Origin of the sequence: Rhizobium sp. M1 (assembly GCF_002531805.1) — a bacterium.
Lineage (GTDB): Bacteria > Pseudomonadota > Alphaproteobacteria > Rhizobiales > Rhizobiaceae > Rhizobium > Rhizobium etli_C.
Genome location: NZ_NWSW01000010.1, coordinates 115344 through 171238, shown reverse-complemented (window position 1 = coordinate 171238; position 55895 = coordinate 115344). Strand labels below are relative to the sequence as shown.

Genomic DNA, 55895 nt, shown 5'->3' with positions numbered 1-55895 from the left:
GAACAGCCTGACGCTGGCGATGATCCGGTCGATTGCCGAGGCGCTTGACGGCTTTGCCCGCGATGCCGACGTGGCGATTGTCGTGGCGACAGGGGAGGGCGAACGCGGCTTCTGCGCCGGCGGCGATATCCGCGCCCTGCATGAGAGCGCCCGGGCCGGCGACGGCCTCGCCGGAACCTTCTGGCGCGAGGAATTCCGTTTGAACCATCAGATCGCTGTCTACCCCAAACCCTATGTCGCGCTGATGGACGGCATCACCATGGGCGGCGGCGTCGGCCTGTCCGCGCACGGCCGCCACCGCATCGTCACCGAACGCACCCGCCTTGCCATGCCGGAAACCGGCATCGGCTATGTCCCAGATGTCGGCGCCACCTGGCTGCTGCCGAAGGCACCCGGCGAGGCCGGCACATGGCTCGGCCTGACCGGGCTCGATATCGGCGCCGCCGACGCGATCCATGCCGGGCTCGCCGATCGTTATATCGCGTGGTCGCGGCTCGCCGAGATGATCGATGCACTGTCGGGCCTGCCGCGCGGCAGTTCGTCGATCGATGTCGATGCCCTGCTGCAGGCATTCTCCGAGCCTTCGGGGGAAAGCCGGCTGCGGCAGAACGCGGCGACGATCGATCGCGCATTTCGGTTCGACGGCGTCGAGGAGATCCTGACGGCGCTGGCCGAGGAGGATGGCGAATTCGCCGCCGAGACGCACCGGGTGCTGCTGACGCGCTCGCCGACCAGCCTGAAGCTCGCTTTGCGGCTCTTGAGGGCCGGCCGGCGCAGCGCCTCGCTTGCCGAATGCCTCGGCCGCGAACTCGGCGCCTGTCTGCAGATGCTGGACAATCCGGATTTCTTCGAAGGCATCCGCGCTGCCGTCATCGACAAGGACCGCAATCCGAAATGGTCGCCGGCGTCAGTCGAGGCGGTGGAGTCGGCAGCCGTCGAGCGCTTCCTGAAGCCGGCCGAACCGCCGCTATTGCTCTGACGCTGTCATCTTTCTGCATGCTGTGTGCGGGCGCCGCCCCGGCGGGCGAGGGCGTCTGCGTCCTCATGCCAGCCGTTTCACCACCAAATCGTCGCTGCGTTCCGCCGAACCCATAGGCTTCCCTGTGCTAAAGCCTAGCCTTTCCTCTTCCTTGATCCGATCGACCCTCAACACGCTCCCACATAGTCTCTGCGACGTGACCCGTAACTGACACCTCTCGATCGCAAAACAGGAGCGCATCATGTCGCAGGCAGAAGCAAAAGCTCGTACGATTGGTCAAACGCAGACAAACATCAACTTGGACAGCACCCCGCAGCTCGGCAAGCCAAAGCTCGATGAGCTGGTTCCGTCGCGCTATGCGTTGCGGATCGGCGAGATCGAAGTCCTGATCATCAGCGATGGGGTGCTGCCGCTCCCGACCTCGATGCTGGCACACAATGCCGAGCCCGCGGTCCGGGCAGCCTGGCTGGACGAAATGTTCTTCCCGAAAGACGCTTTCGACTGGCCGCTGAACGTCGTCGTGGTGCGCAGCGGTGCACAGACCATCCTCATTGATGCCGGTCTGGGCATGGACCCGGATTTGAACCTGCCGCGCGCCGGCCAGTTGATCAGGCGGCTGGAAGCCGCCGGCATCGATCTTGCATCCGTCACCGACGTGGTGCTCACTCATTTGCACATGGACCACATTGGCGGGCTGCTCATCGACGGGGTGAAGGAGCGTTTGCGTCCTGACCTCAGGATCCATGTGGCGGCCGCCGAGGTCAAGTTCTGGGAGGCGCCCGACTTCACCCACACCTCCATGCCGGCGGGCTTCCCGGATGCGCTTCGCGCGGCCGCCAAGCGGTTCGTGAAAATGTACCAGAGCCAGCTGCGGCTGTTCGACGAGCAGTCCGAAGTGGCGCCGGGCGTGGTCGTCTCCCGCACCGGCGGCCATACCCCCGGCCACAGCGTGGTCCGCGTGGCGTCCGGCGGCGACCGGCTGATGTTCGCCGGCGACGCCGTGTTCCCGGTCGGGTTCGATCAGCCTGACTGGCATAACGGCTTCGAGCATGATCCCGAGGAGGCGGCGCGCGTCAGGGTCGCCCTCCTGCGCGAGCTGGCGGCGACGGGCGAGATGCTGGTGGCCACCCACTTGCCGTTCCCCTCCATCTGCCATGTGGCGGTTGACGGCGAAGCCTTCCGTTGGGTGCCGGCCGTCTGGGACTACTGAGCGCCTGCCAGGTCCGGGCCGAACCAAAGCGCGTCGCACGGATCGGAATCCGTGCGGCGCTACCTATCGCCACATGCCGCGCATGCGGGCGCCGACATCGATGCGCACCTGCCGCGCCTGCGCCTGGGCGGCGGCATCCGATTTCACCTGCGGCCAGCTGCAGGCCTCGAAGAATTGCAGCAGGGTCGCCGGAATGAAGCGGCTGCGCGAGGCATAGACGTGCCGGTCGCCTTGCGCGTTCTGTCCATAGGTGAAGAAACGTTGCGGCACGACGAGGTCGAGACCGTCGCGGGCGCGCGTCATCGCCACATAGAGCAGCCGGCGCTCCTCCTCGATTTCGGCGGTGGCGCCGACGGCAAGATCGCTCGGAATGCAGCCGTCGACGACATTCAGCATGAAGACCCTCGTCCATTCCTGGCCCTTGGCCGAATGGATGGTCGAGAGAATGAGATAGTCCTCGTCGAGCAGCGGCACGCCGGCCTGGTCGCTGGTCGCATCCGGTGGATCGAGCGTGAGCTCGGTGAGGAAACGCTCGCGCGAGGCATAACCGCCGGCAATCTGCTCGAGCTGTAAGAGATCGGCCTGCCGCGTTGCCGCGTCCTCATGCAGCCGTTCCAGATGCGGCGCGTACCATTGCCGCGCCAGCTCGATTTCCGCCGGCCAGCCGGCCTTGCCGGATTTCATCTCCTGCAGCATCGAAACGAAAGCCGCCCAGTCCTCGCCACAGCGCGGCGGCGCCGGCATGGCGGCGAGCGCCGACAGCGGGCTCGCATCCTCGGCCATCAGGTCGAGTGCCTTCTGCGCTGTCGACGGCCCGACGCCCGGCAGGATCTGCATCAGCCGGAAGCCCGCCACCCGGTCGCGCGGGTTCTGCGCGAAGCGAAGGGCGGCCAGCATGTCCTTGACATGGGCGCTGTCGAGAAATTTCAGCCCGCCGAATTTGACGAAGGGAATGTTGCGCCGGGTCAGCTCGACCTCCAGCGGTCCACTGTGATGCGAAGCGCGGAACAGCACCGCCTGCTGCTTGAGCTTCAGGCCCTCCTCGCGATTGTCGAGCACCTTGTCGGCGACGTAACGCGCTTGCTCGGCCTCGTCGCGCACGGTGACGAGGCGCGGCCGCTCGGCCGATTGCCGCTCGGTCCAGAGATTTTTGGTGAAGCGCTCCGAGGCGAGATCGATGACGGCGTTGGCGGCTGTCAGGATCGGCTGCGTCGAGCGATAGTTGCGGTCGAGCGTGACGATATTGGCGGGCGGGCTGAAGGCGGCGGGAAAATCGAGGATGTTGCGCACTGTCGCTGCGCGGAAGGAATAGATCGACTGCGCATCGTCGCCGACGACGGTCAGTCCCCGACCGCCGGGCTTCAGCGCCATCAGGATCGAGGCCTGCAGCCGGTTGGTGTCCTGATATTCGTCGACCAGCACATGGTCGAAGCGGCTGCCGATATCCTCGGCGATCACGCTCTCGCCGACCATCTGTGCCCAGTAGAGCAGGAGGTCGTCGTAATCGAGTACGTTCTGGGCCTGCTTGGCCTCGACATAGCAGGCGAAAAGCTCGCGCAGCTGTTTGTCCCAGGCCGCGCACCAGGGAAAGGCGTCGCGCAGCACCTGGTCGAGCGCCGTCTCCGAATTGACCGCCCTGGAATAAATGGCAAGGCAGGTGCCCTTGGCCGGAAACCGGCTTTCCGTCTTGGAGAAGCCGAGATCGTGCCGGATCAGGTTCATCAGGTCGGCGCTGTCTTCGCGGTCATGGATGGTGAAATCGGCATCGAGGCCGATCTGCTTGTTATAGTCGCGCAGCAGCCTGGCGCCGATGCCGTGGAAGGTGCCGGACCAATGAAGCGCATCGGCCATGACGCCGGCATTCGAACCGAGCACATCGCGGCAGATGCGCTCGACGCGCCGCGCCATTTCGGCCGCCGCCCGGCGCGAGAAGGTCATCAGCAGGATGCGGCGGGGATCGGCGCCCTTGACGATCAGATGGGCGACCCGATGCGCCAAGGTATTGGTCTTGCCGGAACCGGCGCCGGCGATGACCAGCAGCGGCCCGGCAATATGGCTGCCGTCGGTGAGCGTGCCGTGCTCGACGGCCATACGCTGCTGGGGATTGAGCTTTTCGAGATACATCCAGCCGTCCGGTCGGGCTCCCGCAGAATCACTGCGAGAAGATTAGATGTTCCTTGAATGTTCGCGATTTCAGCCGCTGTCAAGCCTGGAACGGCGCAAGTCTCATTCGGGGAAATCCGGCCCCACCACGCGCCGCACCAGCTTCAGGCTGCGGTCCGGCTGAAGAATATAGGTTTCCTCCACGCGCTGGCCGCTCTCGTTGTAGAACTGATTGTAGACGGCGCTGCCGACCGGCGATTTGGTGAGCTTCGTCCGCGGCTGGCCGCCATAGGTGATACTGCCGGGAATGGGTTCCAGCGCCGGGCTGTCGACCGAGGAGCAGCCGGTCAGCAATGCGGCGGCAAACAAGGCGGGCATCAGCACTTTCATCGTCGTCATCCCTCTTTCGACTGCAGCAGATATGGAAGCCGCAGCAGCGTCCGCCAAGGGTGGGCGAGCCTGGCACGCAGAAATCACGCGCGAATATCCCGTCGAGACCGGCGGACCGCAACGAAAACCCCGTTGCAGCGTTAACCTGGATATACCAACCTCAGGAGACGCTTAAGTGATCGGGTTTCCTGTATTCCCCGACCATGACGAACCCGGCCGACAGGGCCATGGCGAGGCGGCGACACGCGCTTCGGTCGAGAGCGCGCTCCATGCCGCCGATGATCTCGACGCCGGAGAAATCACCGTCAGCATGCTTGGTTCCTATGTCATCCTCGAAGGTTTCGTGCGCCGGCACGGCGATGTCGAACGGGCGGTCGAGATCGCTGAAAGCGTCGTCGGCCAAGGCTATGTGCATAGCCGCCTGTTGCGGCGCTGAGGGAACCAAGTGAGCCTCCGCGTGTTGAAATGCCGGATCGAAACGCTGGAGACCATCATGCAGTTGCTTCTTCGCCTGTGGGCAACGACCTTGATTATCGGTTGCGGTGTCTTTGCCGGCCCCGCCTATGCCTCGCTCGAAACCGGCACGAACTATTCCGCGCTTCCGAAGGACCAGATCGCGCTCAACGAGTATACCGAAACGGCCGCCTGCCAGCCGGCAGAGCCGCACTATCTGCCGTCCTTCATCCGCACGGCGGACGGCACGATCATCGGTGTCGGCTATATCGAGGTGGAGAATGAAGGCGGCGCGGGCTGCTGAGACCCCGATCGGCTCGAACGAGGCTCGCCGGCGTTTCCGGAGACGAGCCTCTGACCATCATCATGATGGCTGAGTGTTTTCTATCGAAACAGCTGTCTGAGGCGCAACACCTTTTGCGCCAAAACCCGGCACCTGCTCGATGCAGGGTTAAGTGAAAATTAAACAACGTACCGTTTCGGCACGACTTGGCGAACAAACCAATAACGTCCGGACGTCCTCGCCGTGCTAGTGCAGCTTCAGCTTCGCCTCTTCAGCCGCCGCCAGGAATTCGGCTCTTGCCTCCTCCACGCTCTTGCGACCGTCGAGCGCTGCCCGGCAGGTGCTGCGCGCCTTGATATAATGCAGCCCGCGCGAACTCGGCCAGAAATCCGCCAGGCACTTCAAGGCATCAAACGGCCCAGTGACCGTTCGCGCATCGGCTCCTTCGAAACCGACCGTGACCGGGCTGTTCCATCGTTCAGTTGCCATCGATGCTCCTCCAGGGTTTTCGACAGAAACAGGTGCGGCACCTCCCAGTTCCTCCGGGGAGACTCCGCTATGATAGGCATTCTAGCGTGATTTTCACGGCCAACAATGGTGAATCGTTCGTTGCTGGTGAACGGAAATGCCCACTTGGCGACGCGGGATCGCAGGATGCGAAGAGGACTACGCCCGTACGCGAAGGAGAGGCCTTAAATAAACCATATGGTGCAGGCCCGTATCGTCGATCGGTGCTCCGCCAACTGAGGGCTCAATATGGGTTTAGGTCGACATCTGATGCGGGCTGCTTTTCTCTGCGGTGCGCTCGCCACGCCCGCTCTAGCCCAAGGCGCGGAGTTGGCCGCTGAGGAGGCTTTCCTGACACAGATCTCCGTCGAAACCATCCCCAAAATGCAGCGGGGATATTTGCAAGCTACCCTCCCGGTGTACGGGACGGTCATTGATCTTGGCGTCTATCTCTCGGCAGAAAAATTTGAACACTGGTATGTCGAAGGCGTGTTCGATGGAATTCCCTTAGGGCCTCACGCACCGATTCCAGATGAAGAAGTGGTGCTGACCGGAGAATTGTTCGAACTCTGGCAGTTTTCGCCGTTCATATCTTATTATCTGGAAGTCACCGAAATCCCGGATTGTACTGCCATGCTGTCCGCTTCGTGCGGATGGCTGCCCCTCACCCTAACCCTCTCCCCGTAAACGGGGCGAGGGGACGTGCCCTGCTAGGGGCCAGCGAGGGACGGAGACGTTGCGGCATATCCCCTTCGCCCCGGTTACGGGGAGAAGGTGGCGGCAGCCGGATGAGGGGCGGCCGGGCACACGAGATATGATGTTATTGCCTGAAAGAAAACTGGTGCTGCCGAGTGGGATTGAACCACCGACCTCACCCTTACCAAGGGTGTGCTCTACCACTGAGCTACGGCAGCAGGACCAGGACCCGTGCGAGCCGGGCGGCTCAATCGCGGGAACGGGGCGGCTATTGCCACAGCTTGACGACAAGCGCAAGCCGCAAATTCCAACTTCGCGTGGATTGCGATGCAAGGGCCTTTTGGATCGGCGCGAATTCGGCTAATCCTGTCACATGAACGACAAGACCGAAACCGGCCAGCAGAGCCGCAAAGAGGCAATCGAGGCACAGGCGAAACTGCGCCGCGAGCGGGCCGCCGAAAAGCTCAGGGAAAATCTCAGCCGACGCAAACAGCAGGTGCGCGCCCGCCGTTCCGGCCAGGCCGACGAAACAAATGGGCTGCCCGCCGCAAAAATGGACGAATCGTAATGTTCCGTCCGGCACGAATTGAAGCTCCGCAAGAAATCCCCTAAACACCCACTCCTTCTTTCAAGTCAGAACTTTCAGGAAAGGCGGGCGCGGCCCGTAGGCGCACATGGATCGTATCAGAATCGTCGGCGGTAATGAGCTGAATGGCATCATTCCGATTTCCGGCGCCAAGAATGCCGCACTGCCGCTGATGATCGCCTCGCTTTTGACCAGCGATACGCTGACGCTGGAAAATGTGCCGCATCTGGCCGATGTCGAACTCCTGATGCGCATCCTCGGCAATCACGGCGTCGACGTCGCCGTCAACGGCCGCCGCGAGCGCCAGGAGGATTCCTACGCCCGCACGATCCATTTCACCTGCCGCACCATCGTCGACACCACGGCTTCTTACGAGCTGGTGTCGAAGATGCGCGCCTCCTTCTGGGTCATCGGGCCGCTGCTGGCGCGCGAAGGCCATTGCCGCGTGTCGCTGCCGGGCGGCTGCGCCATCGGCACGCGCCCGGTCGATCTCTTCATCGAAGGCCTGACGGCGCTCGGTGCGACCATGGAGATCGACGCCGGTTATATCAACGCCAAGGCCCCGGACGGCGGCCTGATCGGCGCGCGCTACACCTTCCCGAAGGTCTCGGTCGGTGCCACCCATGTGATGATGATGGCGGCGACGCTGGCGCGCGGCACGACCGTCATCGGCAATGCCGCCCGTGAGCCTGAGGTCGTCGACCTCGCCAACTGCCTGAACGCCATGGGCGCCAAGATCTCCGGCGCCGGCACCGCGACCATCACGATCGAAGGCGTCACCTCGCTCTCCGGCGCCCGCCACCGCGTCCTGCCGGATCGCATCGAAACCGGCACCTATGCCATGGCCGTCGCCATGGCCGGCGGCGACGTCGTGCTCGAAAATACCGATGTGTCGCTGCTCGAAACCGCGCTGGAAACGCTGCGTCGCGCCGGCGCGGATATCTCCGCGACCAACAACGGCATCCGCGTCAAGCGCAACGGCGCCGGCATCAAGCCGGTCGATATCGTCACCGATCCCTTCCCGGGTTTCCCGACCGACCTGCAGGCGCAGTTCATGGCGCTGATGACCCGCTCCTCCGGCATCTCGCATGTCACCGAGACCATCTTCGAAAACCGCTTCATGCACGTGCAGGAGCTGGCCCGGCTCGGCGCCAGGATCACGCTCTCCGGCCAGACGGCGAAGATCGAGGGTGTCCAGCGCCTGCGCGGCGCGCCTGTTATGGCGACCGATCTGCGCGCTTCCGTTTCGCTCGTCATCGCCGGCCTTGCCGCCGAGGGCGAAACCACGGTCTCCCGCGTCTATCACCTCGATCGCGGTTTCGAGCGGCTAGAGGAGAAGCTGACCCGCTGCGGCGCCGTCGTCGAGCGCATCAGCGAGTAAGCCTCGTTCATCCCGGTTGCGTAATCCGTCGCAGCATCCTATTTCCCTTGTCTGACGCATCGCCATTCCGGCGGTGCCTGCTGGGATAAGACTGGATGACCGATCTGAAGCTTGTTGCGCTCGATGATGAGGATCTTGCCATCATCTCCGCGCATATGCAGGACAGCGTCTTCAAGGTCGGTGACATCGACTGGTCGCCGCGCGAAGCGCAATTCGCCCTTGCCGCCAATCGTTTCGTCTGGGAAGGTGCCGGGCGCAAGCGCAGGGGTTTCGAGCGCCGCCGGGCCGCCCTGGTCTTCAAGCGCGTGCTTGCCGTGCGTTCGCTCGGCATTGACCGTGGCGAGCGGGACGAGGTGCTGTCGCTCCTGGCGCTGCGCTTCGAGAAGAAGGGCGAGGGGCCGGATGGCACGGTCGAGCTGGCGCTGTCGGGCGAGGCCTCGATTGCGCTCGATGTGGAATGCATCGAGGCGCAGCTCGCCGATATCGGCGGTGCCTGGGAGGCGGCTTCCAAGCCGCGCCATCCCTGACGCCCGACGTTTGAATGTTGCGGTTTCGAGTTGAGAAGGAATATCGGCCTTGGCAATCTGGCTGGATCAGGCATCGGAAGGTTTCGAGCAGCATTTCGCCGCTTTCCTGACGACGAAGCGCGAAGTCTCCGAGGATGTTAACGCCGTTGCGCGCGCCATTATCGATGACGTCAGGGCCCGCGGCGATGTGGCGCTTGCCGAATATTCGCTGAAATTCGACGGCATCGATTTCGGCGCCGTGCCGATGCGCGTCACGCCTGAAGAGATCGACGCCGCCGTCGAGGCGGTGCCGTCGGAAGTGCTGGGGGCGCTGAAGCTCGCGGCGCTGCGCATTGAATCCCATCATCGCCGGCAGCTGCCGAAGGACGATATCTACGAGGACGATCTCGGCGTCCGTCTCGGCTCGCGCTGGACGGCGATCGAGGCGGTCGGGCTCTACGTCCCCGGCGGCACCGCGAGCTATCCGAGCTCGGTGCTGATGAATGCCGTGCCGGCCAAGGTCGCCGGCGTCGACCGCATCGTCATTGCCGTTCCGGCCACCGGCGGCGCCGTCAATCCGGCGGTGCTCGCCGCCGCCAAGCTTGCCGGCGTAACCGAGATCTACCGCGTCGGCGGCGCCCAGGCGATCGCCGCTCTCGCTTATGGCACCGAGACGATCGCGCCGGTCGCCAAGATCACCGGTCCCGGCAACGCCTATGTCGCTGCCGCCAAGCGCCACGTCTTCGGCACCGTCGGCATCGATATGATCGCCGGCCCCTCCGAGGTGCTGGTCATTGCCGACAAGGACAACAATCCCGATTGGATCGCCGCCGATCTTTTGGCGCAGGCCGAGCACGATGCCAGCGCCCAGGCGATCCTGATCACCGATGATGTCGAATTCGGCAAGCAGGTGGAGCAGGCGGTCGAGCGCCAGCTGAAGACGCTGAACCGTGCGGAGACGGCGGCGGCCAGCTGGCGCGATTTCGGCGCCGTCATCCTCGTTGCCGATCTGAAACAGGCTATTCCCTTGGCAAACCGCATTGCCGCCGAGCATCTCGAGCTTGCCGTCGCCGATCCGGACCGGCTGCTCGACGGCATCCGCAATGCCGGTGCGATCTTCATCGGCGCCCATACGCCCGAAGTGATCGGCGATTATGTCGGCGGTTCGAACCATGTGCTGCCGACGGCGCGTTCGGCGCGCTTCTCCTCCGGTCTTTCGGTGCTCGATTTCGTCAAGCGCACCTCGATCCTGCGCCTTGGGCCGGGTGAGCTGCGCACCCTCGGCCCGGCGGCGATCGCGCTGGCGGTCTCCGAAGGTCTCGACGCCCATGCGCGATCGGTTGCGATCCGCCTCAACCTCGAAAGGTGAGGGCATGGCGGCGGGCGATTTCCGGCTTTGCGACGTCGTCCTGGACGATACGATCGGCCGTTCGACGCCCGATGTCGAGCATGAGCGCGCCGTCGCCATCTTCGATCTGATCGAGGAGAACAGTTTTGCGCCGATCGGCCATGCCGGCGGACCTTATCGGCTGAACATCTCGCTGGTCGATTCGAAGCTGGTCTTCGCCATCACCACGGAAGACGGCGGCAATGTCGCCACCCATATCCTGTCGCTCACGCCCTTCCGGCGGATCGTCAAGGATTATTTCATGATCTGCGAGAGCTATTATGAAGCGATCCGTTCGGCCACACCAAGCCGCATCGAGGCGATCGATATGGGCCGGCGCGGTATCCACAACGAGGGGTCGCAGACGCTGAAGGACAGGCTGACCGGCAAGATCGAGATCGATTTCGACACGGCCCGGCGGCTGTTCACGCTGGTCTGCGTGCTCTACTGGCGGGGATGACGGCAATGGAGCTCGCCGCCGACGTCGAGGAGGGAAAGAGGCCGGGCGCCATCCTCTTCATGTGCGGGCTGAACGCCATCCGTTCGCCGATGGCGGAAATCATTGCCCGTAGCATTCTGCCGTCCAATACCTATATAAGGTCGGCCGGCGTTCGCGCCGGCGAGCGCGATCCTTTCGTCGATGTCGTGCTCGAGGAGATCGGGCTTTCCCTCGGGCGCCGCCAGCCGCAGACGCTGGAAGAGCTCGAGGACGATTATTTCGATCTGATCATCACGCTGTCACCGCAGGCCCATCACGCCGCGCTGGAGCTGACGCGCTCGAATGCAATCGACGTCGTCTACTGGCCGACCATGGATCCGACGGTTGTCAGCGGAACGCGCGAGCAGATTCTCGAGAGCTATCGCGAGGTCCGCAATCACCTGGCCGGTCTCATCGAAAGCCGGCTGCTGAAAAGAAAAGGCATTGCCGCGCAATCGGCGTGAAAACAAATGACGGAAAGCCCGATCAACAAGGTTCACAAACCCGCCTTGATTGTGTAGTTTCCGCCCAAATTTCAAGGCGCGCGCTGCGCTGCCTCTTCAACCCACAGGAAGAAAACCACTATATGCCGAAAGAAGAAGTCCTCGAATTCCCGGGAATCGTCACCGAACTTCTGCCGAATGCGACGTTTCGCGTGAAGCTTGAAAACGAACACGAGATCATCGCCCATACCGCCGGCCGCATGCGCAAGAACCGCATCCGCGTTCTCGCCGGCGACAAGGTGCTTGTGGAAATGACGCCCTACGATCTGACCAAGGGCCGCATCACCTACCGTTTCAAGTAAGCTTGCCCAAGGTTCTGCAAGGGTTTTCTCCCGTCTGCCGATGGTCGAGGTTCCATGGCGCTGAAATATAAGCTCATTCTCGCTTCGGGCTCGCCCCGTCGCGTTGACCTGCTCAACCAGGCAGGCATCGAGCCTTCGCGCCTGATGCCGATGGATATCGACGAGACGCCGAAGAAGTCGGAGCACCCGCGGTCGCTCGCCCGCAGGCTTTCGGCCGAGAAGGCGGAAGCCGCCCTTGCCGCCATCAAGGGCGATATCACCTGGAAGGGCAGTTATATCCTCTCCGCTGATACGGTGGTCGCCGTCGGCCGGCGCATTCTCGGCAAGGCCGAGTTCGCCGACGAGGCGTTGAGTTCGCTGCATCTTTTGTCCGGACGCAACCATCTCGTCTATACCGGCGTTTGCCTGGTGACGCCGGATCGCAAGATCCGCCAGAAGATCGTCGAGACCAAGGTCCGCTTCAAGCGGCTCTCCGGTTTCGAGATCGAGAACTACCTGGCGTCGGGCCAGTGGCGCGGCAAGGCGGGCGCCTACGGCATCCAGGGCCTCGCCGGCACCTTCGTGCAGAAGATGGTGGGCTCCTACACCAATGTCGTCGGCCTGCCGCTTTATGAAACCATTGTGCTTCTGACCGGCGAAGGCTTCGATGTGCATAGCCGGTGGCCCGAGGGCTAAAGCCCGCGGCCGACGCCATAGGACGGACCGATCATGCCCGAAGACAGGAAAGCCGCCGCCAAGGTCGAACCGCTGCGCAAGACGCGCCCTTGCCCCGAATGCGGCAAGTCGTCGAATCGCGAACATTATCCCTTCTGCTCCAACCGCTGCCGCGAGGTCGATCTCTCTCGCTGGCTGACCGGCTCCTATGCCATTCCGGTGGCCGATGACGAGACCAAGGCCGATTATCCCGACGAGGAAAACTAGGGAATCCATCGGCGAAGCTCTTATTTTTCCTCATGAATCGGCAAATCTGGCGAGACCGTCAAAAAAGAGTCATTTGACGCTTGCCATGAGCGAACAAGATGCTATAACCCCGCTCGCTTCCGGGGCGAACCAAGGCCCCGCGGTTCTTATTCTAAAAGAGGTCCATCGGAAGCAGGTTAGCCCAGGTAGCTCAGTTGGTAGAGCAGCGGATTGAAAATCCGCGTGTCACTGGTTCGATTCCGGTCCTGGGCACCACTCAATCTCCAAGCAGTTCAGGCAATTAGACGGCGATCGATCGAGATAAGTCGACCAATTTCATGTTGCGGCGGAATTCTCTGCATTCCAATGGTTGCCCCAGGGAGCGGCGAAACCACGTTACACGCTACCCGGCTGACGTTCCACATCGGATCTCCGACACCGGAGACCTGTTGCGAAGGAGTTCCTCGTCGTACTCTATAAGTGAGAACAATCGCTGGCATATTGTTCCCCACATCACCTGGCGGATCGATGTAAACCGGCCGGGAGATTGCGGCAGTCAAGAGGAAAGGTGAACCGGCATCATGCGTTTTTCTCATGTTGAGGCGTTTCGGGCCGTCATGCGCTCGGGTTCGACCACCGCCGCGGCGGAGATTCTGCACACGTCTCAGCCCAATGTGAGCAGGTCGATCGCCCAGCTGGAGAAAATCAGCGGCCTGCAACTGTTCGAGCGCTTGCCAGGCAAACTTGTCCCAACCAATGATGGTCTTTCGTTCTTCAAGGAAGTGCAGCGCAGCTTTGCGGGGCTGCGGCACCTGGAGGAGGCAGCCAAGCGAATTCGCCGGTTTAGCGGCGGTTCCTTGACGGTCGCCGCGATCCAGTTGATCGCACTTGGGCTTATTCCTCGAACAATCAAACGCTTTGCTCAGCATTATCCCGAGGCGAGCATTTCGATTCATACCGGCCACTCATCTGCGATCACCCAGTGGGTGGATGATCGGATTTGCGACATCGGCATTGTCTCTCAACTCAACGAAGCTTACGGGCTTCAGAGCGAGGTTCTGTACGAGATCGAGGCCGTCTGCGTCATGCCGAAGGGGCATCATCTCGCAGGTAAGTCATCCGTCGGGCCGAGCGACATTGCAAACGAACCATATATCTCGCTTCCGCGCAACGAGACCGGCTATTCCGCCGTCGACGCGATTTTTGAAGAGGCTGGGATCAGCCGCAATGTAAACCTGGAGACGTCGTACAGCTCGATTACCTGCTCACTTGTTGCCCAGGGGCTCGGTGTTGCCATCGTGAATCCCTTGGCCGCCCTCGATTACCGCCACACCGATATCGTCACTCGGCCGTTCCTTCCTGCGATAAAGCATTTTGGCTATCTGATTTATCCGAAAGGACGGCCGGAGGATCGGCTCGTTTCCAACTTCGTGGATGCCCTCAAACATGTGCTGGCCGATGACAGGCATCTGCTGACCGGCTCGTCATCGCCCGCCATGGAAGCTGCAGTTCAGGACGGAATTTAGGCGCCGACAGGGTTCAGAGCCCTTATTCACAAACGATCCAGCAAGCCGCTGGCGCCGTATCATTGGCACCCGAGTCAATGCCCGCCGATACGGTAAAGACATAGCATTGCGAATATTTTGGCCGTATCCTGGCTATTATTGTGGTCATATCTGGATTTTCGACCATCTCTATATATCAAAAACGCATAAACCCCCCGCATATTTCTATTTGCCTCGTCTCCTTTCGGCTCATACCGTGTGCAAGCGTTAGGCCAAGGGCCGAGAGCGAGGCGTCGCCGCTCACGAGCGGAGCGCCTTCACAAAACAAGGGGAACGACGATGAAATATATGCATCCGCTTTTGTTGGCTGCCGCGACGGCACTGAGCTCGCCTGCGTTCGCGCAGGATACCTTGTACTTCGCAGGATATTCCGGCGACTTCCAAACGATGTTCGAAAAGGAAATCGCCCCCGCGTTCGAAACCAAACAGAACGTCAAGATTGTTTACGTTCCTGGAAACTCCAGCGAAACAATCGCAAAGTTGCAGGCGCAGAAAGGCAACCAGGAAATCAACGTCGCGATGGTCGATGATGGCCCGATGCACCAGGCAATCAACTTCGGATTCTGCGACAAAGTTTCGGACGCGCCCGTTTACAACGACATCTACGATCTCGCAAACACGGCTACCTTTGAAGGCCGTGCGATCGGGCTAGGTCTGGTTGCGACCGGTATTGCCTACAACAAGCAAGCTTTTGATAAGAACGGCTGGCCGACGCCGACATCGTGGCACGATCTCACCGACGCTAAGTTTTCTCAGCGCCTCGCATCCAATCCCATTTCGGGGACGTACGGTCTCAGCACACTCGTAATGTTCGCCCGCATGAACGGCGGTGGGGAGACCAACATCGAGCCCGGATTCGACGCCGTCCGTGACAGGCTTGCCCCGAATGTCCTCAGCTGGTCGTCCTCGAATGCGCAACTGGCACAGATGTTCCAGAACGGCGACATCGACGTCGCGGTTTGGGGAAGCGGTAGAACGGTAGCGCTCAAGAAAACCGGTTTCCCCGTTGAATTCGTCTATCCGAAGGAGGGTGCACCCGCGATCGCGATCTCCGCATGCGCCGTTTCCGGCAGCAAACTGCCGGAGAAGTCGCAGGCTCTCCTCCAGTATCTCGCCTCGCCGGAGGTGCAAGCCAATTTGGCCAGCCAGGGCTATGGCCCGACGAACCGCAAAACAAAGCTCGAAGGCCCGTTGGCTGAAGAAGTACCTTATGGCGAGGAAGAACTTTCCAAGCTGATCGTGTTGGACTGGGAAACTATCAATCAAAAGCGCGCGGACTGGACCAAAGAGTGGACCCGGACGGTCGAAAAATAAGCGCGCATGCGCTTCGACCGTTACTACTCCAACGAATGAGCTTATCCGATGAGTAAACTGTCTATTCGTGGACTTTCAAAAACCTATGCGGGCGTCGTTCACGCCGTCCGCAAGGTCGATTTGGAGGTCGAAAGCGGAGAATTCCTCTCGCTTCTCGGTCCGTCCGGATGCGGTAAAACGACGACGCTACAGATGGTCGCCGGTTTCGTATCCCCGACCACCGGCACTGTTATGGTCGATGGCATGGACATCACCAATGCTGTGCCTGAAAAGCGCGACATGGGAATTGTCTTCCAGAGTTATGCGCTGTTTCCCCATATGACCGTTGCGCAGAACGTCGCCTTCGGTCTCGAGATGCGGAAAATGAAGCGCCCGCAACGTGATGACCGGGTTGCCGAGGCACTCACCATGGTACGGCTGTCCGGTCTGGAGAACCGCTATCCAAGCGAATTGTCGGGCGGGCAACGTCAACGCGTTGCAATCGCCCGCGTGCTGGCGATCCGCCCCCGCGTCCTCCTGCTGGACGAGCCAATGTCCAACCTCGACGCCAAGCTGCGCGGCGAGATGCATGTCGAACTCCGGGCGCTGCAACGGCGTCTCGGGATTACGACGATTCTCGTTACGCACGATCAGGTCGAAGCGATGACGATGAGTGACAGGATCGCGGTGATGGCCAACGGGGGAATTGCCGAGCTTGGGACCCCCCAGGAAATCTATGATCATCCGACTTCGGAATTCGCCTTCAAATTTCTCGGACAGACGAACGTCATTGCCGGCGATATTGCCTCTATCGAGGGCGAACTCGCGACAGTTCGGGTTGGCTCTGTTTCACTGAAGGCTAAAATCGGCGGGGGTCAGAACGGTAGGCAGATCAAGCTGTTCGTTCGACCTGAGCGGCTTCGCATTTGTCCCAGCGATAGCTGCAGAACCAGGGGAAAGATCGTCACCCGCCTCTTTCTTGGGGGCGTATGGTTCTATGAAATTGAGAGCGGCCTCGGAAATCTCCGGCTGTCCGTGGTTAACGTGGGAGCCGCGCAGCCACAGGAAGGCGAGGACGTCGGTATCACCTGGAATGACGGCGACTTGCAGTGTGTCGCATCGGAGGCCGCCAATGGCTGAGGTAAATAAACCCGGCAATAGTCAGCAGTGGTTTCTGTCGTCACCGGCGCTCGTTCTGTTTCTGGGGCTTCTCATCGTTCCCCTGGCCCTTACCGCGATTCTGTCGTTCAACGCCTTTGATTCTGCGCGCGGAACATTGCCCGAATACACGTTCGGCAACTACATCGAGGTCCTGTCGGACGGATATTACTACGAGCTATTCCTGCGCACTGCTTTAATGGCGCTCGGGGTCACAGCCCTTTGTATCATCCTCGGCGTCCCGGAAACTCTGATATTGGCCAGGATGCGGCCGTTCTGGCAGGGTACATTTTTCGTTGTCATCCTGGGCCCCTTGCTCATCTCGGTCGTGGTGCGGACCCTTGGCTGGTCTATCATTCTCGGTCGTGAAGGATTTATCAATTCATCCCTGATCTCCCTCGGCATCGCACAGAGGCCGGTCCAGTTGATGTTTTCGATGACCGGGGTCGTTATCGTGCTCACGCATGTGATGCTGCCGTTCATGGTCATCGCGGTCTGGAGTACTCTGCAGAAGCTCGATGGCCAGGTCGCCCATGCCGCCCGTTCGCTCGGCGCCGGGCCGCTGACAACGTTCCGTCGCATCAACCTTCCCCAGCTGATGCCAGGCGTTCTTTCCGGCGCCATCATCGTATTCACGTTGTCCGCATCGGCTTTCGCAACGCCGGGCCTGATTGGCGGCAGAAGAGTGAAGGTGGTGACTACCGCAATCTACGATGAGTTTCTGAGCTCGCTGAATTGGCCGCTTGGCGCAACTGTTGCGGTCTTGCTGCTTTTCGGAATCGTCTTGGTGGTTGTCGGAAGCAATCGTTTGATCGAGCGCAAATTCAAGCAGGTGTTCGCATGAGTAACCGAGGGATGGGAGAAAACGGGCCGGCAGCACTTATATTCCACACGCTGTTTACGGCATTTATTATTGCCCCTTTGGCGGTAATCATTTTGGTTTCGTTTTCCGACAAAGGCTTCATTTCGATGCCGTTCGATGGTGCGTCGCTGAGGTGGTATCGGGCGATGCTCGATGCCCCGGAGCTGATGAGTGCCTTCTGGCTGTCGATTTGGTTGGGTTTAGGAGCCGCCACAGTGGCAACGGCCGTTGCTATTCCTGCAGCGATTGCGATTGCGCGCTATCGGTTCATTGGCCGCGATGCCTTGACGGCGCTGCTCCTGTCGCCGCTGATGATCCCACACGTGGTCCTTGGCGTAGCCTTCCTCCGCTTCTTCTCCGTCATGGGTTGGACGGGTTCGTTCGCGGCATTGCTCCTGGTTCATGCGCTGATCGTGGTGCCCTTTTCTCTCAGGTTGACATTGGCGGCCATCATTGGTCTCGACCGCGATGCGGAGCTCGCCGCACGATCGCTCGGTGCAACTCGCTGGATTTCCTTCCGTCGCATCCTGTTCCCTTTGATTTTGCCAGGTGTCGTCGGGGGCTGGGTCTTGGCCTTCATCCAGAGCTTTGACGAAGTCACGATGACTATCTTTGTGGCAACCCCAGGTACGACCACCCTTCCGGTGGCCCTTTATCATCGCGTTTCGATGCTCACGGATCCGGTCACCACTTCGGTGTCAACGGTGATGATCGTTGGAACGATGCTTCTCATGTTCGTTCTCGACCGCGTGGTGGGATTGGACAAGGTTTTGATCGGCAAAAAGTAAGCGCGGCAACGAGCTGAGCCTTCCTCGCTACCGAGCGGGAGGACAGGATTCGTGCGCCAATTTCACAGAATGAGAGCGGCCCGCTAGCGGGGGAGTTAATGAGTAGAGAACAGTTGACAGTCGTGGGTGGTGGGCTCGTCGGAGCAGCGATCGCCTATGGTGTGGCAAGGCGCGGTGCTCGCGTTCGAGTGCTTGATCAAGGCGATGCGGCTTTTCGAGCCTCCCGGGGGAATTTCGGTCTGGTGTGGTTGTCCAGCAAGGGGGGCGGCATGCCACGTTATGTCCGCTGGACCCGCGACGCCTGCCGTCTCTGGGGTGAATTCCATAAAGAGCTGCTTGATGTCACCGGCGTCGACTCGGGCCTCCAGCAAAATGGCGGCTTCTGGCTGGGCTTCAGTGAGCAGGAGGTGCAAAAGCGGGCCGACCTCTTGGCAAAGATCGATCGCGAAGTCGGCGATGTCCCGTTCAAAATGATGGAGCCGTCCGAGCTTCGGCAATATCTCCCCGACATCGGCCCCGCCGTCATCGGCGGAAGCTTCGGTGCACACGACGGGCATGCCAACCCGCTGATGTTGTTGCACGCGCTTCACGCCGGCCTTCGAGAGAAGGGGGCAGACGTTATTACCGGTGCGGATATTGTTGAGCTCAAGCACGATCCGAGCAGCCGACAGTTCACGGTTCGGGCTGCCGATGGTCAAAGCTGGAAGAGCGATCGTCTTGTTTTGGCGGCAGGCCTCGGCATTGCAAAGCTCGCGGACCAAGTGGGCATTCATGCTCCGGTGAGGACGACACGTGGACAGGTCTTGATCACCGAGCGAATTAAGCCCTTTCTCGATTATCCGACAAACAAGGCTCGGCAGACTAAGGAAGGCTCCGTTCAGATCGGGTCGACGACGGAGGATGTCGGATTCGATGACAGCGCGACGACAGACAAGATCGAATGGCTTGCACGCCGAGCTGTCGCAACCTTTCCCCTTCTCGCTAAGGCACGGCTGGTCCGCGCCTGGGGCGCTTTGCGTCCGCTGACGCCCGACGGCTATCCGATCTACCAGGCTTCTAGTTCCTGCCCCGGCGCCTACGTGGCCATCTGTCACAGCGGCGTTACGCTGGCTGCCGCGCATGCATACCTCGTCGGTCCCTGGATGGGCGGGCTAACCGAAGCTCCGCCTGACTTTGATGTCTTCCACAGCGAACGCTTTCTGGTCCCCAATACGAGTTTCAGCCATGACCACTGACGCACTCTTCTCGATCCCCAAATCGCCGGATGTACGACTGGTCACAATCACCTTTGAAGGGGCTCAGATGATAGTCCCCGAGGGCATCAGCGTTGCCGCGGCCTTGCTGACAGGTGGCGCTCGGGACTTTCGATCAAGCATCGTTGGTGACACGCCGCGAGCGCCCTATTGCATGATGGGGGTTTGCTTTGAGTGCCTTGTCGAGATCGATGGAACTCCCGCAAGACAGAGCTGCCTGATCCCGGTGCGGGACGGCATGCAAATAAAACGTCAGCATGGTGCTCCTGCTCTGCATGACGCAAGAATTGGAGACAATCATGACTGAAGGTATGGTTGACCTCGTCATCATCGGTTCTGGCCCTGCCGGTATGGCCGCGGCCTGTGAGGCACGCGGGCTCGGCCTTTCGGTCGTTGTGCTTGATGAGCAAACGACGATCGGGGGGCAAATTTATCGCCGGATTGAAACAGCGCCGCGCCAGCTGTTCGACGTGCTGGGAAAGGATTACGAAGCTGGGCAGCGACTAGCGTCCGAATTCCGCGCGAGCGGGTCCGATTATATCGGCGGCGCCGTGGTTTGGAACGTCGCTGCAACCGGCGTCATCGACTATGTGGCGAACGGCAGGGCCGAGGAAGTCGCAGGCAAGTTCGTCCTGCTCGCCAGTGGGGCCATGGAGCGGCCGTTCCCGATCAAAGGCTGGACCCTGCCGGGCGTGATGGGGGCGGGGGCAGGCCAGATCATGTTGAAGGGCTCGGGGGCTCTTCCTACGCAACCTGTCGTTCTCGCCGGTTGTGGCCCGTTACTTTATCTTCTGGCATGGCAGTATCTGCGCGCAGGGGTCAAAATCGCGGCACTGGTCGACACGACGGAACGATCGGCTTATTTCCATGCCGCTCGCCACCTGTTCGGGGCGCTCAAGGGCTGGCAGGACCTCGTCAAGGGTATCAAGCTCATTTCGGCGATACGGCGTCATGGGGTCCAGGTCTATTCCGGCGCTCACGATCTTTCGGTCGTCGGCGACTTTCGCGCTGAAGGTCTGAAATTCCAATCTCGCGGCAAGACGGTCCAAGTGCCGGCCTCGCTGGTACTTCTACATCATGGCGTTGTTCCCAACACGCAGCTGAGCTGGTCGACAGGATCCCCGCACCACTGGAATTGCGATCAGCTCTGCTGGCAACCGGTAACGGATGAGGCCGGGCGTCTTGGGGACACGGCTGTCTATGTGGCGGGCGACAGCCGCAGTATCGTCGGCGCCAAAGCATCGGCAATACAAGGACGGCTCGCGGCGCTCGCGATCGCCGAGCGGCTAGGCGTGGCGAAGAACCTGCCAACACGAATTTCCGCGCTGACGGCTGAATTGAGACGACAAACGTACATCCGTCCCTTCCTCGACTCGCTTTACCGACCCCGGGATGAAAATCGGATTCCTCCAGACGAAGTGCTCGTTTGCCGATGCGAAGAGGTAACGGCCGGTCAGGTGCGCCACTACGTCGAATTGGGATGCCTGGGGCCGAACCAAACGAAAGCGTTCGGCCGGTGTGGGATGGGTCCATGCCAGGGCCGGCTTTGCGGACTGACCGTGACTGAAGTCATAGCGCAAGCACGGAAGGTGGAACCGGCCGAAGTCGGCTACTACCGCATTCGACCCCCGATTAAGCCCATCCTGCTTGGCGACTTTGCCGACCAAGCAAGCGATTGACCGTCTACTCAAACGAAAGGAAAGAAGATGAGCGATATCACCCGCATTGAAACCGATCCCCGCCGCAGCCGCGCGGTTGTTTACAACGGCATGGTGTTCGTTGGCGGCATGGCCGCTGACGATCGCAGCCAGGACATCACCGGACAGACCAAGCAGGCGCTTGCCAAAATCGAGCAGTTTCTTGCCAGGGCCGGTACCGACAAGAGCCGCCTGCTGACCGCGCAAATCTGGGTCAAGGATCTTGCCCGTGATTTCGAGGCCATGAACGAGGTTTGGAACGCATGGACGGCTCCAAACTCTGCGCCGACGCGCGCGACCGCGCAGGCCGAAATGGGTGCGCCGGACGTGCTGGTCGAGATCATCGTGACGGCAGCGGTCGGGCAGTAGCTTGGCCGATATCCGCCGTAAATGGATGATCTGAGCTGCCCGATATTGCAGCGAAAAGCGCCATCGGAAGCAGGTTAGGCAGGTGGTTCAGTTGGTAGAGCAGTGAATTGAAAATCCGTATGTCACGGGATCGATTCGGGTTCCGGGCACTACTCAATCACAAGCATTATCAAGCAATTAGAGGGGCATCGATCGAGATAAGTCGGCCAATTTCATGTTGCGTATGCCGCGGGGGAATTCCCTGCCTTTCCAACGGCTGCCACAGGGAAGCGGCGAAACCACGCGACATGAAATGTGGAACGCCCAGTTCACGTCCCCGTTTCGGGGCGGAGAAAGCCGCTGATCAGCTCCGCCCGGGTCCAATCATCATCCGCGTTCTGGTCGACAACGTCGGAGCAGCCAAACATAGGATTTGAGGCTTCCTGCGCCGACCAGCAAAACGGCGGCAGTGTGAGTGCCGCCGCATAGATTGGATTTGTCTGGCGATTATCGCACTATGCTTTCGGATTTCTCTTGGGCTGTAGCACCGTTATCGCTTCCGGCATTGGTGCCGTCGCTGAGCCCCCGTTTTTCCTGGCCATAGCCATTATTGCCCTTGGCAGTCTCGTCTGGTGGGCAATAATCACCCGCATAAGCGGCGCCTCCAACGGCAAGTGCCATAGTGATGCTGAGAGCGAGAGCTAGTTTGCTAGATGTCACCACGTGTCTCCCTGGTAAAGTTGCAACATCGACCAAGAATGCTCCGCATTGACCGAGGTGTCATCTTGCCTCTTGTGATAGTTCACTCGCCTGAAAGGCGTAAAGCCGTGGCAGTCGGCGCGGTTAATCCGGATGCCGATAGTGTCCGGTTTAGTTGAGTGCTGCCATGAAGTCCTCCGGTTCGCCGCATAGGTTCTCCTCCAGCCACCGCCGATATCGATCGAGAGCAGGCCCAATGTCCGCTCCTGTCGGGAGAAAAGAAGTCCTTCCAACGATAAGGCAAGTTGATGCCTCGAATTCACTCGATGTCCCGCTGGCCGAGATCATTGTTATACTGAGCTCATAGATCACGATTATCGCCGCCTTCGGCCGCGGTCGTCCCGTAAGGCGCTTACTCCGCCCGGGTTGACGCCGGCCGGGTAGGGCATCGAATGGAACCAACACCGGTCATCGCCGTTGTAAGCCAGGGAGTCCCACCATGAGCAACGCCCGTCAGGCGCGAACGAGATGGTGATGGTACTCCGAGGAGAACGCACATGGATCTCACAACCCTTCTCATCATCGTTGTGATACTTCTTCTGCTAGGCGGTGGCGGCTGGTACGGCCGGGGACGCTGGTATTAAACGACGGTCTACGTGGCGCGCATCACTGTTTGACGAGCGCTCCGGCTGGGGGCGGCGCGCCGACCCGTGGCCAACAAACCCCTCTGTTCAGAAGTTAGTGCCGCCCTTTCGTTGACTTCGCCAGCATCTCGCTCAGCGTTGCCGCCGAGAGCATGGATTCGGCCAAAAGCTTCTTGAGCTTCTGGTTCTCTTCCTCCAGGGCTCTCACCCTTTTTGCATGGAGGCCGGCATTTCCGGACTGCAGGGATTGCCACCGATAGAAGGTCGGCTCGCTGATGCCGTACCTGTGGCAAACATCCGCCACCGTCACGCCGGCCTGGTGTTCCTTCAGGATGCCCGAAATCTGGTCGTCGTCATATTTTCTCTTGCCCATCACTGCTTCAATCCTCACGAAATGCTCTGTTGAAGCTGTCGAGCAGCGGTCTCACGGCATAGAAGGCCACGCTGCTTTCGCCGGTTTCGATCAGCGTCTGCACGGGCATGCCGGCGACCAGTTCGACATCACTCATTTTCGCCAACCGCTCGTCCGTTACGCGGATGGTCGCGGAAAAGTAGGGTTGGCCGCTCTGCGTATCGATGAGACGGTCCGCCGATACATATTCCACCCGACCTTTCAGGAGCGGAACGCGCCGCTGGTTGTAGGGTAGCAGGTGAACCTGGGCCTCCAGCCCTGCGCGGACGAGGTTGATGTCATCAGGTCTGACGTGCACAGACACGATAAGCCGATCCGAGCGTGGCAGAAGATCGACGAGCGGTTCGCCCGCGCCGATCACCCCACCTGATGTGTGGATACGCAGGTTCATGATTGTGCCATCCTCGGGAGCCCGGATAGCGGTCCTCGAAAGCTGGTCGTCGATGGCGCGCAAGCGCTCGCGCAGCTGCATGATCCGGCTTTCCGTATCGCGCATGCCTTGGGCGATTTCGCTCAGCCGGTCGCTCTCAAGCTTTGCGAGATCGGCCTGCGCCCCGCTGATCACCTGGTCGGCCCGAGAGATCCGCGCCGCCACTTCACCCTGCTGGCCATCAAGATCTGCTTTTTCCCGCTGGAGATTGAGAAGTCTGCTCTTTTTTTCCAGTCCTTTGGCGCTGAGGGCGGTAACCTGATCCAGTTCCTGGCTCGAGATTGCAGCTCGGGCGGTCAGTGCCGCCTTCTGCGCGCCAAGTCCGACGATTTCCTGCCGCACCTGCGCAATTCTTTCATTGGTGATCCGAATTTCCGCCTGCATGACCCGGCGACGGGCTTCGAAGATTTTTTGCTGCCCGGTCAGAATCGCGCTGAGGGAAGGATATCTCTCCATCGCTGCCCTCAGATCCTCGGGATAGCTGACATGGTCGCCGCCCGACTGCTCCGCAAGCAGCCGGGCGCGGTTTCCTTCGGCATCCCACAGCTGCCCTTGAACGCTGTCGCGCTCCGCGCGGGACTTCGTGCCGTCGAGTTCGATCACGATCTGCCCTGATATGACAGCATCGCCGTTTTTGACGAGGATCCGTCGCACGATGCCGCCCTCCAGATGCTGAATGGTCTTGCGGCTGGACTCCGGTTCGATGACGCCCGATGCGACCGCCGCACTTTTCAGCGGCGCCAGAACCGACCAGCTTCCCAATCCGACGATGAAGGCCAGGATCAACAGGTTCCCCATCCAGACAACGCCCCTGAGCCCCGGCATGGGCGAAGCGGCGGCGGGGCCGCGCCGTTTCTGTGCGATCACCGGCGCATAGGCCGTCTGCTGCCGGGCTGTCGCTGCCGATCGGCGAGCGAAGCATTGGCCTGTCCCCGGCGAAGTTGAAAGTCTCGCCGGCGTTGCGTCCAGTGGGACCAGGGTCATGGCGGTGTCCCTCCCTACGTTCCTGTTCGAGACGGCGGTTGAAGATAGGTTTCATAAATCTGCTCGCTGTCGCCGAAGGCGGCCACCGTTCCGTTGCGCATGATGGCGATCTTGTTGGTGACGGGCAGGATCCCCATCCGGTGCGTTATGATAACGACGGTCATCCGCCTGGCTTTCATGCGCTCGATGGCCGCAAACAGCATCCGTTCGCCGTCATAATCGAGGCTCGAGTTCGGATCGTCGAGAACGATCAGCGACGGATTTCCATAGGCCGCCCGCGCCAGTCCCAGCTGTTGGCGCTGGGCTCTGAGGAGCAGGCTGCCATTTTCACCGATATCGGTTTCGTAGCCTTGCGGCAGCCGCATGATCGCTTCGTGCAATCCGACCAGCTTTGCGGCGTCGATCGCTTTGCCGGGATCTTCCCCGTCCAGCCGGCCGATCACATCCTTGATGGCGCCGCCGAAGAGTTCGATGTCCTGCGGCAGGTATCCGACGTGGCGGGTCCCGCCGCAGAGGCGCAGAGCCGAGATATCGACCCCGCCGAGAAGGGCACATCCGCTCGTTGCTGGCACCACGCCTGCCATGACGCGACCGAGGGTCGATTTTCCCGATCCCGACGGGCCGATAAGCGCTATGCAATCGCCCGGCGCGAGGCGCAATGTGATGCCGGTCAAAATCGGCCGATCGGCGAATGGTTTGATATAGCTGACATTATCGAGAACGAGACCATTGGGTTCAGGGAACGGCACGATGCGGCCATCATGCTCCGATGCGACTGTGAGCAGCATTCTGTTCAAGCGATTGAAGGCATTCCGCGCAAAGGTAAAGGAGCGCCACGCACCGATTGCGCCCTCGATCGGTGCAAGCCCACGCCCGAGCAGCAAGCTCGCAACGAAGATGATTCCGGGGCTACCGTCGTTGGCGAGTACCAGCCACGTTGCCGATCCCATCATCAGGATCTGCGCGAGCGTGCGGATCGATTTGGAGAAGCCAAGGATGATCTCCGTGCGATGCATGGCGATGTCCTGCGCCCTTCGTGCCATTTCCGCATCGCGATAGACGATCATCGCTGCGCCATCCTGCATGCCCATTGCCCGGATCACCTCGATGTTTTTGAGGGCGGTGGCAAATCGGAAATAGCTCCTCGAAAGCGCGAGATTGGCGTGGGCAAGCGGCTCCCGCGTCGCCAGCTCCGTCAGAAACGCAAACAGCAGAAGTGCAACCGCACTCAAAAGACCGATGGCCCCAAGCAGCGGATGAACAAGAAAGAGCAGCAGCAGGAAGACCGGCGCCCAGGGAACGTCAAAAAACAGCGAGCTGGCCGGTGAATCGAGAAACTGGCGCAATGCGGCCAAGTCCCTGTAACACTCCGTGGCCGCACCTGCATCGACGCGAGCGGCATATTCGAATGATGCGGTGAGCACCAGCGGCCGCAGCCTGTGATCCACCCAGCTGCCGACGCGCGAAAGAGCCGCCCTGCGCACGATATCCAGCATGGATCCGACCAACACGGCGATGGCGATGATCAGCGTCAGCATCAAAAGCGTGTCGGCGCTGCGGCTCGACAGGACCCTGTCATAGATCTGCAAGAGATAGATGGAGGGCGCCAGAAGAAAGAGATTGTAGCCGCAGCTGTAGAGGAAGACCAAGCCGAAGGCTCCGGCACAAGCTCGAAGCGCAACAACGAGATGTGTCTGCGGGCGCGCTGGTTTTGTCGAAATCGTTGCCATTATCAGATCTCGCTGCATTTGATACTGACAAGAAAAGCCCGCTGGCCGGTTCAGTAACGCCTGAGGGTCGCCAGCCGAAACCGGCGGCCCTCGGCGCGCGCCCCATATTCATGAGCCGAGATGGCTGAGGTCGATATCGCCAAAGGCGTTTATGAAGTGATCGAAAGAATTGTGCACCGTCGTCGTTTCGGGATCGGTGTGAACCAAAGCCGACGATATATCGCCGCCACGGGCCATGTTTCCGTTGCCGCCGTTGCCGCCGACGCCCGCGAGGATGGTGGCATGCTGATCGGCCATCAGCTGCGTATGCTGTGTCGCGGTCGTCGCCGCCGCCACTGAAGCCGTGTTGCCGCCGCTCTCGTTTCCTTGATCGCCGTTGGACTGAGTATCTCCCCCCGCGCCGCCGGCGCCGCTGTTCGAGATCTTCGCCAGGAAGCCGTTCTGGGCCTGGGCAAAGCCACCGGGTCCGCCATTGCCGGCGTCCCAATCTGCTTTCTGCCAGACGTGATCGCCGTTGTGCAGATCGGTCGTTGCCCCGGAGACCGTTTGCACGGGCTCTACATATGCAACCGGGTTGTAGTTGATGTTTCCATCATTGTGGCCCTCACCGCCGTTGCCGGCATACGCGTCACCGGCATCCGGGTTGTTGAGATGAATCGTGTCGGATATTTGTGGAATAGGCATTGATATCACTCCTTCTACTTCGTTTCGTCCGAGTTCCTTGTACGGCGTCCCCTTACGGCGTGGGTATTCAGTTCGTCGCCCCAGCCAATACAATCGCAGCCGAATGTTGCCACGATTTAAACTGCAAACTATCTAGATATTCGGCGATGTTCTTTCGGGCGTATACTTGGAGGTGACGGTGCGTTGTTTCGGATTAGTCCTTTGTGATCCGGCGCCGGATGGCCTGGTCACAAGCAACGGCGCCTTGCGAACCGGCTTTATTCCGGCGCCAGATCAGGCTGCGCTTGGCGGAGGGGATCCTGTTCGGTGCTCAAAACTCTCATGTCCCGCCGCAGGAAAAGGGGGCAGGACGCAGCACCGCTTGTCCCAAGGCGAGCTTCCTTCACGCGGCGATGACGCCCAAATGGCTACAGGGCTAGCCGACCAGGCGTAGACGAATTGCAGGCTCCGCTTTTCTTCCGTTCAGAGGCACAATGCCTCAACAATCGAGGCTGCATACGCCGCACGCTCGGCGGACGCGGTTGGTCGCGGAACGGAGACGGTGATGACGGAAATTCGTCCCTTATCGGAAGACTTGCCCAAAGCGGGCGCCGATCAAAACCTCGCCTTCAATGGGGCTGCGGGGCATCTGGCGCTGGTGCCGACCTGGCTTCCATTGGATGTCGCTTCCGGTCCGAGCTCCAATTCAGCCGGCAGCGGCGGTGACGGAATAAGTGAAGGTGTGATCAGCAGCAATGCACTGGCCGTCTTCATGCCATCCAATGCTGCTATTGCGGGGGCCCATTCGGGTGCCGACGCCGTTCAGGGCAATGACGCGTTCATCAATCAGCATCCCACCGAAATGGCGGGGATAGGCGGGAATGGCGGAAGCGGCAATGTTGCCATCGGCGGCGGTGACGCCAATCATGCCGGCAGCGGCGGCACCGGCCTTTTCTATGGCGGGCTCGTCAGCACCGAAGTCGCGCTGTTTGCCCCCGTGAATACCGCCGTGGCTGCCGGCCCCGGCGCAATGGCGCACGCCGAGCAATCGAACAACGCACTGTTCCTGCAGGGGGCAACCCAGATCGGCGGCATGGGCGGCTCGGGCGGAAACCATAACGTCGCAAGCCACGGCCCGTCGATGAGCCCGGGAACGTCGCTCACTTTCACCGGCGACAATTATGCCGGCCACGGCGGCGACGGATATTTCGTCGGCAGCATGGTCGACGTGAGTATCGCCATCTTCTCGCCGATCAACATCGCCATCGGCGCCGCGGGCGGCTCGGCGGAGGCCCATCAGGCAAACAATGTGATTTTCGATCAGGGCACCGTGCAGATCGCCGGCATCGGCGGCAATGGCGGTGGCTTCAATCTGTCGTCGGACACGATTTTTACCGGCAACCATGCCGGCGGCGGTGGCGGGGTCGGATCGTCGACCGGCAGCATGGTCGACGTCAATTTCGGCTATTTCCATCCCATCAACATCGCCGTTCCCGCCGGCGGGTCGGCGGACGCTCAACAGATCGATCATGTCCTCTATGATCAGCATGCGCTTCAGCTGGCCGGCATCGGCGGTCACGGTGGAGAGGGTAACCTCACGGACGCCCATTCGGCTCTCGTCGACGACATTCTGAGCTTCATGCACAGTTAATCTGTCGGTAAGCTCCCACTTGCATTACTCGTTCCTCCCGGCTTTCGTCGCTTGCGCCGACATGACGCCGCGCTTACCGAGATGGCGAACATTCCACCATGGCCTCATCGCATCGTCGCCGATTTCGGCCGCCGAGACTGCGAGGTCTGCCCGGCATCTGGCGCTGCCGGCACACTGGGAGCCTGAGCGAACACGACCCAAACTGGTATTAAATGCACCGATAGGGCCGCGTTATTCAGTAATCATAACGGGCAGGCACCGATCTCAGGCTTTTGTTGCCTTTCGCGTTTGTCGTTTGGCTGCCGAGCCCGCGGCTGCTTTGATGTACGATATGGAAACAAAGCCGCGCCGGTCGGCAACGCGTTCTATCCGTCAGCGCTTTGCCAAATGGGTCTGTCGCAAATCCGTTGCCTTTTCAGCCCCTTGAAAGCTTTTTCGACCTGCTTGCCGTACGTGAATTGCACGAAGGCTGGAAGTCCGCGACGACAAGTCGAACCAGCATGCCGGCATGAAATGTGCTTTTGCAGAAACGGTTATCTCTCGCAAAAATCTTATAGACTATAAGAATTATCAGGAGAGAATGGACTATTGGTATCGGTAATACACTCGCTTTTTATCATGACATGTAGTGAGAACGAGATTAATATGATTAGCTGTTGGGTTGCAAATATTCCGGGGAGCCCGCAATGTCCGACAGTTCTGGAACCAGGCGCCGTGTGGGGCGCAATACACTAACTGCGATCATCATTGGGAATTCAACCTTGGCGCGCACCACCGTGGTGAAGTTGCTGGAGCGCGAACTCGCCGGATGGAACCTCATCGATTTGGTCTCGACCGAGAGTCTCGATCGGGCGCTTGGAGCTGAGGTGCGTTTGATTGCACTGGATCTGGCTGGCAGAGCTGTCGAGAGCGCCAGCCTGCGTGCTGATCTCGCGGCGATTGCTGCACGTTTTCCCGATGCTCCTATCACGTTGCTCTCAGGTTCGGATGACGCCATCATCGCCCGGCAGGCGCTCAAGATGGGCATCCGCGGCTTTTTCTCGACTTCGCTTCCCGTTGACATTGCGCTTGCCGGCCTTCGTCTCGTTCTGGCAGGAGGCACATTTTTCCCGCAGCTGTTGGGCGCTGTTATCGGCGCGAACGAGCGCAGTCCGGCCAGAAATGCGGCCGAAAAAAGCTTGGATGATAGGACGCAATATTTCGCGATTGCCGGCTTCACGCCCCGGGAAGCGGAGATCCTCGCAGAGCTGCAATCCGGCTGTTCAAATAAGGTGATTGCAGGAAAACTGAATTTGTCGGGGCATACGGTGAAGATGCATTTGCAGCACATCATGCGCAAGCTGCAGGCGCAGAACCGTACCGAGGTGGTTGCCCGCCTCATTCAAAGAACAGCCGGCGGACATAACGCTTCACCGACCTGATTTTATCGCGTCATAAAACACACCCGTGTAACACGCGCTAAAGCGCGTCGCGTCAAATATGATTCATGCGACGCGCTTTAGCCCCTTATTTTGATGCATGTCGTTATCCCGGAACCGCTGCACACTTCCGGGCGACATGCATTAGTTTGCCCGGCCGCCTGAACAACTCTTCAGCCGCTCGATCAGCCAGCGGCCAGCGGGTCCCGGGGGACCATCGGAGCGATAGGCTGCCGACATCGGCAGGCTCAGTCCGCCGGCCGGTATATCCTCGACCGTCAGTTCGACCAGCCGGCCGGCCGCGATGTCCGCCCTGACCGCGTGCTCGGGCATGCCGCCCCAACCCAGTCCATTGAGCAGGAACGTGTGCTTGGCGAAGAGGTCGGCCAGTCGCCAGGTCTGCGGCGACATCACGCCGAACTCACGCCCTTTCGACAGCTCGGTTCGATCGGTCAGCACCAGCTGCACATGTTGTGCCAGTTCGGCTCTGGAGATCGTCCCTCCGATCGCCGCCAGCGGATGATCCGCCGCCGCAACGACCAGGAACGTCACGCCGGCAAGAGGCTCGGTGAGAATGCCGGCCGGCATGGCAGGCAAGGATCCCACAATGGCGAAAGCGGCCCGTTGATCGAGAACGGGCTGAACGGTGCCGCCGAGCGCCTCCACGAACAGCCGCAGCGGCACGTCGGGAAATTGCCGCCGGAAATCCTTGGCGGCCTCCGCGATGACATGAATGGGGAAAAACACGTCGATGGCGACGGACAGCTCCGGCTCGAGGCCCGCGGCCATGCCTTTTGCCTGCGATTTGAAGGTATCGACCTTGGCGACGACCTCGCGGGCGGTCGCAAGCAGCCTGTTGCCGGCTGCCGTCAGCCTGGGATAGCGGCCGCTGCGGTCAAAGAGGGTGACCCCGAGCTGGATCTCGAGGCCGCGAACCAGCTCGCTGACCGCCGACTGGGCGCGCCCGAGCCTGCGCGCGGCTGCGGAAAAGCTGCCTTCGTCCGCGGCGCTGATGAATGTTCTGAGCTGATCGAGCGATAGACCGTCCAACACGGCAAACCTCCGCAGATATCGACAACGCCCGCCTCTGCGGCGGGCCTGGTGATGGAAAGATCTAGATGTATCAAATTATCCGATAGATTGTCTCGGAAAATACCGGCTTTTCGGATGGAATGGATCATGGCATCGAAGCGCCCCGTGAGCTGCGCTCCCCAAACCACAGAGCGGGCGGAACATAGGAAAGGTGCCAAATGCATTCCACATCGGCGTCATCGGCAGATCGGAACAAATCCGCAAAGATCGTCTCCTGGAGCCTGCGCGCTCTCGCCGCGGCGGCATTTCTCGCTGCCGGCAGCGCCAAGCTCGCGGGCGTCCCGATGATGGTGGCGATTTTCGACCAGATCGGCGCCGGCCAGTGGTTCCGCATCCTGACGGGGGCTGTGGAGGTCACCGGCGCGGTTGCCTTGCTGATTCCGGCGACGGCTGCCTTCGGCGCCCTGCTGCTTGCCGTCACGATGGTCTTCGCCATTTTGACCCATCTTTTCGTCATCGGCGGCAGTCCGGTGCCGGCGGTCCTTCTGCTTCTGATCACCGGCAGCGTCGCCTGGCTGCACCGCCGCGCCTTCATAACCATTCTTGACGCAATCCGCTGACCCGGCGCCGACCGCTCCGCCGCTGCCGTCGTTACCGTTTTTCGAGGTTCCAATGTTTCGCTTCGCCATCCTCCTGCTTGTTTCCCTCTCCGCCGCCGGATGCCACACGACGCAGTTCGGCCAGTCGCTCGGCTGGCCTGAACCGCAGCGCACCGGCAGCGCCTATTGAATCCGGGACACGCAGATCCGAACAACCTGACCTGGAAGGACCGAGCAGTGGAAATCGGTATCGACAGTTTTGCGATGCTTGCGACCGACCCGAAAACGGGACGCCCGCAGTCGGCCGCCGACCGCATGGAGAGTGTGCTTTCCGAAGTGGAACTGGCCGACACCGTCGGCCTCGACGTCTTCGGCATGGGTGAACATCACCGCGAGAATGCGCTCGATTCGGCCCCTGCGGTCATCCTGGCGGCAGCGGCCGCGCGGACCAAGAGGATCAGGCTGACAAGCGCCGTCGCCGTCATCAGTGCCGCCGATCCGGTGCGCCTCTTCCAGGAATTTGCCACCCTCGATCTCATCTCCCGCGGACGGGCCGAACTGGTGGTCGGCCGCGGCTCCTTCATCGATGCCTATCCGCTCTTCGGCTACGACCTCAGGGACTATGACGCATTGTTCGTTGAAAAGCTCGACCTCCTGCTCAAGCTCAACGAGGCGGCGCATATCAAATGGCAGGGCCGCTTCCGCGCGCCGCTCAATGGCGAAGGGGTCTATCCGCGTCCGCATCAGGACCGGCTGCCCGTCTGGCTCGGCGTCGGCGGGACGCCCGAATCCTTCGCCCGCGCCGGCACACTCGGCTTGCCGCTGATGGTCGCCATCATCGGCGGCCATTTCGAACGTTTCCGGCCTCTCGTCGATCTCTATCGGCACGCCTGGGCGGCAGCCGGCCATCCGCCGGCAGAAGAGAGGATCGGCGTCCATGCAATGGGCTTCGTCGGCGATACGGATGAAGCCGCGAGGGATGCCTTCTTTCCCGGCTGGCAGCAGATGATGTCTCAGACCGGCCGGGAACGGGGCTGGCTGCCGCCATCGCGCGCCCAGTTCGAGGCGATGTGCGGCCCTCGCGGCGCCTTTCTGATCGGCAGTCCTGAGACCGTCGTCACCAAGACACTGGAAGCGAGCGCGGCATTGGGGGGCGTTTCCCGAGTGACGTTCCAAATGAGCACCGCGGCGCTCGAAACCGAAGCCATGCGCCGCTCGATCGAACTGCTCGGCACCGAGGTCGCACCATCGGTACGGCGCGCCTCTGAATAAGCGGCTGGAGCAACGGAACAATCACGACCCGGTCTGGTTTAAGCTAGAGCCTTTCCTGGTTAGATTGAAGCATTCTGCCGGAGCAGGTTTTCGTCAGGGCAGAGGCGATTGGCGATGGGCATACCCCTTGGTACGTCCGAGCCGATCGCCTCTGATCCTGGCGGAAAGGTGCCCGGCCCTGCGGGTTGGCTGAAACGGGCCGGCTGATCGACCGGCCGGCTTGGCCGTAGAACTGGGCTACGACACGCGCCGGCCGGTCGACCATCCGACTCCGTTTGAGCCAACAGAATGATTCAATCTAACCAGGAAAGGCTCTAGGTCCCATTCCTAGCGGAGGCGACGATGTGGGCAGTTCTGATCGGTGCCGCTCTCATAATCGGCGGCCTTCTTTTTCTCCTACGGCCGACGCTCCGTCGAAGACCGAGTGATCCTCACCTGATGCCGCAAGGCGGCGCGACGTTGGAGCCGCGGCGCCAAGGCCTGAGGTTCCTCGGATTAGCGCGGAATTGGCCGGCGCTTGCGATTATCGCGGTCGGCGCGCTTCTTCTGGTTTTCGGGAGCTACTAATGCATGTCGCCCGGAGGTGTGCAGCGGTTCCGGGACCACGACATGCATCAAAACAAAGAGCTCTAGGCCTGCAAAGTCCCGAAACTGCCATTGGTTGAGTGTATACGCCTGCGAAGTATCTTCTCAGCGGATTGCCGACCATGGTAAGCGTCGCTTATGGGCATCAAGAACTACTTGATCGAAGGCAGCTCCGGCACCGGAAAAACGTCTGTCGCTACTGAGCTGGAGCGGCGTGGTTTTCATGTCGTCCATGGTGATCGGGTCCTGGCCTATGTTGGGGACCCCGAGACCGGCGTGGCGCTCGAAGGGCCGCCGCAAGGTGTGGACCGCGTCGTTTGGAATTACGCGCACTGGATCTGGCCTGTTGAAAAGGTCCGGGCGATCACGGCTGACACCACTCATCCTGCCACGTTCTTCTGTGGCGGCTCCCGCAATTTCCATAAGTTCCTGGACGTGTTCGACAAGGTTTTTGTGCTCGACATAGATGTCGAGACGTTGAACAGACGATTGGACGGGCGGCCAGATGAGCCGGGTTTCGCGCCGGACGAGCGTGCGGTGGTTCTGCGCCACCATAGGAGCAGCAAACACTTTCCCGCCGGGATCGGTATCGACACAACCGGAACGATCCCGAGCGTCGTCGACGATATCCTTGCCCAGCTGAGCTGAAGCCTGGACGGTGTTGCGATGGGGTGGGAAGACCGGTGCCCATCCCGACGCTGGATGGGCAAGGCCCAGGCCACCAGGGCGATCCCGGGTCACTGACACGCTGCGCGTATATGGCGCTTACGCCGACGTCTTGAGAAGGCCTGCAGCCAAAGCGTCGAAGGCCTCGATAGCTTTCGGCAGCACATCCTGCGGCTCGTCGCTGGCGGCGATCCAGAGCGCGGCATTGAGCGCCGCGCCGTTGAGCAGCCGGGCGGCTGCTTCCGCGTCGACGGGCTTGAGCACCCCCTGTGCAATCAGGCGCTCCACTGTCTGCCGGGTTGCCTGAAGACAGCTGCTCTGGCTCGGCCATTGCGACGGATCGCCCAATACGGCAGGCCCGTCGAGCAGCACGATGCGCTGGACCTCCGGATCGAGCGCCATCTCGATATAGGCTGCACCTTCGGCAAGCAGGCCCTGCCAACCATCACCCGCATGCGCGCCGATTTCCTGGGCGCGCGAGGCCATCTCCATGTCGATCTGGTCGACAACCGCGGCCAGCAGCCCGCGCTTGTCTCCGAAGTTGTGGTAAAGCGCGCCCCGCGTCAGCCCGACTTCGGCTGTCAGCTCGTCCATCGAGGCGGCCGCATATCCCTTCTCGGCAAAGGCCTTTCGCGCGGCGGCGATCAGCTTCCGACGATTTTCCTCCATCGTCTCGACACGGCGTTTGACCATTTCGACTCCATTTTCACATACGCTTCGTATATGAATTTGACATGCTCAGCGTATGCGGTGTATTCAGATACGCACCGTATATCAGCTGAGGCGGCAATATGGGAAGCTCCTGTAGGTCACGGCCGCGCCCCTTGGTTTCCAGTCAACGATATTGAAGCGAGATCGACAATGACCCGACGCGAAGCAATCTTTCCCGCAAACCGGCATGCGCTTTACGAGCAACACGGCTATTCCGCCGCCATCCGATCCGGCGATCTTCTGTTCGTCTCCGGTCAGGTCGGCAGCCGTTCCGATGGCACGCCGGAGCCCGACTTCGAACGCCAGGTCGAGCTGGCGTTCGAAAACCTGAAGGCGACGCTGGACGCCGCGGGTTGCACGTTTGAGGATCTGGTTGATGTGACGACGTTCCACACCGACCCCGAAAACCAGTTCGAAGTGATCATGGCCGCCAAGCAGAAGATTTTCAGCAAGCCGCCCTATCCGAACTGGACCGCGATCGGCGTGAATTGGCTGGCAGGCTTCGATTTCGAGATCAAGGTGATCGCCCGCATCCCTTCATGATGCCTGTCGCGAAAGGCCGACGCAAGGCTCGGTTTTGTGGAAGCACTTCACCTTGATCGGGCCAGGCCGCTCTCTCTACTGAGCGAAAAGTTCCGGGATCATCGCGCGGGCCCGATCGCGCAGACCTTTCGCTTCCTGCTCGCCGATAAAGCGGTAAGGCCAACGCAGCCTGGTGCTGACGGGACCCCAGTTGCCGATCGCCGCGAGCAATTTGTCGAGCGCTGCATTGGAATAACCGTGGTCACGTCGAAACGGGACGACGTGGCTGTCCATAAAGGCGCGGATGCGGCCTTGGATCTCCAACGCGGCGTCGATGTCGGCGTGCATCAGCTCTGTCCAGGCTTGGGCACCATGGGGACTGAGACAGGCGACGTTGGAAAAGGCGCCGGCAGCAACGCCGCGTTTGATGCCGGTGGCGAGATGATGGCCGGGAATGAACAGGGAAAATTCGCTGAGATATGTGCGCGCCTGTGCATACCAGGCATCGTCGCCATCGGCGATCTTCATCCCGACCACCGACGGGCAGGGGCCGCAAACGTCGCTGAGCTCGGCTGGCGACAGGACACGTTTCGCATGCGGCGGATTGTATAGGACGAGCGGGATCCCGTCGGCGGCCTCCGACGCCCGGTGCAGGAAGTCGACGGCTTCGAGATTGGTGAGCGGCCACCAGTCGGGCAGGATCACCTGGATTGCCAATGGCTTATGTGCACTGGCGCGGCGCAGGCGATCGAGCATGATGATCGGATCGGGCTGGCAGGCGCCGATAACGAAGGGCATTGCAGCGGCCCGGCAACGCGACGCCAGCATCTCCTGAATTCGCTCGTACTCCGCTTCCGTCTGGTTGTGAAATTCACCCGCCGTGCCATTCGAATAGATGCCGTCGACCTTGGCGGCGATCAGTATGTCGATTTCCTCGCCGAGCTTTTCGAAATCGATGCTGTCGTCCTCAGCGATCGGCAGGAGCAGGCTTGCCCAGTTGCCCTCGATAGGATGGCGGCGGGTTGTCATGCTCATCTCACTTCCTTCAGTCGAGGTCATCGCGGATGCAGGCCTTGAAATGCCCCGGCTTCATTTCGCGCAGCGCCGGCACGGTCTCGCCGCAGGCCGATAGCGCCTTCGGACAGCGCGTGCGAAAGACGCAACCGCTCGGCGGATCGGCCGGGCTCGGAATATCGCCCTTCAGGATCTGGCGGTCGCGCGGCGCATCGGGATCGGGCGAGGGGATCGCCGAGAGCAGCGCTCGGGTGTAGGGATGCAGCGGCCTGGCATAAAGCGCAGCGCTTGGCGCGATTTCCATGATCCGGCCGAGATAGAGGACGATCACCCGGTCGCAGATATATTCGACCACGGCGAGATCGTGACTGATGAACAGCATGGTCAGGCCAAGTCGCTGCTGCAGGTCACGCAGAAGATTGATCACCTGCGCCTGGATCGAGACATCGAGTGCGGAGACCGGCTCGTCGGCGACGATGAATTCCGGCGCGAGCGTCAGCGCCCGGGCGATGCCGATCCGCTGCCGCTGGCCGCCCGAGAACTCGTGAGCGTAACGATTGACGGCGTCCATGGGAAGATCGACCTGTTCGAGCGCGGCGCGGGCGCGTTCCAGTCTCTCTTTTGCCGTGCCAAGGCCCTGGATCTTCAGTCCCTCGGTCAGAATTTCGCCGATCGTCATACGCGGCGAAAGGCTCGCGAACGGGTCCTGAAAAATATATTGCATCCGCGGCCGCAGGCGCCGCATTGCCGATGAAGACAGGCTGGTGAGTTCGGCGCCGTCGAAGCGGACGCTGCCGGCGGAGGGTTCGATGAGGCGCAGCACCGATCGTCCGATCGTGGTCTTGCCGCTGCCGGATTCGCCGACCAGCCCGACCACCTCGCCCTTGCCGATATCGAAGGAAATGGCCCGCAGGATCGTCAGCCTGGCGCCGCGGGACGTATAATCTTTTCCGAGGTCGCGGACCGAGAGAAAGGGCTCGCTCATCTGATCTCCTGCCAGCGAATGCAGCGGCTCTTGTGCCGCGGATTGACATCGGCCAGCGGCGGCACGGCCGCGCGACAGGCGTCGACGGCAAATTGACAGCGCGGCTGGAAAGCGCAGCCGGCCGGCATGTTCATCAGGCTCGGCACGACGCCCGGAATGGCCGCCAGCCTTTCGCCCGCCTGCTTCATCCGGCTCGCATCACCGAGTTTCGGCATCGAGGCCAGCAGGCCGATCGTATAGGGATGTCGCGGATTGCGGAAAACCTCGGCCACAGGCCCCGTCTCGACGATCCGGCCGGCATACATGACCGCCACCCGATGCGCGATTTCGGCGACGACGCCGAGATTATGGGTGACGAAGAGCATGGCCATGCCGCGTTCACGCTGCAGCCTCTGCAGCAGGGCCAGAACCTGCGCCTGGATGGTGACGTCGAGCGCCGTCGTCGGCTCGTCGGCGATCAGCAGCGTCGGGTCGCAGGCAAGGGCCATGGCGATCGTGGCGCGCTGGCGCATGCCGCCGGATAATTCGTGCGGATATTGACCGGCACGGCGCCTGGCATCGGGAATGCCGACGCTGTCGAGAAGCGCGACGGCCGCATCCATGGCGGCCTTCCGGTTCGCTCGGCGATGAATGCGGATCGGCTCCGAGATCTGGTCGCCGATGGTGTAGACCGGGTTGAGGCTCGACATCGGCTCCTGGAAGACCATGCCGATATCATTGCCGCGAATGGCGCGCATTTCCTGCTCGGGGAGCGAGACAAGGTTGCTGACGGTACCATCCTTGCGCTTCAGATCGATGCTGCCGGCCGCGATCGCACCGATATTGCGGGTCAGCAGCCGCATGACCGAAAGGCTGGTGACCGATTTGCCCGAGCCGGACTCGCCGACGAGCGCCAGCGTCTCGCCGGCAGCCACGCTCAGATCGATGCCGTTGACCGCCGTCACCTCGCCCGAGCGGATGCGGAAGACGGTCCGCAGCCCCTTGATGTCGAGAATGGTGTCGGCGGTCTTCTGCATTGTGTCCATCAGGCAAGCAGGCCGGTGGCGCGCAGGATTTGGTCGATCCTTGCAGTTTCGGCCTCGTTGAGGGCCGCACGCGGGCGCGGCATCAGCGCTGTATCGATGATGCCGAGGCTCTTCATCGCCGCCTTGAAGGCACCGATGCCGGCAGCGCCGCCGCTGACCCGGCTCGCTCCGACCCAGACGATTTCGAAGAGCCGGCAGAGCCGCTCCTGTTCCTTGCGGGCCGCGACCCAGTCGCCGCGCTGAGCGGCATTCCAGAGCCTGACGTAACCGTGCGGATCGACATTGGCGATGCCGGGCACGACGCCATGGGCGCCCATCTGCAGCGCCGTGTCGACGACGATTTCGGAGCCGGTCATCAGGAAGACGTCCTTGTTGTCGGCAAGATCGAGCAGCAGGTAACGGAAATTGCCGTCGTCGCCGCTCGAGTCCTTGATGCCGATGATGGTTCCCTCCTTCGCCAGCGTCACGCTGGTCTGGCGCTGCAGTTTCACATGCACGCAGACGGGAATGTCATAGGCGATCAGCGGCACGTCGACGGCATCGCGGATATAGCGGAAGTGATCGATGGTCTCGGCCTGGCTGGTCACCGTATAGAACGGCGCCGTGACGACCACCGCGTCGGCGCCGGCCGATCTGGCGATCCTGGCATGGTTGATGACCCGGTCGGTCGTCGGATCGATGACGCCGACGATCAGCGGCACGCGGCCGTTGATGACCTTGGCCGAATGTTCGATGATCTCCTGCCGGGTTTGCTCGTCGTGGAAGATCACCTCGCTGGTCGAGCCGAGCACGAAAAGGCCATGGCATCCCGCCTCGATCAGGTTTTCCAGCACCCGCGTGTAGGACGGGTAATCGACGGTGTAATCCTTGTTCAGCGGGGTTACGACGGGGGGAACGACACCCTTGAATTTGCTCATATTCGCTTTCTTTCGATCGTCAGTTTAATTCGGCGCGAGGGTCGAAGGCATCGCGAAGACCATCGCCAATGAAGTTGATTGCAAGGACGGCAAGCACCAGAAAGCCGCCGGGAAACAGCCACTGCCAGGGATATTGTTCGAGCACGGCAGTGGAGCGGGCGGCATTCAGCATGTTGCCCCAGCTTGCCGCCGGCGGCGCAATGCCGAGTCCGAGGAAGGAAAGGCCGGCCTCGAGCAGGATGGCATTGGCGATCTGCAGCGTCGCGAAGACGACCAGGATGTCGATCGAGTTCGGCAGGCCGTGACGGAAGAGCAGGTGCGGCAGACCCGCTCCCATGCCCCTTGCCGCCGTCACGAAGTCACGCTCGCGAAGTTCCAGCAGCCGCGCGCGCACCATGCGCGCCAGCAGCGGCCAGGAGAGCAGCGAGATGACGAAGACCGTCGGCCAGATGCCGGTGCCGGCGATCGAGGCGAGCACCAGCAGAAAGATGACCGGCGGCAGCGTCATGACAAGATCGACGAAACGCATGGTGACGGCATCCGCAAAGCGGCCCGCAAGCGCCGAGACCGCGCCGACCATGAAACCGATGACGGCGGAAATGACGGTCGAGGTGAGGGCCACCAAAAGCGAGATCCGGCCGCCATCCATGACCCGGGCAAAGATGTCGCGGCCGACGCCGTCGGTGCCGAACCAGTGTCTCGGTCCCGGCTGCGCATTCATCGCCAGCAGATCGATGTCGTTGGGTTTGAAGCTCCACCACAACGGATAGGAAAGGATCGCCACGATCACCAGCGTGATCATGCACAGGCCGGCGAAGGCGGCCCGGTTGAGCAGGAAGCGATGCAGGGAGCGTGCGATCGGGCCCGGACTGCGGGCAGGGTTTCGTGCCGGCATCGCTCAGCCCACCTTGATCCGCGGATCGACCAGCGCATAGGCGAGATCGGTCAGAAGGTTGACGGCGATGACGCAGGCGCCGATCACGAGCGTCGAACCCATGATAACAGGATAGTCGCGGCCTTCCACCGCATCGACCATCAGCAGGCCCATGCCGGGCCAGTTGAAGACGCTTTCGATGAAAATCGCGCCGCCGATCGCAAGGCCGATCGTCGAGCCGATCAGGGTGATGACGGGAAGCAGCGCATTGCGCAACGCATGCTTGGTAATGACCCAGAATTCGAAGACGCCCTTGGCGCGCGCCGTGCGCACATAGTCCTGGTTCAGGACCTCGAGCATGGAAGCGCGCATGTAGCGCATGATCAGCGCTGTCTGCGCCACGGCCAGCAATGTCGCGGGCAGGATGAGGTGATGGAGGAGGTCGGCGACGGAAAATTCGCGGCCGGGCGTCAGCATGCCGCCGGAGGGCATCCAGCGGAAATAGACCGAAAACAGATAGAGGCCGACCAGGGCGCTCAGAAAGGGCGGACTGGAAATGCCGGTGACGGCAAAGACCGACAAGGACAGGTCGGCGATCGAATTGCGGCGAACAGCGCTGACGATGCCGGTCGCGATGCCGGCGATGATCGCGATCGCGATCGCCGATCCCATCAAGAGGACCGTCGGCCCGACACGCGAGAGCACGAGACCGAGCACCGGCTGGTCGGGCCGTTTGATCGAATAGCCGAGATTTCCCGTCAGCGCTTGCCCCAGCCAGGCGACATACTGCAGCGGCAGCGGCTGATCGAGGCCGAGTGTGACGCGCAGTTCCGCAAGATCCGACGATGACATCGGCACATTGGGATCGATATAGGCGTCGATCGGATCGCCGGGGGTAAGCCGCAGCATGACGAAGATCAGCACGCTCAAGGCAAGCAGCATGCCCACGCCGATCAGCAGGCGCCGGAGACTGTATCTCAGCATGAAAAACCCGTTCCTGTGCGGACGGACAGGTTCGCCGACCTGGCCGCCCTTTGCTTTTCAGGATGCATTACGCCCTATTCGGCGATCGCCCATTTTTCCGGATGCGCCTGGTAAGGGCCGCCGCCGGGGGCCGGCGTCCAGACGAAGTCCTTCAGTTTGGAGGAGGCGACGCCATAACGTTTCGCCACCCAGAGCGGACCCCAGGGCAGTTCCTTGTTCATCACCTTGCAGACCTCCTGGTAGCGGGCCTCGCGCTTTGCGGCATCCGTCTCGCTAAGCGCTGCGTCGAGAGCGGCGGTCAGCACCGGCATGCGCACGCGGGCGACGTTCGGGCCGGCCGGCGGGATCTGCTTTTCGTTGAGGCCGACATTGATGCTGCCCGGGTCAGGGCCGTTCTGCAGGCCGGCATAAACCATCTGGAATTGCGCGACGTCGGGCGTCGGGTTGAGCACGATGCTGTTATAGGTCGGGGTGTCGACGGCGCGCGGCGTGACGTTGATGCCGACCTGGGCGAGCATTGCCTGGACCGCAGCCATGACATTGGCGGCAAGCGGCGTCGTGTAATAGGTCAGAAGCGTTATCGGCTTGTCGCCGTTGATCTGATCCCAGCCGGCTTCCTTCAGCAACTGCTTGGCCTTTTCCGGATCGTAGGCATAGGTTTCGATGCCCTTCGGCACCACCTGGTCGGCGATATAGGCGCAGTTTGCCGGTTTGGCGGCGCCGCCGTAAAGGCTCTGGATGATTGCATCGCGATTGATCGCATACATCACCGCCTGACGGATCCGGACATCCTTCCAGATCGGCGAGTCGTGGTTGAAGCCGAGATAGTTGACGACGAAGGAATTGCCTTCGATGACGCGGAAATCCTTGTTGTTGTTGAAGGCGGTCAAGTCGTTCGAATCGACATAGGTGAACTGGATCTCGCCGGCGCGCAGTGCGGCAATCGCCGCAGCCGGATTGGCGAAATAGCGGTTGATGATCTTTTCCAGCGCCGGCTTGCCGCCCCGGTAGTCGGTGTTGGCGGCAAGTTCGACATATTGATCGGTGACGTATTTGGTGAACTTGAACGGTCCGGTGCCGATCGGCGCGGTGGACCACCATGTGTTCTTGGCGAGCTGGTCCGCCGGGATCTGCGACAGCGCGTGCTCCGGCAGCATCATCACCTTCGTCAGCGTGTCCATCAGGCTTGCCGACGGGGCCGACAGTTTGATGACCAGCGTCTTGTCGTCCTTGGCCTCGGCCGAGGAAACGGCGTTCAGGCGAGCCGCGAGAACCGAGCCGGTCTTGGCGTTCTTGGCAAGCTCGATGGTGAACTTGGCATCCTTTGCGGTGAAGGGCTTGCCGTCATGCCATTTCGCATCGGCGAGCTTGAACGTGTAGGTCATCTGGTCGGGGCTGACCTCATAGGACGAGGCGAGCTGGCCGACGACTTTCTCGAGCTTTTCGTCATAGGTCACCAGCGGCTCGAAATAGACGCTGAGCCAGGTGAAGCCGCCCGTCGCGGCGAGCGGGTTGAAATTGCCCTGGAAACCGCCGGGCCCGACATCGAAGCCGCCCGACAGCGTGGCGGCCTGCGCCGGGCCGGTGAAGGCCGGAATGGCGGTCGTCGCCATCATCGCAGCAAGCGCGATGGCGGATGATAATCTGAACAGTCCTCTCATTGTGCTCCTCCCACATTGGCACTTTTCTTATTGGCGGCGATCACCCGGGAGATGCCGTCGTAATGACGGTCCAGGCGGTTCTGCGCTTGCGCGACGTCCTTCGCCTCGATGGCATCGACGATCGCCGCGTGATCCCTCCAGGTCGCGACGGGATCGACATTGTCGAGATTGACGAAATCGGAGGCCTTGTAGAAGGCGAGCCAGAACACATCGATCAGCCGGGCAAGGGTCTCGTTGTTCTGGCAGCGGAACAGCAGGGTATGAAAAAGCTGGTCTTCGTCGGCAAAGGATTGACCATGCTCGGCATGGATCCGCATGCGCTCCACCGTGGCGCGCAGCTCGGCGATATCGTCGTCGCCGATCATCTCTACCGTCTTGCCGATCAGGCCGACTTCCAGGGTCCGGCGGATCTCGATCACTTCCTCGATCTGGCGCAAGGCGCCGCCGAGGCCATAGGCGAGATTGTCGAGCAGCGGTTCGAATGAGAAGGCTTTGACGAAGATGCCGATGCCGCGGCGCGATTCCAGCACACCCACGGATTCCAGTGCCTTGATGCCCTCACGCAGGGAATTGCGGCTGACGCCGAGCTGGTTCGCCAGGTCGGATTCGGCCGGAAGCATCGTGCCGGGCTTCAATCCGTTGTCGCTGATATAGGCCCGCAGGCTTTCCTGCACGGACACGTGGAGAAGAGGCGCGCGGGCGAGGGGCTTCATGGATTTCAGCGACATGCCATTCCCATTGGTCTGCAATGATGATCGTTAAGACATATCCACTTGTAGGATATCCGTCAAATGGATTTGCTTTTGGTCACAGATCAGCGTCGCGGCAGAGGAAGGTGGATGCGTTTCGACAGGCGCAGCCCGTGGCTTGGGCCTGGACTGTGCGAGCGGAGTCTATGATTGGTGAAAGCCGGAAGAGCGCCTGGCAGCCGACCTGTTCAGTCGGGTTGCGGGGATGCGGTCGTCTCCCCTTCCGCAAGTTCGCAGTCGAGCAAGATGGGATGGCCGATGCCGGGCGTCGGTTGCTTGTTCAACAGAACCGCGACCGCCGCTGCGGCGATCTTCTGAATCGGCTGTTTGACGGTCGTCAGCCGCGGCGTCGTCATGCTCGACAGCGGAATGCCGTCGAACCCCACGATGGAAAGGGCTGCGGGTACCGGAATTCCCAGATCATGCGCCGCTCTCATGCAGCCGATCGCCTGCTGATCCGAGCTTGCAAAGATGGCGGTCGGGCGTTCGCTGCGCGCCCGCGCCAGCAGATAATTTCCCGCGGACCTGCCGCTTTCATAGTCGAAGGCCGCCTCGGCGATCAGCGGCGAGGCTTGAATTTCTCCGTCGTCGTCGGGCTTGCCCATCGCATCAAGGTAACCCTTGAGGCGATCATTGGCAGGCACGGAATGTCGGGGGCCCGAAATGAAGCCGATGCGGCGATGGCCGAGCTTCAAGAGATGCTCGACGCCGAGCCGCACCCCGTTGCGGTGATCGGAGGCGATGCCGGAATATCCCGGCATCAGGCGGTCGACGACGACGATAGGCAGGGTCTTCGGCAGCTTGAGCGTATGGAAATTATTGCTGGGAACGAGGATGATCCCGTCCACCTTCCGGCTTGTCAGCTGCCCGATGCGGTCGGCCTCCTTGGCCGCATCGTCAAACGACGTCATGACGATGATGTTGTAGCCATGACTTGCCGCCGCCTGTTCGGCCGACTGTACGAGTTCGGAGAAGAACGGATTGGTCAGATCCGGGATGACGATGCCGATCAGGCGGCTGACCTTGCTGCGCATGCTTCGCGCCGACGGGTCGGGCATATAGCCGAGGTCGTCGATGATGCGTCTGACGCGTGCCCTGAGCTCATCCGTCACCGAAGGATGGTCATTCAAGACCCGTGAGACGGTTCCGGTGGAAACACCGGCAAGCTTGGCAACGTCTCGAATTCCGACCTTTGGCATAATGGAAGAACATGTCCCTTCATCTTCATTTTCGGGACGCCCGAAGGCGCCCGAACGAGCTTTCAGCTAATGGTCTCCAGCGCCTTCGTCAAACGTGATGACATTTCCATAGCATGGGGATGGGTCGCATTCAATGGAAACGGTTCATCGCTGCAGCCTGCAAAGGGCGGGGATCAGTCTGATTTTCGCCGCTTCCCTCCGATTTCCGGTGCCTTGACAATCGTTTCCAGCATTGTTACCCAATTGATGTTGGAAACGGTTCATCCGCGAAGGCACTCAGGTGAGGATAGGCCCGGAACCGTTCGGAGGAGAGAAATGTCCCATTCTACAAAGCGTGATTCCGTCCTGATGAGTGCGCCGCGCCGTGCGGCATTGAAGCTTGGACTTGCCGGCACCCTGGTGCTCGCCCTGTCCTGCGGCGTGTCGCCCGCGTTTGCGGCCGACAAGCCCAAGGTCGGCCTGATCATGAAGTCTCTGTCCAATGAGTTCTTCAAGCAGATGAAGGCGGGCGCCGATAAGTATGCGGCTGAGAACAAGGACAAGTTCGACTTCAAGGCCGTCGGCATGAAGGACGAGCGTGATTTCGCCGCCCAGGTCGATGCCGTCGAAAACTTCGTGACGCAGAAATACGACATCATCGTCGTTGCCCCGGCCGATTCGAAGGCGATGGCAACGCCGCTTGCCAAGGCCGTAAAGGCCGGCGTCAAGGTCATCAACATCGACGTACCGCTCGACGCCGATGCCAAGAAGGCGGCCGGTATCGACCTGGCCTTCTTCGGCCCTGACAATCAGGAAGGCGCCAAGCTTGCCGGCGACGCGCTGGCCAAGGATCTGGGCCCGGGCGCGAAGGTTGTCATCCTCGAGGGCAATCCCGAGGCCGACAACGCCAAGGAGCGCAAGGAAGGCTTCATGGACTCCGTCAAGTCGGGCAAGCTTGAGCTGCTCGACAGCAAGACCGCCCATTGGGAGACGGAAGAAGCCAACACCGTCATGACCAATTTCCTGACGAAGTATAAGGATATTCAGGGTGTGATGGCCGCCAACGACTCCATGGCCCTTGGCGTCGTCAAGGCTCTCGATGCAACCGGCCAGGCCGGCAAGATCAAGGTCGTCGGCTTCGACAACATCCCGCCGGTGCAGCCGCTGATCAAGGATGGCAAGATGCTTGCCACCGTCGAACAGTATGGCGCGCAGATGGCGGTCATGGGCATCGACTATGGCATGCGTGAACTTGCCGGCGAAAAATTCACCGGCTGGGTCAAGACCGACATCAAGCTCGTCACTGCCGGCGACCTCAAATAATCGGGTTGCCGATTGAAGGCCACAGGAAGCGTCGGCTGCCAAGCCGGCGCTGACCGCTGCCACCCGATTTGCGTCTTGTGCGGAGGGTGGCCATCTCGAATTTCAAACAGATCATGCACGAGGTGGACGTGTCAGACGCAGCAGACGACTACATCTTGAAGCTGGATGGGATCGGCAAACGCTTCCCGGGCGTCGTCGCGCTCAGGAATGTTTCCATGCGGATCGGCCGCGGCAAGGGCCACATCCTGCTCGGCGAGAACGGCGCGGGTAAATCGACCCTGATCAACCTGCTGGGCGGCGTCTTCAAGCCGGATGACGGCCACATATCGTTTGACGGCAAGCCCTATCATCCGGGCTCACCGCTGGAGGCCTTCAAGGCCGGCATCCGCGTCATCCACCAGGAGCTCCATCCCCTTTCCAATCTCACCGTCGCCGAAAATCTGCTTTTCGAACATCTCCCGCGCCGATACGGCCTGGTGGATTACAGGCAGATGAACAGGCGGGCGGCGGAACTTTTGGCGGAAGTCGGCCTCGATGTGGCGCCGACGACGCTCGCCAGCCGCCTCAGCGTCGCGCAACTGCAGCTGCTCGAGATTGCCAAGGCGCTCTGCTACGAAAGCAAGCTGCTCGTGCTCGACGAGCCGACCGCGACCCTGACCTCCAAGGAAGTCGACCGGCTGTTCGAAATTCTGAAGCGGCTGAAAGCGCGCGGCGTCACGACGCTTTACATATCCCACAGGCTCGAGGAGATTTTCGAAGTCGGAGACGATGTCACGGTGCTGCGCGACGGCCAGCATGTCATCACCCGACCGCTGTCCGGATTGGCGATCCCCGACATCGTCGAGCTGATGGTCGGACGAACGCTTTCGGATCATGGCGTCTTTCGCAGCGACAGCGCCGTGTTCGGCGAAGCGCTTGGCGTCTCCGCCCTGAAGGTCACGCGCAACAGCCCGGAACTGTCGTTTTCCGTCGCCAAGGGAGAAATCGTCGGCATTGCGGGCCTTGTCGGCAGCGGCCGGACGGAAGCGGTGCGCGCCATATTCGGCGCCGACGCCAAAGCCGGCGGCGAAATTCGCGTTGACGGCGAGCCGGTTGCGATCAATTCGCCCAAAGACGCGGTTGCCGCCGGCCTGTGCCTGGCGACGGAAGACCGCAAGCTGCAGGGCCTGATGCTCGACATGAGCTGCGCGGAAAACGCCACGGTGACCGATCTCGGCAAGATCTCCCGCAAGGGGCTGATCAGCCGAAGGGCGGAGAACGAGCACACGCAGCGCCTCGTGCGCGAGCTGCGCATAAAAACCCCGTCGATCCATCAGATGGTCAGGACGTTTTCGGGCGGCAATCAGCAAAAGGTCGTGATTGCCAAATGGCTGTTCCGCGGTCCCAAGGTGCTGATTTTCGATGAGCCGACCCGCGGCATCGACGTCGGCGCCAAGGCGGAAATCTATGAACTTCTGTGGAAGTTCGCCGCCGAAGGAAAGGGCGTTCTGGTCGTCTCCTCGGATCTGCCGGAGCTCATCGGCATCTGCCATCGCATCATCGTCCTGTCGGACGGCAAGATCGCCGGCGAAATAGCGCGGGATCAATTCGAAGAGAGCAGGATCCTCTCACTCGCTTACAAGGAGTACAGTCGTGTCCGGCAACATTGAAACCAAGATCGAAGCGAAAGAGACGGGCTTCTGGGACAAGCTCATTCGGATCTCGATGAAGGAGGCAGGCGTTGCCATCGCCCTCGTCCTGATCCTCATATTCTTCTCGGCGACAGCGCCCTATTTCGCCACGCCGGAGAATTTCCTGAAGATCTTCGTGCAGATCGCCATCAACACCGTGCTCGCCTCGGGCATGACCTACGTCATCCTGGTCGGCGGCATCGATCTTTCGGTCGGTTCGCTGCTCGCTCTTTGCACCGTCATCGGCGCGACGATCATGATCGACCCCAGGCTCTCCCCCTGGCAGGCGATCGTGCTGGCCTCGCTCGCCTCGATGGGCACCGGCGCGATCCTTGGCGCCATCAACGGTTGGGTCTGTGAAAAGTGGAAGCTTCCGTCCTTCATCGTCACGCTCGGCATGTTGAATGTGGCAAGCGGCCTGGCACGCGTCGTCAGCGACAACTCCACCATCACCGGCCTGCCGCAGCCCTTCGTCGATTTCGGCAATCTGATCTTCTGGGGCATCTTCCCGTCGATCTTTCTGATTGCGATCGTCGTCGTCCTCGTCGGCTGGTTCGTCTTACGTTACACGGTCTTCGGGCGCTTCGTCTTCGCGATCGGCACCAATGAAGAGGCCGTGCGGCTGTCGGGACACGAGCCGAAACGCTACAAGATCGCGGTGTTCACCATCTCCGGCCTCACCGCCGGCATTGCCGCCATGGTCTATCTGCTGCGCCTCAACGTCGGCAGCCCGGTTGCCGGCATCGGTTATGAACTGAATGCGATCGCCGCGGTCATCATCGGCGGAACCAGCCTCTCGGGCGGCAAGGGTTCGATCGTCGGAACGCTGGTCGGCGCCTGCATTCTGCAGGTGCTGTCGACGGGGCTGCAGCTGCTCGGCGCCGACGACAACATCAAGCCGATCGTCATCGGCGCCGTCATCGTGCTTGCGGTTATCCTTGATAGCTATCGCGGCCGGCTGATGCGGATACTCGAGACCCGGTGACCGATTGGAAGACTTTGGCCTTAGAACAGGATGATTTTAGGCCCGGTCGGCCTAAAATCTGAATCCTGTTCTAAATTAAAGAGTTAGAGCATGATGTCATCCGAAAACCGCTCACATTTTTCGGCGTCATGCTCTTGAGATCGCATGACGGCCTGCGAAGTGAAGCAGGCCGTCAAACTCCTGCCACATGCCCTGCATTAATTCGGCGCGACTGCGTGTTTCTTAAATCGGAATTGATTTAAGGATAAGCCATGCAGCAGCTCAATGCGCTACCGCATCCTTGCGCCTCTGAGAAGAAGCGCAGTGCCCAGGTAATCGCGCCGATGGAGATCCGATGCCCGCAATCCTGCGAAAGAAATCTCATGGCGTCTCCACGCGGGCGCAGGTCATCGACGGTGCCGAGGATATCGGCGTCGCCTATCAGGTGTTTTCCGATACGGTGGTCGAAGACGTCGTCGTCAAGAACTCGCCGCGCGGCTTCAAGTTTCACAACGGCAAGAACCTCGTCGTCAGGCGCTGCGCAACGGAAAATGTCAGGGGCGACGGCATCTATCTGACGAAGACGTCGAACGTGCTTCTGGAAAACAACCGCATGGGCGCCGCACCGGGCGACGGCGCCGACTGCTGCCAGTTCGCCTATCAAAACAGCGACGACAATATCAGCTCCGATATCGTGATCCGCGGCAACCTCTTCCTGCAGTCGCCGACAAGCGCGTCGAACAAGGGCGCGCTGGTCTGTGATAAAACCCGGAGATACCGCGTCGAATACAACTTCATCGGCGGCAAGAATTTCTCCTTTTCGTCGATCGGCGACGATGCCGTGGTGCGCAGCAACATCATGCGTGACGGCAGGATGAACGACTATTCCTTCGGCTACGGCATCGGCGACAAGGTCGATCGTGCCGGCCATCACCTCTATGACAACTGGATCGAGAACAACAATCGCGGCATCAGCCTGAGCGGCTTTTCCGACCAGGAGCGGGCATTCCGCAAGGACATCGATATCCACGACAACGTCATCAGCGCATGCGACGTCGCCTTCTTCGCCAATCGTCCGTGGTCGGGCAGCCTCCGGCGCAACATATTCATGCGGTGCCGGCAGGACGTCCTCTTGAAAGGAACGGGCGAAGCCACCGCCGGTCAGATTGATGGCAATTATCACAATGACGGCAGCTTCCTGAACGTTACGCCGCCGCCGCTTCGCTTCAATGCCGATGGAAAAGCCTCCGTCGCCTCGGGTGAATGGACATCCGAGCCCGATGAAATCGTGATCCAGTGGCGTGACAAGGGCGTGGATATCCCAGGCGCCAACCGGCCTTCCATTGCCGTCGAGCCCGGCATGGAATTGTCCTGCGTGCTGCTCGCCCGCAAGGGTCGCAACTGGATGCTGGCGATCGCCGAGACCGCCTATGACGAATTCACGCCGCGCGCATGGCAGGAGAAAATGCTCCCCTGGCAGAAGCGGTATCTCACGATCTGAGCGCCCCACCGCCGCCGATCACGCCCGGCCCGGAACCAAAGGCCGGCTTTGCCGTTGATTGCCATGCCCCACCGTATCGGGAGACGGGACAGCCATGGCACGCCAGACATTCTGGAAAGGTTATCTCAAGCTCTCGCTCGTCACCGCTTCCGTTTCGCTGACGCCGGCGACGACCGAGAGCAACAAGGTGCGGTTCCACGTCCTCAATCGCCAGACGAAGAACCGTGTCGAAAGCCGCTATGTCGACAGCGTGACCCACAAGCCGGTGGCCGACAGGGACCAGGTAAAGGGCTATCCGCGCGGCGAGGACGACTATGTTCTCCTCGAAGACGAGGAGATCGAGGAGGTCGGGCTGGAAAGCACCCGCACCATCGATATCGACAGTTTCGTGCCGCGCGGCTCGATCGACTGGATCTGGTACGACAAGCCGCATTTCCTGGCGCCCGAGGACAAGGTCGGCGTCGAAGCCTTCTGCGTCATCCGCGAGGCGATGAAGGCGAACGATGTCGTCGGCATTGCCCGTCTGGTGCTTTATCGCCGCGAGCGCGCCGTGCTGCTGGAGCCGCAAGGCAAGGGCATCATTCTCTGGACCCTGCGTTATGGCGACGAGGTGCGCGAACCCTTGGCCGAGATCGACGACAAGGCAAAGATCGACAGCAAGCTTTTGACGCTGATGAAGCAGCTGGTGAAGGAAGAGACCAAGGATTGGAGCCCGACCATGGTGCAGGACCCGATCCAGAAACGCCTGAAGTCGATGATCCGCGGCAAGCAGAAGAGCTTGAAGCAGGCCGCCCCCGCCAAAAAACCGCCGCCGGTGAAATCGACCGGCAACGTCATCAACATCATGGACGCGCTGAAGAAGAGCCTGGCGGAAGGCGGCGGGAAGCCGCGGTAATTGCTATCGTTTCCTCTTTTCCAGCGGTTTCGCCGCCGCGAAAAATCCATCCCAGGGATCTCTGGGCAGGGCGTCGAGCCGCGTCGGCGTATTGTCAACGGTAAAATAGGCCGGCCCGATGTCGGCGGTCAGCTCGCTCCATTCCAGCGGCATCGAGACCGCCGCGCCCGGTCTTGCCCGCGTCGAATAGGCCGCAACCGCCGTATTGCCGCGGCCGTTGCGCAAATAATCGATGAAGATCCTCCCCTTGCGTTTGGCCTTCGTCGCCGTCGCCAGATAACGGTCGGGATCGTCGGCCGACATGCTGTCGGCCAGCCATTTGGCAAAAGCCTTGACCTGCACCCAGCCGGCTTTCGGCGTCAGCGGCGTCACCACATGCAGCCCCTTGCCGCCTGAGGTCTTGACGAAGGCGGCGAGACCTTCGGCTTCCAGCCGCGCCTTCAATTCGTAAGCCGCGGCTATCACATTCTCCCACGCCACCTCCTCGCCCGGATCGAGGTCCATGGTGATCATGTCGGGTTTTTCCCAATTGTCGGTCGTCGCGCCCCACGGGTGGATTTCAAGGACCGCCGACTGCACCAGCGCCACGACGCCATCGAAATCGGTGATCCGCAGCAGCTTCTCGCCCTGCTTGTCCTTCGGATCGATGATCTGCTCGATATGCGGGTTCATGCCCTTCCAGGCGTGTTTCTGGAAAAACCGCTGCCGGCCATTGATCCCGTCCGGCAGGCGCAACAGCGCCAAGGGGCGGTTGACGACATAAGGCGCCATGAAGCGCCAGACCTGGGCATAATAATCCGCCAGTCCCTCCTTGGTAACACCCTCGTCCGGCCAGTAGATGCGGTCGGGATGGGTGAGCGCCACCGCCGATTTCGGCAGGGGACGGGCCGCGGTCTTTTCCGTCTCGCGGGTCACATCCTTGGCGGGCTTGTCTTCACGCAGGCCGCGAAAGGCGGCATGGCGCAAATTGCCGTCGGCCGACCAGGCGCGGAACTCGACTTCGCCGACCAGCTGCGGCTTGACATAGATCAGCCCGCGCCGCTCCTCGGCGGTGAGCTTGTTGTCGAAGGCGCTCTCGTTCTGCCTCATCCGTGACAGTTTCTCGTACAGCATCTGCGCGGTTGCCACCGTATATCCGGTACCGACGCGGCCGACATGCTTGAGCTCGTCACCCTGGTAATAGCCCATTGCCAGCGAGCCGATCGCATCCTTCATCGATGTCGACGGTACATAGCCGCCGATGACGAATTCCTGCCGGTGCGAGCATTTCGATTTGATCCAATCGCCCTTGCGTCCCGACGTGTATGTGCTGTCGCTGTGCTTTGAGATCACGCCTTCGAGGCTGAGCCGGCAGGCATGGTCGAGCACCAGCTCGCCGCTTTCGTTGAAATGCGCGCTGTACCGCAGCTTGCCGTTATCACCGGGCAGCAGGCTTTCGAGCAGCTGCTTGCGATCGATGAGCGTCACACCAAGCAGGCTGTGGCCGTCGAGATGGAGAAGGTCGAAGGCATAGAAGACGAAGCGATCGTTGCGGCCCTCGCTCAGATCGCGCTGGAGCGCTGAGAAATCCGAGGCGCCGGTATCGCGCTCGACGACGATCTCGCCATCGATCACTGCCGAGCGCACCGGCAGGGCGGCAAAGGCCTGAAGCACCTCCCTGCCGAATTTCGCCGTCCAGTCGAGGCCGCTGCGGGTCAGCATGCTGACCTTGCCGTTCTCGATCCTGGCCTGCAGCCGATAGCCGTCAAACTTGATCTCGTGGATCCAGCGATCGCCCGCCGGCGGCTTCGGTTTCAGCTTGGCAAGCGCCGGTTCGATGAAATCGGGCATGGCGCTTTTGTGCGCACCCTTGGGCCATTTGCGTTCTCGGGGTACTGACGGCTTCGCCTTTTGCGCCGGCTTCTTGACGGCAACCGCCTTGCCGTTTCCGGATTTGGAGTTCCAGGTCGCATCGGGATTTTCCGCCACCTCTTCGAGCTGCCGGCCTGTTTTGGCCGATTCCGGCCGTTCCTCGAGAATGTCGCCGCCGTCATGGCGCGCCTCGGCGTCATCCCCCTTGATCAGCAGCCAGTTCTCGCGCTTCTCCTCCGGCCGGCCGTGCATGCGCACGAGGTGCCAGCGTCCCTTCAGCTTCTCGCCGTCGAGTTCGAATTCCAGATGGCCTTTGCGATAGGCCTTGTGCACATCGCCGAGCGGCGTCCAGGTCCCGCGATCCCAGACGATGACGGTGCCGCCGCCATATTGTCCCTTCGGGATGATGCCTTCGAAATCGCCATAGGACAGCGGGTGGTCTTCGACATGCACGGCCAGCCGCTTGTCCTCCGGATTGAGGCTCGGCCCCTTCGTCACCGCCCAGCTCTTCAGCACCCCATCCATTTCCAGCCGGAAGTCATAATGCAGCCTGGTGGCGTCGTGCTTCTGGATGACGAAACTGTTGCCGCTGCTGCGGCCCTTGCGCCCGCGCGGCTCCGGCGTGAGCTTGAAATTGCGCTTCGCCTGATAGGTTTGGAGAGCCATCTCAGCCTGCCTTCTTCTGGCTGTCGCTGCGCGCCGGCACCTTCTTCCTTGCCGGTGTCTTCTTCGCCCCACCCTTGCCGCTCATCCCGGCGCTCTGGCGCAGCGCCTCCATCAGATCGACGACCTTGCGTTCCGGCGCCGGTTTCTTCTTCGGCGGCGCCCGGCCCTCGATCTTCGCCTTCACCAGCTCGACGAGAGCGGCTTCGTAGCGATCCTCGTAGGCGCTCGGGTCGAAGCTGCCGTGCTTGGTTTCGATGATGTGGCCGGCAAGTTCGAGCATCTCCTTGTCGAACTTGATGTCGGGAATGTCCTTGAAGACGGTGTCGGCCGAGCGCACCTCGTAGTCGAAGTTCAGCATGGTCGCGACGATGTGGCCGTCATGGGGCCGGATCAGCAGCGTTCGGTTGCGCCGGAAAAGCACGGCTTCGGCGAGGGCTGCGACCTTGCCGTCGCGCATGCCGCGGACGATCAGCGACAGCGCTTCCTCATCATGTTCGTCGACGGGCGCGAGGTAATAGGGACGGTCGAAATAGAGCTTGTCGATATCGTCATAGGCGATGAACGCCTTGATATTGAGCACCTTGTCGCTTTCCGGCATGATCTGGGCGATTTCGTCGCCTTCGATGACGATGTATTCGCCATTCTCCATCCGGTAGCCCTTGACCTGATCGTCCCGCTCCACCGGCTTGCCGGTCTCGCTGTCGACGAATTGTCGTTCCACCCGATGGCCGGTTCTGCGGTTGATGATGTTGAAGGAGACGCGGTCCGAGGAGGAAATCGCGGTATAGAGCCCGACGGCGCAAGCAAGGTCGCCTACCTTCAGATGACCTTTCCAGCTTGCCCGCGCGGCCATTCCATCCTCCGTGACAAATCAGAGCCGACTGCTGCTCTTGTCGGTTTCGAGCTCCTGGAATGCCCAGCCGCCGTCGGGTGAGGGGTAGGCGAGCAGCGCGTCGCCATCGCCGATCTTCTGGCGCGACGCGGCGTCCTTGGCGCGGACGATCGCTTCGTCGGCCGTCGCATAGGTCTCCGACAGCGTGTCGCCGAGCTTGTAGGCCCAGCCATTGTCATGCGGGACGACCTGATAGGTGATGTCGGCCATTTCGGATCTCCTCTTCTTCGACCTCTTTTGCGCATTCGGGCCTCAGGACCGCTGCGCAGCTTGGTTGGAATTGCCTAGTTCCGATTTGGTTTGCGCCTTTCATCGAGGGCGATGATCTTTTCGAGCGAAGCGATATCCTCGCTGGTGACGACGGGAACCGGATCGGCCGCAATCGCCTCCAGCACCTCCTGCGAGATGGCGCCGTTGCGGATCGCCCATTCCAGCGTCTCGCGTGTTTCCCGCTCGGCCTTCAGCTGCGCATAAAGCGCTACGATCAGCCGGTCGCGGGCGTCCATCCGCCGGTCCTGACGATCCATCTTGCGGACATGCGGCATCACGGTGCACCTTCGTTGCTGATTTCGCTCCGGTGTAATCAACTGATGACGGATGGAAAGGTTCCGTGATCGAGCGTCGCCGGCGCCGTTGCGGGCGAATGCGGATCGCACTATCTCTGCGAGGTTGTTGTCAGAGGATTTCTTCATGGCTGATCTCAAGGCTCGTCCCCGTCCGACCGGCGCCACCGCCACCCTCGGCCGCATCGGTTTTCCGCATGTCACCTCCACCACGAGAGGTGAGATCGATATCGTCACCGCGCCGTCGCAGCCGGGCTTCAGCCCCCTCGATCTGCTCTATGCCTCGCTTTCTGCCTGCCTCGTGCTCAGCGCCCGCATCGCCGCCAGCCAGATGGGCGTTCTCGACAGGATCAGCGAGATCGCTGCCGACGTCACCGGCGAAAAGGCGACGGAAGGGCTTTCACGCGTTGCGAAGTTCAACATCGTCTTCTCGATCAAGGGCGATATCGACGAGGAGACACGCAGCAAGATCGTCCATGCCGCCGAAGACGAAATCTGCACGGTCAGCAACACCATCCGCGGCAATCCCGAATTCTC

General features: G+C 61.2%; 58 protein-coding genes and 2 tRNA genes (2 of these 60 cut by a window edge). 37 read left to right on the top strand and 23 right to left on the bottom strand.

Annotated elements, in window-relative coordinates; all coding sequences use genetic code 11:
- Positions 1-979 carry the 3' portion of an enoyl-CoA hydratase/isomerase family protein gene (locus CO655_RS11855; protein ID WP_097664778.1) on the top strand. 74 nt of this gene lie to the left of the window's left edge, so 979 of the gene's 1053 nt are visible here — the last part of the coding sequence; its start codon lies off the left edge, out of view; it ends in the stop codon at positions 977-979.
- A 241-nt stretch (positions 980-1220) separates the two neighbouring features.
- Complete coding sequence (locus tag CO655_RS11850; RefSeq protein WP_010031352.1) at positions 1221-2189, top strand: MBL fold metallo-hydrolase; 969 nt, start codon at positions 1221-1223, stop codon at positions 2187-2189.
- 63 nt (positions 2190-2252) lie between these two features.
- On the opposite strand, the gene CO655_RS11845 is transcribed toward CO655_RS11850, so the two are convergent.
- Both CO655_RS11845 and CO655_RS11840 read right to left on the bottom strand, forming a co-directional pair.
- Positions 2253-4313, bottom strand: a complete 2061-nt coding sequence (locus CO655_RS11845; RefSeq protein ID WP_097664777.1) for an ATP-dependent helicase — start codon at positions 4311-4313, stop codon at positions 2253-2255.
- A 102-nt stretch (positions 4314-4415) separates the two neighbouring features.
- Positions 4416-4682: a hypothetical protein gene (locus CO655_RS11840; protein ID WP_097605745.1), complete on the bottom strand. Its 267-nt coding sequence runs from the start codon at positions 4680-4682 to the stop codon at positions 4416-4418.
- 175 nt (positions 4683-4857) lie between these two features.
- Between CO655_RS11840 and CO655_RS11835 the strand changes: the two genes are divergently transcribed.
- On the top strand, positions 4858-5118 hold the full coding sequence (locus tag CO655_RS11835; protein WP_010034795.1) for a BON domain-containing protein: 261 nt from the start codon (positions 4858-4860) through the stop codon (positions 5116-5118).
- Between the two features lie 57 nt (positions 5119-5175).
- Positions 5176-5439, top strand: a complete 264-nt coding sequence (locus tag CO655_RS11830) for a hypothetical protein (protein WP_097664800.1) — start codon at positions 5176-5178, stop codon at positions 5437-5439.
- A 225-nt stretch (positions 5440-5664) separates the two neighbouring features.
- On the opposite strand, the gene CO655_RS11825 is transcribed toward CO655_RS11830, so the two are convergent.
- Complete coding sequence (locus CO655_RS11825; RefSeq protein WP_010034787.1) at positions 5665-5907, bottom strand: DUF982 domain-containing protein; 243 nt, start codon at positions 5905-5907, stop codon at positions 5665-5667.
- A 288-nt stretch (positions 5908-6195) separates the two neighbouring features.
- On the opposite strand from CO655_RS11825, the gene CO655_RS11820 reads away from it, so the two are divergent.
- Positions 6196-6612 (top strand): hypothetical protein, encoded by a 417-nt coding sequence (locus CO655_RS11820; protein ID WP_348628152.1) that lies wholly within the window; start codon positions 6196-6198, stop codon positions 6610-6612.
- 152 nt (positions 6613-6764) lie between these two features.
- On the opposite strand, the gene CO655_RS11815 is transcribed toward CO655_RS11820, so the two are convergent.
- Positions 6765-6839, bottom strand: a tRNA-Thr gene (locus tag CO655_RS11815).
- Between the two features lie 155 nt (positions 6840-6994).
- Here CO655_RS11815 and CO655_RS11810 point away from each other — a divergent pair.
- The 19 genes from CO655_RS11810 (at position 6995) to CO655_RS11720 (ending at position 21649) form a co-directional block, all read left to right on the top strand.
- Entirely contained in the window at positions 6995-7189 is a 195-nt protein-coding gene (locus CO655_RS11810; RefSeq protein WP_010034782.1) for a hypothetical protein, read from the top strand.
- A 106-nt stretch (positions 7190-7295) separates the two neighbouring features.
- Entirely contained in the window at positions 7296-8588 is a 1293-nt protein-coding gene (gene murA / locus CO655_RS11805; RefSeq protein ID WP_097605696.1) for a UDP-N-acetylglucosamine 1-carboxyvinyltransferase, read from the top strand.
- Between the two features lie 95 nt (positions 8589-8683).
- Positions 8684-9115: a DUF2948 family protein gene (locus CO655_RS11800; protein ID WP_010034772.1), complete on the top strand. Its 432-nt coding sequence runs from the start codon at positions 8684-8686 to the stop codon at positions 9113-9115.
- A 49-nt stretch (positions 9116-9164) separates the two neighbouring features.
- Positions 9165-10463: a histidinol dehydrogenase gene (hisD, locus tag CO655_RS11795; RefSeq protein ID WP_097664776.1), complete on the top strand. Its 1299-nt coding sequence runs from the start codon at positions 9165-9167 to the stop codon at positions 10461-10463.
- Between the two features lie 4 nt (positions 10464-10467).
- Positions 10468-10941, top strand: a complete 474-nt coding sequence (locus tag CO655_RS11790) for a UPF0262 family protein (RefSeq protein WP_010034761.1) — start codon at positions 10468-10470, stop codon at positions 10939-10941.
- Positions 10938-11423, top strand: a complete 486-nt coding sequence (locus tag CO655_RS11785; protein ID WP_170964841.1) for a low molecular weight phosphatase family protein — start codon at positions 10938-10940, stop codon at positions 11421-11423. Before CO655_RS11790 ends, CO655_RS11785 begins: the two co-directional genes overlap by 4 nt.
- Positions 11424-11545: 122 nt before the next feature.
- Positions 11546-11764: a translation initiation factor IF-1 gene (gene infA / locus CO655_RS11780; protein ID WP_003545338.1), complete on the top strand. Its 219-nt coding sequence runs from the start codon at positions 11546-11548 to the stop codon at positions 11762-11764.
- 54 nt (positions 11765-11818) lie between these two features.
- Positions 11819-12439 carry a Maf-like protein gene (locus tag CO655_RS11775; protein ID WP_010028866.1) on the top strand — a complete coding sequence of 207 codons (621 nt, stop codon included), beginning with the start codon at positions 11819-11821 and terminating at the stop codon, positions 12437-12439.
- A gap of 33 nt (positions 12440-12472) precedes the next feature.
- Entirely contained in the window at positions 12473-12685 is a 213-nt protein-coding gene (gene yacG / locus CO655_RS11770) for a DNA gyrase inhibitor YacG (protein WP_097664775.1), read from the top strand.
- Between the two features lie 179 nt (positions 12686-12864).
- Positions 12865-12940, top strand: a tRNA-Phe gene (locus CO655_RS11765).
- Positions 12941-13245: 305 nt separating this feature from the next.
- On the top strand, positions 13246-14190 hold the full coding sequence (locus CO655_RS11760; RefSeq protein ID WP_176539238.1) for a LysR substrate-binding domain-containing protein: 945 nt from the start codon (positions 13246-13248) through the stop codon (positions 14188-14190).
- Between the two features lie 318 nt (positions 14191-14508).
- Positions 14509-15543 carry an ABC transporter substrate-binding protein gene (locus CO655_RS11755; protein ID WP_097664772.1) on the top strand — a complete coding sequence of 345 codons (1035 nt, stop codon included), beginning with the start codon at positions 14509-14511 and terminating at the stop codon, positions 15541-15543.
- A 48-nt stretch (positions 15544-15591) separates the two neighbouring features.
- Positions 15592-16662, top strand: a complete 1071-nt coding sequence (locus CO655_RS11750) for an ABC transporter ATP-binding protein (protein WP_097664771.1) — start codon at positions 15592-15594, stop codon at positions 16660-16662.
- A complete protein-coding gene (locus CO655_RS11745) occupies positions 16655-17524 on the top strand; it encodes an ABC transporter permease (RefSeq protein ID WP_097664770.1) in 870 nt (289 codons plus the stop codon). Before CO655_RS11750 ends, CO655_RS11745 begins: the two co-directional genes overlap by 8 nt.
- Before the next feature lie 11 nt (positions 17525-17535).
- Entirely contained in the window at positions 17536-18330 is a 795-nt protein-coding gene (locus tag CO655_RS11740) for an ABC transporter permease (RefSeq protein ID WP_176539237.1), read from the top strand.
- Positions 18331-18428: 98 nt separating this feature from the next.
- Positions 18429-19565, top strand: a complete 1137-nt coding sequence (locus CO655_RS11735) for an FAD-dependent oxidoreductase (RefSeq protein ID WP_097664768.1) — start codon at positions 18429-18431, stop codon at positions 19563-19565.
- Positions 19555-19890, top strand: a complete 336-nt coding sequence (locus tag CO655_RS11730) for a (2Fe-2S)-binding protein (protein ID WP_097664767.1) — start codon at positions 19555-19557, stop codon at positions 19888-19890. Before CO655_RS11735 ends, CO655_RS11730 begins: the two co-directional genes overlap by 11 nt.
- Entirely contained in the window at positions 19883-21262 is a 1380-nt protein-coding gene (locus CO655_RS11725; protein ID WP_097664766.1) for an FAD/NAD(P)-binding oxidoreductase, read from the top strand. Before CO655_RS11730 ends, CO655_RS11725 begins: the two co-directional genes overlap by 8 nt.
- A gap of 27 nt (positions 21263-21289) precedes the next feature.
- Positions 21290-21649: a RidA family protein gene (locus CO655_RS11720; RefSeq protein ID WP_097664765.1), complete on the top strand. Its 360-nt coding sequence runs from the start codon at positions 21290-21292 to the stop codon at positions 21647-21649.
- 1416 nt (positions 21650-23065) lie between these two features.
- Here the strand turns inward: CO655_RS11720 and CO655_RS11715 are convergent.
- The 4 genes from CO655_RS11715 to CO655_RS11700 all read right to left on the bottom strand — a co-directional run bounded on the left by CO655_RS11715 (position 23066) and on the right by CO655_RS11700 (position 27211).
- Positions 23066-23344, bottom strand: a complete 279-nt coding sequence (locus tag CO655_RS11715; protein ID WP_097605692.1) for a transposase — start codon at positions 23342-23344, stop codon at positions 23066-23068.
- A gap of 7 nt (positions 23345-23351) precedes the next feature.
- A complete protein-coding gene (locus CO655_RS11710) occupies positions 23352-24797 on the bottom strand; it encodes an HlyD family type I secretion periplasmic adaptor subunit (RefSeq protein WP_097664764.1) in 1446 nt (481 codons plus the stop codon).
- A gap of 14 nt (positions 24798-24811) precedes the next feature.
- A complete protein-coding gene (locus CO655_RS11705; protein WP_097605690.1) occupies positions 24812-26527 on the bottom strand; it encodes a type I secretion system permease/ATPase in 1716 nt (571 codons plus the stop codon).
- 108 nt (positions 26528-26635) lie between these two features.
- Complete coding sequence (locus CO655_RS11700) at positions 26636-27211, bottom strand: PE-PGRS family protein (protein WP_097605689.1); 576 nt, start codon at positions 27209-27211, stop codon at positions 26636-26638.
- Between the two features lie 544 nt (positions 27212-27755).
- On the opposite strand from CO655_RS11700, the gene CO655_RS11695 reads away from it, so the two are divergent.
- The gene (locus CO655_RS11695; protein WP_097605688.1) at positions 27756-28841 is read left to right on the top strand and encodes a hypothetical protein; all 1086 of its coding nucleotides are present in this window, start codon (positions 27756-27758) and stop codon (positions 28839-28841) included.
- 686 nt (positions 28842-29527) lie between these two features.
- A complete protein-coding gene (locus tag CO655_RS11685) occupies positions 29528-30262 on the top strand; it encodes a response regulator transcription factor (RefSeq protein WP_097605687.1) in 735 nt (244 codons plus the stop codon).
- A 141-nt stretch (positions 30263-30403) separates the two neighbouring features.
- Here CO655_RS11685 and CO655_RS11680 read toward each other — a convergent pair whose 3' ends face one another.
- Positions 30404-31312: a LysR family transcriptional regulator gene (locus tag CO655_RS11680; RefSeq protein WP_097664762.1), complete on the bottom strand. Its 909-nt coding sequence runs from the start codon at positions 31310-31312 to the stop codon at positions 30404-30406.
- Positions 31313-31509: 197 nt separating this feature from the next.
- Between CO655_RS11680 and CO655_RS11675 the strand changes: the two genes are divergently transcribed.
- The 4 genes from CO655_RS11675 (at position 31510) to CO655_RS11650 (ending at position 34395) form a co-directional block, all read left to right on the top strand.
- Positions 31510-31911, top strand: a complete 402-nt coding sequence (locus CO655_RS11675; protein WP_097664761.1) for a DoxX family protein — start codon at positions 31510-31512, stop codon at positions 31909-31911.
- Positions 31912-32127: 216 nt separating this feature from the next.
- Positions 32128-33162 carry an LLM class flavin-dependent oxidoreductase gene (locus CO655_RS11670; protein ID WP_010035546.1) on the top strand — a complete coding sequence of 345 codons (1035 nt, stop codon included), beginning with the start codon at positions 32128-32130 and terminating at the stop codon, positions 33160-33162.
- 342 nt (positions 33163-33504) lie between these two features.
- The gene (locus CO655_RS34300; RefSeq protein ID WP_010035544.1) at positions 33505-33729 is read left to right on the top strand and encodes a hypothetical protein; all 225 of its coding nucleotides are present in this window, start codon (positions 33505-33507) and stop codon (positions 33727-33729) included.
- Positions 33730-33885: 156 nt separating this feature from the next.
- Positions 33886-34395, top strand: coding sequence for a hypothetical protein (locus tag CO655_RS11650; RefSeq protein WP_010035542.1), 510 nt, complete (start codon positions 33886-33888; stop codon positions 34393-34395).
- Positions 34396-34512: 117 nt separating this feature from the next.
- On the opposite strand, the gene CO655_RS11645 is transcribed toward CO655_RS11650, so the two are convergent.
- Positions 34513-35106 carry a TetR/AcrR family transcriptional regulator gene (locus CO655_RS11645; RefSeq protein WP_097664760.1) on the bottom strand — a complete coding sequence of 198 codons (594 nt, stop codon included), beginning with the start codon at positions 35104-35106 and terminating at the stop codon, positions 34513-34515.
- Positions 35107-35274: 168 nt separating this feature from the next.
- Here CO655_RS11645 and CO655_RS11640 point away from each other — a divergent pair, with 168 nt between their 5' ends.
- Positions 35275-35667: a RidA family protein gene (locus tag CO655_RS11640; RefSeq protein ID WP_097605682.1), complete on the top strand. Its 393-nt coding sequence runs from the start codon at positions 35275-35277 to the stop codon at positions 35665-35667.
- Between the two features lie 75 nt (positions 35668-35742).
- On the opposite strand, the gene CO655_RS11635 is transcribed toward CO655_RS11640, so the two are convergent.
- The 9 genes from CO655_RS11635 to CO655_RS11595 form a co-directional block, all read right to left on the bottom strand.
- Positions 35743-36681 carry a dihydrodipicolinate synthase family protein gene (locus tag CO655_RS11635; protein WP_097664759.1) on the bottom strand — a complete coding sequence of 313 codons (939 nt, stop codon included), beginning with the start codon at positions 36679-36681 and terminating at the stop codon, positions 35743-35745.
- A gap of 10 nt (positions 36682-36691) precedes the next feature.
- Positions 36692-37645, bottom strand: coding sequence for an ABC transporter ATP-binding protein (locus CO655_RS11630; protein WP_097664758.1), 954 nt, complete (start codon positions 37643-37645; stop codon positions 36692-36694).
- A complete protein-coding gene (locus CO655_RS11625) occupies positions 37642-38661 on the bottom strand; it encodes an ABC transporter ATP-binding protein (protein WP_097664756.1) in 1020 nt (339 codons plus the stop codon). The genes CO655_RS11630 and CO655_RS11625 overlap by 4 nt, the downstream gene beginning before the upstream one ends.
- An 8-nt stretch (positions 38662-38669) precedes the next feature.
- Positions 38670-39587 (bottom strand): dihydrodipicolinate synthase family protein, encoded by a 918-nt coding sequence (locus CO655_RS11620; RefSeq protein ID WP_097664755.1) that lies wholly within the window; start codon positions 39585-39587, stop codon positions 38670-38672.
- 19 nt (positions 39588-39606) lie between these two features.
- Complete coding sequence (locus tag CO655_RS11615; RefSeq protein WP_097605678.1) at positions 39607-40482, bottom strand: ABC transporter permease; 876 nt, start codon at positions 40480-40482, stop codon at positions 39607-39609.
- A gap of 3 nt (positions 40483-40485) precedes the next feature.
- A complete protein-coding gene (locus tag CO655_RS11610; protein WP_097605677.1) occupies positions 40486-41445 on the bottom strand; it encodes an ABC transporter permease in 960 nt (319 codons plus the stop codon).
- A 74-nt stretch (positions 41446-41519) separates the two neighbouring features.
- Positions 41520-43106 (bottom strand): ABC transporter substrate-binding protein, encoded by a 1587-nt coding sequence (locus tag CO655_RS11605; RefSeq protein WP_097664754.1) that lies wholly within the window; start codon positions 43104-43106, stop codon positions 41520-41522.
- Positions 43103-43834: a FadR/GntR family transcriptional regulator gene (locus tag CO655_RS11600; RefSeq protein WP_097664753.1), complete on the bottom strand. Its 732-nt coding sequence runs from the start codon at positions 43832-43834 to the stop codon at positions 43103-43105. Before CO655_RS11600 ends, CO655_RS11605 begins: the two co-directional genes overlap by 4 nt.
- Positions 43835-44043: 209 nt before the next feature.
- Positions 44044-45054 (bottom strand): LacI family DNA-binding transcriptional regulator, encoded by a 1011-nt coding sequence (locus CO655_RS11595; RefSeq protein ID WP_097664752.1) that lies wholly within the window; start codon positions 45052-45054, stop codon positions 44044-44046.
- A gap of 315 nt (positions 45055-45369) precedes the next feature.
- Between CO655_RS11595 and CO655_RS11590 the strand changes: the two genes are divergently transcribed.
- The 5 genes from CO655_RS11590 to CO655_RS11570 all read left to right on the top strand — a co-directional run bounded on the left by CO655_RS11590 (position 45370) and on the right by CO655_RS11570 (position 51386).
- Positions 45370-46356: a sugar ABC transporter substrate-binding protein gene (locus CO655_RS11590; RefSeq protein ID WP_097664751.1), complete on the top strand. Its 987-nt coding sequence runs from the start codon at positions 45370-45372 to the stop codon at positions 46354-46356.
- Positions 46357-46469: 113 nt separating this feature from the next.
- Positions 46470-48005, top strand: a complete 1536-nt coding sequence (locus tag CO655_RS11585) for a sugar ABC transporter ATP-binding protein (protein ID WP_097664799.1) — start codon at positions 46470-46472, stop codon at positions 48003-48005.
- Positions 47989-49011: an ABC transporter permease gene (locus tag CO655_RS11580; RefSeq protein ID WP_097605671.1), complete on the top strand. Its 1023-nt coding sequence runs from the start codon at positions 47989-47991 to the stop codon at positions 49009-49011. The genes CO655_RS11585 and CO655_RS11580 overlap by 17 nt, the downstream gene beginning before the upstream one ends.
- Positions 49012-49345: 334 nt before the next feature.
- Positions 49346-50491: a right-handed parallel beta-helix repeat-containing protein gene (locus CO655_RS11575; RefSeq protein WP_097664749.1), complete on the top strand. Its 1146-nt coding sequence runs from the start codon at positions 49346-49348 to the stop codon at positions 50489-50491.
- 94 nt (positions 50492-50585) lie between these two features.
- Positions 50586-51386 (top strand): Ku protein, encoded by an 801-nt coding sequence (locus CO655_RS11570; protein ID WP_097664748.1) that lies wholly within the window; start codon positions 50586-50588, stop codon positions 51384-51386.
- Between the two features lie 3 nt (positions 51387-51389).
- On the opposite strand, the gene ligD is transcribed toward CO655_RS11570, so the two are convergent.
- The 4 genes from ligD to CO655_RS11550 all read right to left on the bottom strand — a co-directional run bounded on the left by ligD (position 51390) and on the right by CO655_RS11550 (position 55340).
- Positions 51390-53903 carry a DNA ligase D gene (ligD, locus tag CO655_RS11565; RefSeq protein ID WP_097664747.1) on the bottom strand — a complete coding sequence of 838 codons (2514 nt, stop codon included), beginning with the start codon at positions 53901-53903 and terminating at the stop codon, positions 51390-51392.
- A gap of 1 nt (position 53904) precedes the next feature.
- The gene (locus CO655_RS11560; protein WP_097664746.1) at positions 53905-54756 is read right to left on the bottom strand and encodes a Ku protein; all 852 of its coding nucleotides are present in this window, start codon (positions 54754-54756) and stop codon (positions 53905-53907) included.
- Positions 54757-54774: 18 nt separating this feature from the next.
- Complete coding sequence (locus CO655_RS11555; protein ID WP_010025636.1) at positions 54775-55005, bottom strand: DUF2188 domain-containing protein; 231 nt, start codon at positions 55003-55005, stop codon at positions 54775-54777.
- A 74-nt stretch (positions 55006-55079) separates the two neighbouring features.
- Positions 55080-55340: a hypothetical protein gene (locus CO655_RS11550; RefSeq protein ID WP_097582477.1), complete on the bottom strand. Its 261-nt coding sequence runs from the start codon at positions 55338-55340 to the stop codon at positions 55080-55082.
- A gap of 145 nt (positions 55341-55485) precedes the next feature.
- Between CO655_RS11550 and CO655_RS11545 the strand changes: the two genes are divergently transcribed.
- Positions 55486-55895, top strand: the 5' portion of a protein-coding gene (locus tag CO655_RS11545; protein WP_097664797.1) for an OsmC family protein. The gene runs 19 nt beyond the window's last position; only the first 410 of its 429 coding nucleotides appear in the window; it begins with the start codon at positions 55486-55488; its stop codon lies off the right edge, out of view.

Bases quoted from the DNA above. Each gene is read 5' to 3' on its own strand.
- CO655_RS11850 (WP_010031352.1), top strand. From the start codon at position 1,221: ATGTCGCAGGCAGAAGCAAAAGCTCGTACGATTGGTCAAACGCAGACA.
- CO655_RS11845 (WP_097664777.1), bottom strand. From the start codon at position 4,313: ATGTATCTCGAAAAGCTCAATCCCCAGCAGCGTATGGCCGTCGAGCAC.
- CO655_RS11840 (WP_097605745.1), bottom strand. From the start codon at position 4,682: ATGAAAGTGCTGATGCCCGCCTTGTTTGCCGCCGCATTGCTGACCGGC.
- CO655_RS11830 (WP_097664800.1), top strand. From the start codon at position 5,176: ATGCAGTTGCTTCTTCGCCTGTGGGCAACGACCTTGATTATCGGTTGC.
- CO655_RS11825 (WP_010034787.1), bottom strand. From the start codon at position 5,907: ATGGCAACTGAACGATGGAACAGCCCGGTCACGGTCGGTTTCGAAGGA.
- CO655_RS11820 (WP_348628152.1), top strand. From the start codon at position 6,196: ATGCGGGCTGCTTTTCTCTGCGGTGCGCTCGCCACGCCCGCTCTAGCC.
- CO655_RS11810 (WP_010034782.1), top strand. From the start codon at position 6,995: ATGAACGACAAGACCGAAACCGGCCAGCAGAGCCGCAAAGAGGCAATC.
- murA (WP_097605696.1), top strand. From the start codon at position 7,296: ATGGATCGTATCAGAATCGTCGGCGGTAATGAGCTGAATGGCATCATT.
- CO655_RS11800 (WP_010034772.1), top strand. From the start codon at position 8,684: ATGACCGATCTGAAGCTTGTTGCGCTCGATGATGAGGATCTTGCCATC.
- CO655_RS11790 (WP_010034761.1), top strand. From the start codon at position 10,468: ATGGCGGCGGGCGATTTCCGGCTTTGCGACGTCGTCCTGGACGATACG.
- CO655_RS11785 (WP_170964841.1), top strand. From the start codon at position 10,938: ATGACGGCAATGGAGCTCGCCGCCGACGTCGAGGAGGGAAAGAGGCCG.
- infA (WP_003545338.1), top strand. From the start codon at position 11,546: ATGCCGAAAGAAGAAGTCCTCGAATTCCCGGGAATCGTCACCGAACTT.
- CO655_RS11775 (WP_010028866.1), top strand. From the start codon at position 11,819: ATGGCGCTGAAATATAAGCTCATTCTCGCTTCGGGCTCGCCCCGTCGC.
- yacG (WP_097664775.1), top strand. From the start codon at position 12,473: ATGCCCGAAGACAGGAAAGCCGCCGCCAAGGTCGAACCGCTGCGCAAG.
- CO655_RS11760 (WP_176539238.1), top strand. From the start codon at position 13,246: ATGCGTTTTTCTCATGTTGAGGCGTTTCGGGCCGTCATGCGCTCGGGT.
- CO655_RS11755 (WP_097664772.1), top strand. From the start codon at position 14,509: ATGAAATATATGCATCCGCTTTTGTTGGCTGCCGCGACGGCACTGAGC.
- CO655_RS11750 (WP_097664771.1), top strand. From the start codon at position 15,592: ATGAGTAAACTGTCTATTCGTGGACTTTCAAAAACCTATGCGGGCGTC.
- CO655_RS11745 (WP_097664770.1), top strand. From the start codon at position 16,655: ATGGCTGAGGTAAATAAACCCGGCAATAGTCAGCAGTGGTTTCTGTCG.
- CO655_RS11740 (WP_176539237.1), top strand. From the start codon at position 17,536: ATGGGAGAAAACGGGCCGGCAGCACTTATATTCCACACGCTGTTTACG.
- CO655_RS11735 (WP_097664768.1), top strand. From the start codon at position 18,429: ATGAGTAGAGAACAGTTGACAGTCGTGGGTGGTGGGCTCGTCGGAGCA.
- CO655_RS11730 (WP_097664767.1), top strand. From the start codon at position 19,555: ATGACCACTGACGCACTCTTCTCGATCCCCAAATCGCCGGATGTACGA.
- CO655_RS11725 (WP_097664766.1), top strand. From the start codon at position 19,883: ATGACTGAAGGTATGGTTGACCTCGTCATCATCGGTTCTGGCCCTGCC.
- CO655_RS11720 (WP_097664765.1), top strand. From the start codon at position 21,290: ATGAGCGATATCACCCGCATTGAAACCGATCCCCGCCGCAGCCGCGCG.
- CO655_RS11715 (WP_097605692.1), bottom strand. From the start codon at position 23,344: ATGGGCAAGAGAAAATATGACGACGACCAGATTTCGGGCATCCTGAAG.
- CO655_RS11710 (WP_097664764.1), bottom strand. From the start codon at position 24,797: ATGACCCTGGTCCCACTGGACGCAACGCCGGCGAGACTTTCAACTTCG.
- CO655_RS11705 (WP_097605690.1), bottom strand. From the start codon at position 26,527: ATGGCAACGATTTCGACAAAACCAGCGCGCCCGCAGACACATCTCGTT.
- CO655_RS11700 (WP_097605689.1), bottom strand. From the start codon at position 27,211: ATGCCTATTCCACAAATATCCGACACGATTCATCTCAACAACCCGGAT.
- CO655_RS11695 (WP_097605688.1), top strand. From the start codon at position 27,756: ATGACGGAAATTCGTCCCTTATCGGAAGACTTGCCCAAAGCGGGCGCC.
- CO655_RS11685 (WP_097605687.1), top strand. From the start codon at position 29,528: ATGTCCGACAGTTCTGGAACCAGGCGCCGTGTGGGGCGCAATACACTA.
- CO655_RS11675 (WP_097664761.1), top strand. From the start codon at position 31,510: ATGCATTCCACATCGGCGTCATCGGCAGATCGGAACAAATCCGCAAAG.
- CO655_RS34300 (WP_010035544.1), top strand. From the start codon at position 33,505: ATGTGGGCAGTTCTGATCGGTGCCGCTCTCATAATCGGCGGCCTTCTT.
- CO655_RS11650 (WP_010035542.1), top strand. From the start codon at position 33,886: ATGGGCATCAAGAACTACTTGATCGAAGGCAGCTCCGGCACCGGAAAA.
- CO655_RS11645 (WP_097664760.1), bottom strand. From the start codon at position 35,106: ATGGTCAAACGCCGTGTCGAGACGATGGAGGAAAATCGTCGGAAGCTG.
- CO655_RS11640 (WP_097605682.1), top strand. From the start codon at position 35,275: ATGACCCGACGCGAAGCAATCTTTCCCGCAAACCGGCATGCGCTTTAC.
- CO655_RS11635 (WP_097664759.1), bottom strand. From the start codon at position 36,681: ATGAGCATGACAACCCGCCGCCATCCTATCGAGGGCAACTGGGCAAGC.
- CO655_RS11630 (WP_097664758.1), bottom strand. From the start codon at position 37,645: ATGAGCGAGCCCTTTCTCTCGGTCCGCGACCTCGGAAAAGATTATACG.
- CO655_RS11625 (WP_097664756.1), bottom strand. From the start codon at position 38,661: ATGCAGAAGACCGCCGACACCATTCTCGACATCAAGGGGCTGCGGACC.
- CO655_RS11620 (WP_097664755.1), bottom strand. From the start codon at position 39,587: ATGAGCAAATTCAAGGGTGTCGTTCCCCCCGTCGTAACCCCGCTGAAC.
- CO655_RS11615 (WP_097605678.1), bottom strand. From the start codon at position 40,482: ATGCCGGCACGAAACCCTGCCCGCAGTCCGGGCCCGATCGCACGCTCC.
- CO655_RS11610 (WP_097605677.1), bottom strand. From the start codon at position 41,445: ATGCTGAGATACAGTCTCCGGCGCCTGCTGATCGGCGTGGGCATGCTG.
- CO655_RS11605 (WP_097664754.1), bottom strand. From the start codon at position 43,106: ATGAGAGGACTGTTCAGATTATCATCCGCCATCGCGCTTGCTGCGATG.
- CO655_RS11600 (WP_097664753.1), bottom strand. From the start codon at position 43,834: ATGTCGCTGAAATCCATGAAGCCCCTCGCCCGCGCGCCTCTTCTCCAC.
- CO655_RS11595 (WP_097664752.1), bottom strand. From the start codon at position 45,054: ATGCCAAAGGTCGGAATTCGAGACGTTGCCAAGCTTGCCGGTGTTTCC.
- CO655_RS11590 (WP_097664751.1), top strand. From the start codon at position 45,370: ATGTCCCATTCTACAAAGCGTGATTCCGTCCTGATGAGTGCGCCGCGC.
- CO655_RS11585 (WP_097664799.1), top strand. From the start codon at position 46,470: ATGCACGAGGTGGACGTGTCAGACGCAGCAGACGACTACATCTTGAAG.
- CO655_RS11575 (WP_097664749.1), top strand. From the start codon at position 49,346: ATGCCCGCAATCCTGCGAAAGAAATCTCATGGCGTCTCCACGCGGGCG.
- CO655_RS11570 (WP_097664748.1), top strand. From the start codon at position 50,586: ATGGCACGCCAGACATTCTGGAAAGGTTATCTCAAGCTCTCGCTCGTC.
- ligD (WP_097664747.1), bottom strand. From the start codon at position 53,903: ATGGCTCTCCAAACCTATCAGGCGAAGCGCAATTTCAAGCTCACGCCG.
- CO655_RS11560 (WP_097664746.1), bottom strand. From the start codon at position 54,756: ATGGCCGCGCGGGCAAGCTGGAAAGGTCATCTGAAGGTAGGCGACCTT.
- CO655_RS11555 (WP_010025636.1), bottom strand. From the start codon at position 55,005: ATGGCCGACATCACCTATCAGGTCGTCCCGCATGACAATGGCTGGGCC.
- CO655_RS11550 (WP_097582477.1), bottom strand. From the start codon at position 55,340: ATGCCGCATGTCCGCAAGATGGATCGTCAGGACCGGCGGATGGACGCC.